This window comes from Alkalihalobacillus sp. BA299, from assembly GCF_017745675.1.
Lineage (GTDB): Bacteria > Bacillota > Bacilli > Bacillales > Bacillaceae_F > Alkalihalobacterium.
This window is the reverse complement of record NZ_JAFLJM010000027.1, coordinates 1-52578: the sequence shown is the minus strand read 5'-3', so window position 1 is coordinate 52578 and position 52578 is coordinate 1. Positions and strand designations below refer to the sequence as shown.

The window sequence follows — 52578 nt, the reverse complement described above, 5'->3', positions numbered from 1 at the left end:
ACTCCATGTAAAGTTTAAGTGGAGAAAAATTAAGTAGCTTTTCTCCTATTAAGGTTGCCCAGATTTAGCTGAAATTAAAAAAATGGGGTACGTATTTGACAGTTTCGTTCATATCAGTCAACATCGGTTCACTACCGTTCACCGTGTATCCTTTATCTCATGCGGAGGGCTCCAGTCCATACGGCGCTGAGCAGGCGCTTCCACTTTTCTTATTACCAGTCGTTTTCGGTTTTTTTGGGACGATATAATCTAAAGTTCCCGGAAGCTCTTCTTGCTTCTGTTCGTTCTGAAATGCGTTCATTACATTCATCACACATAAATGTATGAATTGGACGATTTCGTAGTCGTTTAGCTAATGGACTATAATCCTCGATTTTGTCAATCTTATCACAAATTACGCATTTAACTCTCACTTTAATCACCTCACACATGACGTAGATAAATGCCTATCTTAACCGTTCTAGGATATCATTAAAATTAAGAAAATAAAAAGGAATTCAATTCATAGACCTTTAACTATTTACTTTCTCTTATTTTAACGGCAAATCTTGAAAAAATAAACGAAAATAAGAGGCATATAAGTTTTAACGTCACTAAAAAATAGGTATAGTATAGGTGTAATAACAAAAGTGGAGGGATTTTATATGGGAAACCAAGTAGAGCCAACATTAACGGAAGAATTATTACCACTATTACAGTCTGAACGCTTTGTTACTATCGCTACAGTCGATCATGAAACGGGAACGCCTAATGTAAATGCAATTTCATGGGTTTTTGCACCTTCTGAAGAGAAAGTTCGCTTTGCAGTAGATAATCGTTCTAGGATCATTGAAAATATAAACAAACATAGTGGTGTCACATTAAATTTAATTGGGAATGGTTCTACATACTCTATTGTAGGGGATGCAGCTGTAATTAAGGAAAAAATGGATAATGTACCATTGAAGTTAGCATTAGTTGAAATTAGTATTAAAGAAGTTCGTGATGTCATGTTTTATGGCTCTCGTATTTCTGTAGAACCAAAGTATGAAAAAACGTATGACGCAAATGCTGCAGCTAAATTAGACAATCAAGTAATGGAATCAATGAAACAAGCCTAGTCTTTTGACTAGGCTTATTTTTGTAAAGGCTTTATTAAACTTAGTCATGAAAAAAATGAAAAATAACAGAGGAAAATGACATTAATAAATAGAAATTGTAATTAACCTATTAAATTACACTCAAGACTGAGAATGAAAAAATCTTGTCTTGAATGAAGTTTTACTTTATTCAAAGTCATATTCTTAATAAAGAATACACATGTCTAATAAAATTAAGGATTGGTGACTGAATTTTCTTCTATCTTGGGCCCGAATATCATACATCTATACTATAAGCCATGTTAGCTTAGATAACGGATTTGTTCTTTTGTGCATAGAATGATTATAAGCAATGTTGACAAATGAACTTTAGTCAGGAGGCGCAAATATTGAATAAAGTTTACGTCTTGGATACGAATGTATTACTACAAGATCCTCATGCAATCTATGCTTTCGAAGATAATGAAGTGGTCATTCCAGCAGTGGTGTTAGAGGAAGTAGACTCAAAAAAGCGTTACATGGATGAAATTGGCCGTAATGCTAGGCAATTCTCTAAAATGATGGACAGCCTAAGAGGAAAAGGAAAGTTGCATGAAGGAGTCAAGATTGAAACAGGTGGTAAAGTACGAGTTGAGCTAAATCATCGCTCATTTCAAAAATTAAAAGACTCATTTGCAGAAATGACAAATGATAACCGTATTATTGCTGTTGCTCTTAATTTAATGATTGAAGAACATGAAAAAGAATATGGTAAAGAAGTCATACTAGTAAGTAAAGATGCATTAGTTCGTGTAAAAGCAGATGCGCTAAAAATTCCAGCAGAAGACTATTTGAGTGATCGTGTCATTCAGTTTAATGATGTATACCCAGGCTATGTTGAAGTGTATGTTGATAAAGAAGTCGTTAATCAATTTTTTATTGATAATGAGATCGCGATTTCGGAATTAGCGAAGCACCCCTTTTATCCTCACCAATTTATTATTATGAAAGATGCGCTCGGAGGTTCCAGTTCAGCGATTGGAAAAGTTGAACCGGATGGAAAAAAAGTAAAACCATTTCAAGTTGACCCTGATCAAGTATGGGGTATAAAGGCAAGAAACGTACAACAGAAAATGGCTCTTGAGCTCCTTCTAAGACAAGATATCCCCCTTATAACGTTAATTGGCAAAGCTGGTACAGGAAAAACGTTATTATCTCTTGCTGCTGGATTACTTCAAACAGAAGATCTAGGCTTGTATAAGAAATTATTAGTGGCGAGACCTGTGATCCCAGTTGGAAAAGACATTGGGTTCCTCCCTGGAGAAAAGGAAGAAAAACTCAGGCCGTGGATGCAGCCGATATATGATAATTTAGAATACCTTTTTAATACGAAAAAGCCAGGGGAATTAGATCGTATTTTAGCAGGGATGGGTTCTATTCAAGTGGAAGCATTAACGTATATCCGAGGAAGAAGTATACCTGATCAATTTATTATTATTGATGAGGCACAAAACCTGACTAAACACGAAGTAAAAACCATTTTAACTCGAGTAGGGGAAAGAAGTAAAATTGTGCTGATGGGAGATCCAAAGCAGATTGATCACCCGTATTTAGATGAATATAATAATGGCTTAACCTATGTGGTTGAAAAGTTTAAAGATCAAACGGTTAGTGGCCATATAAAACTAGAAAAAGGCGAACGTTCAGGGTTAGCACAGCTTGCTGCTGATTTACTCTAAGTAAATGTAGTTAAGGTAAGGCTGACAAGTGTCAGCCTTATTTCATTGTAAATTGTTTAATATTTTTAATTGGATTTTCTTGATTTGAGCCATCCCCAAACAGGATGTGAACGGGACCATCTTCTTTTAATGGCTTACCAATATGTGAAAATTTTAAAATAAATTGTTTGACTATTTCAAGTGAATAAACTTCCTGTTTGCCATCGTGAGTCTCCACAATTACTTCTGAGACATGATCTTGAGGCTTAGCGTTATTTATAAAAGGTAAAAAGGGCATTCCAAAAGTGCCATTCTCAAGCTCTTGGCGCTTATATTTTATGGTATTATTATTTGTTTGTTTTGGTGGCTCTGAACCTTCTGTAATTTCTTTATCCCACTGTTTTGAGATGGCTTTTGTATATTTTACAAGTTCATCTTCTTCATCTCTAGGTAAATCAAAATATGTATTTAAGTCGACCTTTCTTTCATCAAAAATCCAAACCGATGGGTCAATGGTTAAAGGATGATCAACTTTTCCACCAATAAATACTACAAATTCCATAGGTATCCTCCTTGTGCTTTTGACTATCCTAAGTATAAAGGCATAGCTCGAGTTTGTCACACCGTAATCGATAAAAGGAGTGAACTTATGATTTGCTATAAACAAGAGCATTTAATAAAAATGGTAGAAGAGGCCAAAGTTTTAACAAAAAAAGGGAAGGTGGCAAAATACATACCTGCTTTAGGTGAAGCAGATCCGTCTACTTTAGCTGTAGCTATATATACAGGTGAACAAGATTGTATGTATGCAGGAAATATTGACGAGGTTTTTACATTACAAAGTATTTCAAAAGTGTTAACTTTAGCTTTAGCACTTATGGACAGAGGATCAGATTATGTTTTTCAAAGAGTAGGAATGGAGCCGACAGGAGATCCTTTTAATTCTATTTCGAAGTTAGAAACGAGTATACCTTCGAAACCTTTAAATCCGATGATCAATGCAGGAGCATTAGCAGTGACTGACATGCTAGTAGGAAATACGCTTAAAGATAAGCTAGAAAGAGTACTAAATTTTATTCGAAAGTTAACTGGTAATAAAAATATTTCATATAATCCTGTTGTAGCTCAATCAGAATTTGAAACCGCTGATTTAAATCGATCATTATGCTACTTTATGAGGCAACATGGTATAATTGAGTCAAATATTGAACAATTGATAGATCTCTATACAAAGCATTGTGCTATTGAAATGAACTGTAATGATCTAGCGAAATTAGGTTATGTCATTGGAAATGAAGGGAGAGGTCCGAATGCAAATGAAAATATTATTCCGTTAGAAGTAGCAAGAATTGTAAAGACGTTTATGGTTACTTGTGGGATGTATAATGCTTCAGGAGAATTTGCGATTAATGTAGGGATTCCATCGAAAAGTGGGGTGTCAGGGGGAATCCTTGGGTCAGTGCCACATGGAGTAGGTATAGGAATATATGGCCCAGCACTTGATGATAAAGGAAATAGTATTGGTGGATTAAGATTATTAGAACTTTTATCTAAACAATATAATTTAAGTATTTTTTAATTATAAGTAATTTACTGCCCATTCATCTATTAAAAACATTGCAATTTTATTCAATAGAATATACTATTAGAGTTAAGACTATTTACTTACACAAAAAGTGATTTTAGAGTTTTATGTTTAAAGGAGGGATCACGTTCTATGAAGACGATGACAGGACATAGCGAGAAAGCATATGCCCTTCTTAAATCGGATGCAGAAAAAATCCAAAAACTCATAGAAGTACAGATGGAGAATTTAACAATGCCTCAATGTCCTCTTTATGAGGAAGTTTTAGATACACAAATGTTTGGACTTTCAAGAGAAATTGATTTTGCAACCCGATTAGAGTTAATTGATGAAGAAACAGGGAAGCAGATACTATCTGATTTAGAACGGCGGCTTGCTGCATTACATGAAACGACAATTGAGTAATATACTAAGGCTGATTCTTTAACATAGAGTCGGCCTATTTTTTATATCAATTGTGTGTGAAAATTAAATTGGAGAGATTTAGTTTATTTTATACATAGATGCAGACCCTAAAAATTGTTAAGATAAAACAGTGTTTACATAGAAGTATATGATACAATAGTAGAAATGTTTGAAAAGTAAGAAAGCAAGAATTATACTGAAAATAGCTATTATCATCTGGTTATCGGATGATTAAAATAGATAGAAGATGGGATATATTCTTCTTGCTTTATAATGAAAACCTTTTTAAAATAGTAAAAACAAAACAGAATTTTCTTTCACTTTTAAGGGGGCTTATATGAACAGTTTAAAGAACATTAAAAAGGTACTAGTAGCAAATCGTGGAGAGATTGCAATCCGTATTTTTCGAGCGTGTACTGAATTACATATTCGTACAGTTGCAATTTATTCAAAAGAGGATACAGGAGCCTATCATCGCTATAAAGCAGATGAAGCGTACCTTGTAGGTGAAGGTAAAAAGCCGATAGACGCCTACCTGGATATTGAAGGGATTATCGAAATTGCTAAACGCAATGGAGTAGATGCAATTCACCCAGGCTACGGTTTCTTGTCTGAAAATATCGAATTCGCTAAACGTTGTGAAGAAGAAGGGATTATTTTCATCGGGCCAAAACAAGAACACCTAATGATGTTTGGAGATAAAGTACAGGCTCGTAAGCAAGCGATTTTAGCGAATATCCCGGTTATTCCTGGTAGTGATGGACCTGTCTCTAGTGTTGAAGATGTGATGGATTTTGCTAGTCAGCATGGTTATCCTTTTATCATAAAAGCCGCATTAGGTGGTGGAGGTCGCGGAATGCGCATCGTCCGCAGTGAAAGTGAATTAAAAGAGGCTTATGATCGAGCAAAATCAGAAGCTAAATCTGCATTTGGTAATGATCAAGTTTATGTAGAAAAGTTTGTAGAAAACCCGAAACACATTGAGGTGCAAATTCTTGCCGACAAGCATGGTAATATTGTTCATCTCTATGAGCGTGATTGTTCTGTTCAACGCCGGCATCAAAAAGTAGTAGAGGTTGCTCCAAGTGTTTCTTTAAGTAATGAGTTACGTGAAGAAATATGTGATGCGGCTGTTCAGCTTACGAAAAACGTAAATTATGTAAACGCTGGAACTGTAGAATTTCTTGTAAGTGAAAATGGAGATTTTTATTTTATTGAAGTTAATCCACGAGTACAAGTTGAGCATACGATTACTGAAATGGTTACAGGAATTGATATTGTTCAATCGCAGATTTTTATTGCGGACGGTGAACAACTACATGGTCCTATTGTTGGTATTCCAACCCAAGATCAAATCGTTTGTAATGGCTATGCGATTCAATCTCGTGTGACAACGGAAGATCCAAGCAATAATTTTATGCCTGATACTGGACGCATTAATGCTTACCGTTCAGGTGGTGGGTTCGGAGTACGTTTAGATGCAGGAAATGGTTTCCAAGGTGCAGTAATAACACCGTACTATGATTCTTTACTCGTAAAAGTTTCTACGTGGGCGCTTACATTTGAACAAGCTGCTGCTAAGATGCTAAGAAACCTTAGAGAGTTCCGAATCCGTGGAATCATTACAAATATTCCATTCCTAGAAAATGTCGTTCAACATGAAAAGTTTATTTCAGGAGAATATAATACTTCTTTTATTGACTCAACTCCTGAATTATTTATTTTCCCAGTCAGAAAAGACCGTGGTACGAAAATGTTAACGTTTATTGGGGAGACAATTGTCAATGGATATCCTGGCTTAGAAAAGCAAAAGAAACCAGTGTTTGATAAACCTGTTATACCAAGTGTTAAGTACACGGAGCCTATACCAGATGGAACGAAACAAATATTAGAAGAACGTGGAGCTGAAGGACTCGCTAAATGGGTTAAGGAGCAAAAAGAGGTACTTCTTACGGATACAACGTTCCGAGACGCACACCAATCATTACTTGCTACACGTGTTAGAACACATGACTTGAAAAAAATTGCGGAGCCGACGGCACGATTATTACCTAACTTATTTTCAGCAGAAATGTGGGGCGGTGCAACATTTGATGTAGCGATGCGATTTTTACACGAAGATCCATGGGAACGATTATTGACATTAAGAAAGCAAATGCCTAATGTTTTATTCCAAATGCTCCTTCGTGCTTCAAATGCAGTAGGCTATACAAATTATCCAGATAATTTAATACGGGAGTTTGTCGATAAATCCGCAAGTGCAGGTATTGATGTTTTCCGTATTTTTGATAGCTTGAACTGGGTAGAAGGAATGAAGTTAACGATCGAAGCCGTTAGAGATTCAGGTAAAATTGCTGAAGCGTCGATGTGTTATACAGGGGATATTTTAGATACAACTAGAAATAAGTATGATTTAGCATACTACACAAACTTGGCAAAAGAACTTGAACAATCTGGTGCTCATATTTTAGGTATTAAAGATATGGCTGGCTTGTTAAAACCAGAAGCAGCTTATCAGCTCATTTCAACACTTAAGGAAACAATCGATATCCCTATCCATCTTCATACGCACGATACAAGTGGAAATGGCTTATTCATGTATTCACGTGCGATTGAAGCAGGTGTTGATATCGTAGACGTTGCTATTAGTTCTATGGCTGGATTAACGTCACAACCGAGTGCAAATAGTTTATACTATGCCCTATCTGGTTCAGAACGCCAACCAGATGTTAATATTGATGCATTAGAAAAACTAAGTGAGTTCTGGGAAGGTACTAGAAAATACTATAATGGTTTTGAAAGTGGTATGAATGCACCACACACAGAGGTGTACGAGCATGAAATGCCAGGAGGTCAGTATAGTAATCTCCAACAACAAGCGAAGGCAGTTGGCTTAAAAAACCGTTGGAATGAAGTAAAGAAAATGTACCGCACCGTAAACGACATGTTTGGTGATGTTGTTAAAGTAACACCATCATCTAAAGTTGTCGGTGATATGGCTCTTTATATGGTCCAAAATAACTTAACAGAAGAAGATGTATACGAGCGTGGAACTTCACTAGATTTTCCAGATTCGGTCGTAGAGTTTTTCCAAGGACAGCTAGGTCAACCTTATCAAGGCTTCCCTAAGAAACTTCAAGATATTGTTTTGAAAGGGAAAGAACCGCTAAGTTGTCGACCTGGAGAATTAATGGATCCAGTAGATTTTTCACAGCTAAAAGAAACACTTTTTAATGAAATAGGGCGTCAAGTAACAGACTTTGATATTATCTCATATGCATTGTACCCTAAGGTGTTTATGGAATATGAGCGGTTCAGCCAACAGTTCGGAGATGTATCTGTTTTAGACACACCTACATTTTTCTATGGACTAAGACTGGGCGAAGAAATTGAAGTGGAAATTGAACAGGGTAAAACATTAATTGTAAAACTCGTTTCGATTTCTAAACCACAAGACGATGGAACACGTATTGTATACTTTGAATTAAATGGACAACCTCGTGAAGTCTTGATTAAAGATCAAGATGTTAAAACTTCTGTTGTCGTTCGTCCAAAGGTTGAAAAAGGAAATCCTAACCAAATTGGAGCTTCTATGCCAGGTACAGTCGTTAAAACATTAGTTACAAAAGGTGACAAAGTGAAAAAAGGTGATCATCTTATGATCACAGAAGCTATGAAGATGGAAACAACAGTTCAAGCACCATTTGACGGTGAAGTTGTTGATGTGTATGTCAGAAATGGTGAAGCCATTCAAACAGCGGATTTACTGATTGAATTATCGAAGTTGTAAATAATAGGATAGAAGCTGACTCAAGTGTATGTAGAATAGTGAAGAATAGATGTAACAATGATCGTTGCTCTATAATGATTGAAATCACTAGTCAGACACTTTGAGTCAGCTTTTATTATTGTAAGGGAGCCTTTATCCTTTTCCGATAATTGATCATTATATTCATAACTAAATAAGAATTCGCTTTTTTAGGAGGAGGGAGATCTTGGAATTTAGAAAATTAACCAACTCTGATATGGAGGATAGTATAAAGTTATCTCAATTTGCTTTTCAATATACATTGAATGACGAAGAACGTCTCCATCGCTTAAACGTAATGCGACCAGAGGATTCAATAGGTGTTTACTCTGATGGTGAACTTTTAGCAAAATTGACTACACTTCCATTTTTAGTACAGATTAATGATGTTGACTTCAAAATGGGGGGCGTATCAGGTGTAGCTACGTATCCTGAATACCGACGTAATGGGTTGGTGAAAAAGCTATTACAACTAGAGTTGAAAGAAATGAAAGATAAAGAACAATCTTTATCATATTTATATCCTTTTTCAGTTCCCTTTTATCGGAAATATGGGTGGGAACTAATCGTTGATTATCAAAAGTTAACATTAACTAGAGAACAATTACCACGCTTTCAACATGTTAATGGAAGTATCAAGAAGATCACAGAAGATTCCATTGGAACATTAAATGATATATATACGAAATATGCTAGAAATTATAATGGGATGCTCAAACGAGATGAAAACTGGTGGAGGGATTGGGTACTTTATAGAAAAAAAGGTAGAATGGTCGTTTACTATACTGAAAACAGTGAGCCTAAAGGATATATTATTTATGAAGCTAAGGAGCGGAAAATGACGGTTAAAGAGTTTATAGCTCTTGATGATGAAAGTCGTAAGGGGATTTGGAACTTTATTTCAAATCATGACTCAATGGCAGACGAGTATGTTATTGAGCAGTTTCCTTTAAACGAACCGTATCCTTATTGGTTACCAGATCCAAAAATAAAGAAAGAAGTAATACCATACTTTATGGCTAGAATTGTTGATGTTGAACAATTTTTAAATTTATATCCATTTCAAAATGAAGAAGACTTTACACTATTCCTTCACATTTCGGATGATTTTGCTATTTGGAATGCAGCGACGTTCCAGCTTACGGCCATGAAACCAGATAAAGTAATGGTTAGGAAATACCCAACGAAAAATAAAGGGACATGTCAATATGAACCTAAACGAGGGATAAGTTGTGATATAAAAGATTTAACCACAATGTTGTTGAATTATCAAAGTCCAACACAACTATTAAAAATACAAAGAATTAAAGGCTCACGAGAAGAAATAGAACTATTAGAACGTATCATAGTAAAAAAGCCAACAGCGTTTATTGACTTTTTTTAAATAAAATTACATTGAAAAAGGAAAGAACGGGGCTAGAAGTCACCCCATTCTTTCCTTTTTAGCGATGATGTTAGCTAGTGACATTTTTCTTTTCTGTTTAATATTTAATTCTAGTTAATATCATTGTTAAATAGCATAAAGTGGTGAACAATAAGGAAATAATTAGAGCATGTAGCATTGCTGTGAATAATGTTGCTGCAGTAAATACAACTGCAATCCCACTAATTAATTGACCTGAAACAAATAATAATGCTAGTCCAGTTCCCCAGATAATTGTAGGCTCATGACGGTAATGTCGTATTGCCCAAATAAACATGCCAACTATAACAAAGAATAATGCTATACCTACGAGTCGATGAAAATAATGTGAACCAGTAGGACCGGCAAAACCAGGAAAAATTTGGCCATTACATAATGGGAAGCCTGCACAAGCCAAAGTAGCTTGTGTGTGTTTGACATATGCACCGGTATAAATAACTAAATAACAATAGATAATGGCAAAAAACACATAATTTCTAAAGCCTTTTGACACATTAGGTACAGGTACTTTAACTTTTCCATCTTCAAAAGCTAACACAGTTAATAATACAACTGTTGCTAATGAGATAGCAGAAATACCGAAGTGTAAAGCTAATATCGCTTTAGATTGACCAAATACAACGGCCCCAGCGCCTAGTAAACCTTGAAAGATAATAAAAAATACTGCCATAATTGATAAAAACTTAGTTTCTCTCATATGGGAAAGCTTTTTCCAAGCCCATATTGCAAAAATAATGATAAATAGACCCATCAATCCAGAGACGATCCGGTGACTGTATTCAATAATCGTTTCTATCTGTGGTGATGTAGGGATGAATTCACCAAAACAAAGTGGCCATGTTGCTCCACAGCCTTCACCAGAACCTGTTTTTGTAACTAGTGCACCTTGCATCAGAACAATTAACATCCCTATTGATGTAATCACACCAAATAATTTTAAAAACCTATGCAATTTGTTCACCTTCTTTTCAATTTGAGATAGATGTATTAAACTAAATGAGGCTAATATTGATCTTAAAAAAAAAGAACGGCATAGTCAATTTTTGAAGGATGAACTTTTTATGTACTCATAAAAATGTGAAGATAGTGTGAAACTTTGGATTTTGATGAAACAAAGTAGATTTTAAGATATAATGTTGTTATGACTCGATAGATGAAATATCTTTAGTCTCTTTATTGTCGAGCCGTTCTCGTAAAGGGGGTGAAAGGGAGATGAATAAGACCAACACAGTGATAGAAGCTACTGATGTGATGAATGATGAAACAAGTGTTATAGTGACTGATTATCAAAAGTCATGGAAAGATTACCTTACACTTGGGAAGGTAGGCATTGTTACATCAAATCTTATCACTACATTTGCTGGTCTATTTCTAGCAGCAAAGTATTCGGGTGTAAGCTTGGCAGATAACCTCCATATCGTTGTATTTGCAATTATAGGTGCAGCCTTAGTAATGGCTGGTGGATGTACTCTTAATAATTTTATTGATAGAGACATTGATCCTATTATGGACCGAACAAAAGAGAGACCATCTGTTAATGGAAGGTTCCAAGCAAACCATATTTTATGGGTGGGTCTTATCCAGTCAGCTTTTGGTATTATGTTATTAGCATTTACCAATTCAGTCACAGCTGTCATTGGATTGATTGGTTTGTTTGTTTATGTTGTTTTATATACGATGTGGTCAAAGCGTACCCACTCCTTAAATACAGTAGTTGGAAGTATTTCAGGAGCAGTTCCCCCATTAATTGGATGGGCAGCACTTGACCCAAGTCTTCACACATATGCTTGGCTGTTATTCTTTATCATGTTCTTTTGGCAACCACCACACTTCCTAGCTTTAGCTATGAAGAGATGTGAAGAATATCGAGCTGCAGGTATCCCTATGTTACCTGTTGTTGCAGGTTTTGCGGTGACAAAACGACAAATGGTTCTCTATATAGCTGTATTACTTCCAGTTTCATTAATGTTAGCCCCATTTGGTCTCGTATATACCATTGTAGCATCAGCACTAGGTATCGGTTGGTTAATTTTAGGAATAGCAGGTTTTAAGATGAAGAATGATATTAAATGGGCACGATTCATGTTCGTTTATTCACTGAATTATCTTACTATCTTGTTTGTTCTTATGGTCATTGTCCACATATAGAGAGAAAACTATGAGGGGAATAGTGACTGTAAAATAAAATAAATCGTAGTATTCACTACAAAGCGAAAGTGAGGATTGATTGTCAGATGAGAAATTGGAAAAATGCTTGGCGTTTGCTTCCTCTTTCATTTCTTGTATTTATTATGACAGGATGTGGTGAAGCAAACCTTACTGCGCTTGATCCGAAGGGACCTCAGGCTCAGTGGATTTATGACAATATGATGTTGTCATTATTTGTCATGATTTTTGTAGCTGCATTTGTATTTGCAATATTCTTTATTATTCTAATTAAATTTAGAAGAAAACCTGGCGACGATGCGTACCCTAAACAAGTACATGGGAGTACGACATTAGAGATTATTTGGACAGCGATTCCGATCCTTTTATTAGCGGTCTTAGCTGTGCCGACAATTACAGGTACATTTATGATGGCTGATACAGAACCTGAAGGTGAAAATTCTGTTCATATTAAAGTTACAGGTCATCAATTCTGGTGGCAATTTGATTATGAAGATGAAGGGTTTACAGCCGGACAAGATGTTTACATACCTGTTGGTGAAAAAGTTACCTTTGAATTGCATTCAAATGACGTAATCCATGCATTTTGGGTGCCAGCTCTTGCAGGTAAGGTAGATAACGTTCCTGGTGTTACGAATCATCTTTGGATGGTTGCAGAGGAACCAGGAATTTACAAAGGGAAATGTACAGAGCTTTGTGGTCCTGAGCATGCTCTTATGGACTTTAAAGTAGTTGCATTAGATCGCCCTGAATATGATGCTTGGGTTGAAGGTATGCAAGCAAAAGCTGAAGATAATTCTGAAGTTGTAGCACATGAAGGGTATGCAGTGTTTGAAAATAACGGATGTATTGGCTGTCATGCGATTGGTGGAATGGGAACAGCGGCAGGTCCAGCTCTTACTAACTTTGGAGAGCGTACTGTAGTTGCTGGTTACCTTGAGAATACTGATGAAAATTTAGAAGCATGGATCCGTGATCCAGAATCGCTGAAACAAGGTAATAATATGCCTTCCTTCCCACAAATTAGTGATGAGGACATGACAGCATTAATTGCATTTTTACGGTCTTTAAACGTACAAGAATAATAATTAAATTAAATTTTGATTAAAGGAGGTAAGCCCCATTGGCTACGACTACATTGGCTAATACAAAGTCAAAAAGTGTAATTTGGGATTGGTTAACTACCGTTGACCATAAAAAAATAGCCATCCTCTACTTAGTAGCTGGTACGCTTTACTTCGTTCAAGCTGGTCTTATGGCATTATTAATGCGTATCCAGTTGATGTACCCAGAGAATACTTTTATGAATGGACAAACATTTAACGAACTACTTACAATGCATGGTACGGTTATGCTCTTCTTTGTTGCAACACCGTTACTCTTTGGTTTTATGAACTATATGATTCCGTTACAAATTGGAGCTCGTGACGTTGCCTTCCCATTTGTTAACTCTTTAGGATTTTGGATTTTCTTTTTTGGTGCTTTACTAACGAACATGAGTTGGTTTTTCGGTGGAGGACCAGATGCTGGTTGGACAGCATACGTTCCATTAGCAAGTCGTGACTTTGCAGGTCTTGGTCTTGACTTCTATGTTTTAGGCTTACAGGTTGCTGGTATCGGTACGTTATTATCAGGTATCAACTTCTTAGTAACAATTGTTAACATGCGTGCACCGGGAATGACAATGATGCGTTTACCATTATTTGTATGGACATCATTTATTACATCAATGTTAATTTTATTCGCTTTTACTCCATTAGCAGCGGGTCTTGCTTTGCTAATGTTAGATCGTATTTTTGGAGCTCAGTTCTTTATTCCAGGAATGGGTGGTAATGCTGTATTGTGGCAACATATTTTCTGGATCTTCGGTCACCCAGAAGTTTATATCTTAGTACTTCCAGCCTTCGGTATTATTTCAGAAGTACTACCAGCTTTCTCAAGAAAGCGTTTATTTGGTTATACAGCAATGGTTTTTGCAACAATTATAATTGCATTTTTAGGCTTCATGGTTTGGGCTCACCATTTATTCACTGTAGGTATGGGGCCAATTGCAAACTCTATCTTTGCAATTACAACGATGACAATTGCTGTTCCAACTGGTATTAAAATATTTAACTGGTTATTTACGATGTGGGGCGGTAAAATTACGTTTAACACTGCTATGTTATTTGCATCTTCTTTCGTACCTACGTTCGTACTTGGTGGGGTAACAGGAGTTATGTTATCAATGGCACCTGTTGACTATTTATATCAAGATACGTATTTCGTAGTTGCTCACTTCCACTACATTATTGTTGGTGGTATTATCCTTGCATTATTTGCTGGTTTATTTTATTGGTATCCAAAAATGTTTGGACATAAACTTAATGAAAAACTTGGTATTCTTATGTTCATTCTTTTCTACATTGGGTTCCATTTAACGTTCTTTATCCAGCACTTCTTAGGTTTAATGGGTATGCCTCGTCGTGTATACACATACTTAGGAAACCAAGGACTGGATACATTTAACTTCATAAGTACACTTGGAGCATTCTTTATGTCTGCTGCAGTTATTGTACTTGTAATTAATATCGTATATTCTGCAGTAAAGGGAGAACGTGTTGGTGCTGATCCTTGGGATGCTCGTACACTGGAGTGGGCTACAGCTTCACCAGTACCTGAGTATAACTTTGCACAAACACCACAAGTTCGTTCATTAGATCCGTTATTCTATGAAAAAATTCACGGAGATGGTAAAATGAAGCCAGCTGAGCCAGTTGCGCCAATTCATATGCCAAATGGATCAATCATTCCATTTATTATGTCAATTGGATTATTCTTTTTAGGCTTCGGCTTTGTTATGATGAATATGGAAAGCACAATTGTTTCTCCTTTTGTAGTAATCGGACTAGGAGCTGTCATTACGCTAGGTTCAATGATTGCTCGTTCGGTAAAAGAAGACCATGGCTACTACATTCCAGTGGAAGAAATCAAAGAAAAGGAGGTAAGCTAATCGATGGGACACGCTGTAGATACTTCTAAAGGGCTTCCTCCTCATCCAGAGAGGGCAACACTCGAAGGTAAAAATAAGTTTTTAGGCTTTTGGTTTTTTCTAGGTGGAGAAACTGTACTATTTGCTACATTTTTTGGTACGTTCTTAAGCTTACGTAACGGTGTGGCAGATGGTCCATCTGCATCGGAAATCTTCCAATTACCGTTAGTATTTATTATGACGATGCTACTTTTAACAAGTAGTTTGACAAGTGTACTAGCAATGTATGCCATGAAAAAAAATAAATTCAAGACAATGATAGCTTGGATGTGGGTAACAGTTTTATTAGGACTTGGTTTCTTAGGCTTTGAGATCTTCGAGTTCTATGAGTATTCGCATCATTATGGGTTAGGCTATACAACAAGTGCGTTTGCGTCTTCATTCTACACATTAGTTGGTTTGCACGGGGCGCACGTGGTTTTTGGACTATCTTGGATTACATGTTTATTAATTCGCTACAGTAGATCTGGTATAACGTTAACAAACGCTCCAAAATTCTACGTAGCCAGCCTTTATTGGCACTTTATTGACGTAGTTTGGGTGTTCATCTTTACAGTAGTATATTTAATGGGAATAGGAGGTTAAGTTTATGGCAGACAACTTAAGTACCCCTTTTTCTAAAAGTGCAATGTCAGAAGAGGAGTTAAGAAAGACGAACGAGGAACAGAAAAGACAAATTATCGCCTTTGCGCTAATGATTTTCTTAACTTTATTGGCTTTTGTAGCAGTAGCAGCAGATCTTATCCCAGCTACATTTGCCATTCCGTTTATCTTAATTCTTGCTCTTGTTCAGCTCTTCCTTCAGTTGTTATATTTCATGCATTTGAAGGATAAGGATCATGGATGGGCAAATGCATTTATGGCATCGGGAATGGTTATTGCAATACCAATGATTGCAGCGTTAATGCTATTAGTTGGAGTAGTAAAATATTAATTAGAAAAAAAGCCGGTTGTAATTTCATTTTACAACCGGTTTTTTTCTTTAGGTATAGTTCCTTATTCAAGTTGAGAGACTTCTTCAATAGATATGGTAAGCTTTGATGTGAATTTAGCTTCCATTGTTCATTGATTTGTAAAATAAGAGATTGCAAAAAAAACGTTATTTTGTCTAATTTTGTGTATAATAAGAAGTGGCTCAGTATTATATGGTGTGGGAGTGATACAATGAAGGATTACGGTCAAAATACGATCAGTGGATCGTCATTTAAAAAAAGAAATTATAAGCCGTGGATCATTGCAATAACGATTGTAATTAATGGGTTAGTTGTTGTATTATCAGGACTACCTGGAATAGAAAATTTTGATTTATTTGATGTGAAAATTTTACCATTGATGAACGCTATTTTTAATAGTTTTACATTCATATTTCTTTTATTTGCCTTAATTGCAATAATAAAGAAAAATATTACATGGCATAAACGTTTTATTTATTTAGCATTTACGACAACGACATTATTCCTTGTCACCTACGTTAGCCATCATCTTCTTTCAACATCAACAACTTACGGTGGAGAAGGTTTTCTAAAGTATTTTTACTATTTTATTTTAATTACGCATATCGTATTAGCAGCAGTAATTGTTCCGTTAGCATTAACAACAGTGGCGAGAGCGTGGAATATGGAAAACGATAGACATCGTAAAATTGCAAGGTGGACAATGCCGCTATGGTTATATGTTAGTTTAACGGGTGTCCTTGTTTATATATTAATTTCACCGTATTATTAAAAAAACTCCTGCCATTTGGCGGGAGTTTTTTTATGATATGAAGTTCTATTAGATCGGAAAATGTGTAACTTAGAAATGATGTTTTTTTTAGGCTCTTTTCTCAAAGATTGTTGCTTTTAGCTTTTGGACCGTAAGCCAAGCGGATGCTTGGCTCTTCACGCATAGCGTGAAGGTTTTGAAAAAACGGTCCAAAAGCAACAAAGTTTACGAAAACAGCCTTTTTTTATATTAAATTTTAATATTAAATTTAATAATTCCAGCTTCTTTAGCCGAAGTAAAAGCAATCATAATTAATGGTCCGATAATAAATCCTATTACCCCAAATAACATTAAGCCAATGTACATAGCAATCAATGTTGCTAATGGAGAAAGGCCAATATGTTGTCCCATTACTTTAGGTTCGACAACTCTTCGTATGATGAGGAGTACACCCGCTAAAATTAATAGCTGAGAACCCAAGTTTATATCGCCAGTTAATAGGTGGAATAAAGCCCAAGGACCTAATATGGCAATTGAACCAATTATAGGAATAAAATCAATAATCCATAAGATGAAAGCCATTAACAGTGCTAGTTCAGGAACTATAATGAGAAGACCTATTAACGATACAATAAAAATAATAATACTAACTAAGAATTGTGCCTTAAAAAAACCAGCAATTACATATGATAAACGTGACACCATAAAGTTAACTTTATCTGCTGTTTTTTCTGAGAAATAAGAATATAACTTTTGTTTTAGTCTAGGAAGCTCTAATAAAAAAAGAAATAAAGCAATTAAATAGACAAGAAGATTAACTAAAAAAGCTGGTATCGTTGTAATTAATGATGTTAAATCACTGATTAGATCTCTGTTACTTAATTCCATTCTTAAATTATTTAATGTTTGTGTGACTTGCCGATTAATTTCGAAAACTAACTCTGGTGGCAAGTCTTCATATTGGTCTTCAAGGTCTCTTTGAAATGTTAACCAAGCCCGGTTAATATCATTTATATAAGTGGGTAAATTTTCAGCCAGCTGTACGCCTTGAGTTATTGCTTTTGTCACAATAAAGTAACCACTTAGCCCAATAAAGCATACAAATAAGGTAAAGACAATCATAACGGCTAAGTTTCTTTTCATTTTTATTTTCTCAGAAAGTGCCTTTACAGCAGGAACAAGAATTAGTGCTGTAAATAAAGCTAAGATTAAAGGTAGAGAAACAGGTAAAATGAAATAACCTGCAATGACTAATAGTATGATCGTTAATGCTATGATAATATTGCGTTTCGTAAAAATGGCGGACAATTTCAAACCCCTTTCTAAAGTAAAGGCATCTACTATGTATTATAGTATGAACGGAAAAGGTTGAACAGGCTTTGGAAAGGCTTTCTTAAAATATTATTAAATCATTCGTAAAGGAGAATGATCTTATGGCAATCCAATCGCTTGAGGGTGGTCAACTTCATATTAAAGAAAAAGTTATCATCGATCTTATATATATTACTTTACAAAAACATAGTCCTTATATTAAACCATATAATGAATGGATAAAACGAGTCAGAAGCTCATTATATCGAAATGAAAAATACGGCATAACGGTAATTGCCGATCAGAGCTCAATCGAATTAGAAGTCAGTGTCTCTGTGTTGTACGGTATAGATATACGGTATATAACGAGGATGTTACAAAAGATTATCAAAAGTGAAATCGAGCATTGCACAGGATTTACAGTTGATCGGGTTGATATCAAAATAGAAGATGTACATTTTGACGATTAAACGAATGTACGGCACCTTCTATTGAAGTTTCTCTTCATTTAAAGTACTCTTGTAAAAGATTAGACAAAAGGAGTACTAACTTTATGAAAAAAATGATCATAGTTTTACTGAGTAGCTTTACATTGATACTTCTATTGACAGGATGCGGAAATACTGAAGAAGGTACATTTAGTCCAGTTTCAGGTGAAAAGAAACAATCTGCCATACAATTTGTTAACGAATATAAAGAAGATATGGTTTTCCATGTTAATCAAGGTAGCTTTGGTGAATTAGAACCCTATTTAGTACCTAATTCAACATTTTATCATTTACTAAGGCATCATGTGAATGACCTTCAACAAGATAGAAGTACAATAAAATTAGTTCAACATTCAGTAAATGAAGTTCTTGTCAATGAATTTGAAGAATATCACGTCAATGTACATGAAATAATTGAAACTACAGATCGTCGTGGTGATAAAATGGTTGAAGAAATGGACATTACCTATGAACTTATTGAACATAATGATATTTTTAAAATCGTGACTATCATGAAACGTTAAAAGGAGGGGATTAATCCCCTCCTTTTAATCATTATTTTTCTAATTTCTCTTTAAATAATTGTAGCTTTTTATTGCACTTATCTACAATGTTTTTTGCGAAATCTTCATCATACTCAACACCATGTGGATAGTAATGTTTTCCAAGAATTGGGGTAAGTAGCTTAACTTTTGTATCAGGAGCTGGAATGTCTCCTTCAATAGCATAAGCAGGTAGTCGCAAATAATATGTAACATTATGCTCGTGAGTTTCAATCTTATAATCAAACGTTACTCGTTCGTAGTCCCATTGGCCTGCATGTACAAAACCAACAGATTCTGCTGCAAATTGTAGTGTTGAAAATTTTATTTCTTTTCCTTCTAACTCGAAACTTTCGAATTTCATTTTATTCCCTCCTAGACAAATACCCTATACTTAACTAATCATAGTATGAAAAGAACTAAGATGCAACGAATAATGTTGAATATTTAATGAAAGAAACAAATCAGATTTAATTCGTATGCTTCTTTTATTATTGGGTAAACTATTGCTTGATATTCAGATAAGGAGGACTTCGATTAATGGAACATTTAAGAGATATTATGACAACCGATGTTGAGTACTGCACTCCAGTTGATAATGTGTATGAAGTAGCATTAAAAATGAAGCAAGAAGATTGTGGAGCTATTCCAATTTGCGAAGATGGGCAATTGCTTGGAATGATTACAGATCGAGATATTGTTATTCGTGGTGTCGCTGAGAAACGTCCTAATTCTACACAAGTTACAGATATTATGAGTGAGAAGCTAATCACAGCTTCACCAGATATGTCTGTAGATGACGCTGCTAAAATGATGGCTGAAAAACAAATTCGGCGCTTACCGATTGTTGAAAATAACAAGCTTGTTGGTATTGTTGCGTTAGGAGATATTGCTATACACAGAGGTACGATGGATGAAGCGAGCTTTGCGTTAAGTGAAATTTCGGAGAGTCCAGAAGTACATCATTAATAAAAAAGATGATAGCCTGCAAATAAAGTAAAAGCGTGATGGATTAATGATCCATTACGCTTTTATGTGTATTTTTTATGAAATACTTAAATACTCTTTAAATAAAGGTTCCAGTAGAGCGTTATATTTATATTTACGCTTTATTAATTAAATCCCATTAACAGTCATAATTTAGCAGGATTATTGCATAGAACAGAGAAAATGGTATTACAATTACTACGGGGAGAGGATAAAATGAAAAGATTGGGGTGTAGCCTTTTCATTGTATTAGGCATCCTTTTAATCATTATGTTTGAATATTTTCCAAACGAATTTTCCTCTATGCTTACCAAATTTGACTTACCTCAACCAACGCTAGAAGAAAAAAAAGAGCTATATAGAGAAGAAACAGCCACAGAGCCAGAAGCTGAAAACGAAGAAAGTTCCCATGCCTCAATTAGTGAAGGCTTACACGATTTAATTGGAGAGTCATCAAATGTTATTGAAGCCCAATTTGGAAAGCCTAAGCGAATAGATCCTTCTTTGTACGGTTATGATTGGTGGATTTATGATAAATATGATGGGTATATGCAAATAGGAGTTGAAAATGAGAAAGTAGTAACCATTTATGTGATGGATGTTGGAAGTCTATCAGAACCATTTATTAGTGGTACAGATTATGAAAAATTATCTTATTCTTATTCTTTCTTAGATCATGTATCGGTCAATAAGGAAATGGGTTCTTATCGATTTGAATTAACGGGAACTGAATTGGAGAGTCGACCATTAATTCAAATTCAAGATGATACTTGGATACAACTTTATTTTGATACATTTACGAATAAGCTTTCAAGTGTGAGGTATCTATCAGGTGATATTTTGCTAAAACAACGGCCATATTCAGTTACGTATCGAGGTGCATTACCGCAAGAAGAAGACCTATCAAAGGAAAAATGGAGACAAATTGAAGAAGGAGCAGAGCTGCAAATACTAGATATAACGAATGCCATTAGAGATAGGCACAATTTACCTTTATTAACTTGGGATAGTGAAGTGTCTAAAGTTGCATATGGTCATAGTCAAGATATGTCTGAAAATAATTATTTTTCTCACACCTCTCCAACTTATGGAGAGTTAAAAGATCGTCTAGAACGTGGAGATGTATCATTCTATTTTGCAGGTGAGAATATTGCTGCACGATATGTTGATAGTATTGAAGCAGTTGAAGGCTGGTTAAACAGCGAAGGTCATCGCGTAAATTTATTAAATGAAGAATTTACTCATTTAGGTATAGGAGTTTATGAAAGATATTATACACAAAACTTTATGACGCCATGGGCAATTCAAAAAAATTAGTTCTAAACAAATTACCTGGAACATTTATTATAGTAATACTCTATAAACAACAAGAAGAAAGGATTGAAGGAGGAGTGAATGAAAAATCCAGGTATAGCTGCAGTGCTAAGTTTTTTCTTTGCAGGGTTAGGACAAATTTATAATGGTGAAATTGGAAAAGGGATAGCTTTTATTATTGCTTACTTTATTTCTGGATTATTAATGTTAATTCTCATTGGATTTATTACAACTCCGCTTCTTTGGATATGGGGAATGGTCGATGCATACAAAACAGCTGAGAGAATAAATGAAAGTGAATAAAAGAAAAGAGGTGCGTTATGCGCCTCTTTTTTCAGGTTTCAGCTATTCGGTTACAATGCGATTAGCAAGAAAATTTTTACCATTCCATTGTCCGTAACATTTAATCTTATCATGTGTCGTAAGCTTTAATGGAGGTATATCGGTGAGAGCAGGTTTTTCATAAATTACTTTTATTAGCTCATGTTTATCCTTAAGATATATTTGAAAGTTCCATATATAGCGATGATGGTAAAACCTTTTTTTTTCAACAAATGATCGTTCTAAAGTTCCAGACAAAGTCAGTTGCTCATTAATATCCCCAACGTTTCTCCATCTTTTTTCATATGCTGCATTATTTCTTTTTACAGTAAAATAAAAAAAGATAAAAAGGATTGGTATTACTATAGCAGCGATCAACAAACTATCACTCCTTAGGTACATTAATTGCGAGGAATGACAAAAAAGGTTCCAGAGCCTGAAGCAATCAATTTATTTTCTTCATTATAAACTTTGCCTTCAGAAAAACAAAGCTGTTTACCTAAATGTAAAATGGTTGCAACGCAACGAAGATATTTCCCTCTTCCAGGTTGAATATAATTTACTTTTAACTCTGCTGTAACACAAGCTTTATCCTCAGGTATTTTTAAATTCAAAATCGAACCCATTGCTGTGTCAAGGAGTGTTGCCGTTATGCCACCATGTGTCATTTTAAGCGGATTTTCAATTAGTGGTTGTATGGGCATTACGACTTCAAAGCACCCATTATCAAGGAACTGACTCCTCATATTTGTAATACCTGATAAATAAGTTACACATTCACCGCTTTGCTTTTTCTTCATCCCATTTATTAATGATGCAAGTGCTTGTTTATCTTCTTCCGATCCATTTTGATAAATTGAATTAATTTCTGCAATTAGTTCATTTTGTTCCATTATTCGTTCCTCTTTCTATTAGTTTCCATAGTATATTTTAACAAGATGATGAAGTCGTAGCAATTTTTTCATATTATTAAAATTGGGCGAACGCTAAACTGGGCAAAACGATATGATGTAGGGAGAAGATTTATAAAGTAAAGGAGGAAATTGCATGCCTTCTAATTCAAAAAATTTACACCCTTCCATTCATGAATTTAAGCTGTTTGTAAAAGAGCATTCACTACTAATCCAAGAAGTAAGAAGTGGGAATAAGACGTGGCAAGATTTTTATGAAGAATGGTCGCTGCTGGGAGCTGATCATCCTGATTGGGAAAAATATAAAAGAAAATCAAAAAATACCACCCAATCAAATACTGAAGATAAAACGGTTCAAAATGCAAAGGTAAAGGATGATACAGATAAAGCTGCTGAAGAAGCATCTTCTTCAACTGATATGACAACGAATATTCTCGGCATGTTAAAAAACATTAATTTTAATGACTTACAGCATCATATGGCACAAGTAAGTAGTGTAATATCTAATGTTCAGGGATTAATGCAATCATTTCAAGGAAAAAATCAACCGAATCAACCACAACGACCAGATGACCCTTTCTCATTTAGAAGACATTAATTTTGTTATATAGGAGGGGTGTAAAAGCTATGCGAAATGATATAAATATACGGTTACGTAGTCAACCCGAATTAAAGCAATTTATTCGTCAACACCCATATTGGTATCGGAAATTAAGCCGTGATCCTTATCAAATTAAGCAACTCGAGCTTGAAGCAAATCAGTTTTATGGAAAGACGTTCCCGCAGCGTATGGAGAAAATACAAAATAATTTACAGTTAGCAATGATGCTCGTTCAAATGCTCCAAATGAACCCATTTGGAGGGGCCGGAGATCCTGAACATTCGCCTAATATGGAATAAGAAAGCTAACTCTTGCCTTGAGAGTTAGCTTTTTATCTTGGAAGTAAGAAAGAAAGTATAACTTTTCAGATGATGTCTAGCGCAAGCGCCCACCGACTAGCGAGACTTCCTTCACCTCCGTACGTCGGTAAACGGACGCTTGCGCTTTTCTTACCAAGCTTTCGGATATTTTTGTATTCTCTTGGTAACAATACTCAAGAAATAAAGGAGGCCCTAAATGTTTAAATTCTCATTACAATTATTTTTCGTCATGATTATTTGTTTCATCTCTTCGGTTGTACAAGCAACTGATGACTTACAAGAGATTCGAATAATTCCAATGCACGGGAATGGAGTTGTTCAAGTTTCTGTAAGTAAAGAAAAAAGATTAATGACAGTTAATCATGAAGTAAAAGGCACAGATGTTTATGTAGAATGTGTTATCGACCAGTTTACATTTACAAAAGAAAAGGCTGGCAAAAATCATGTAGACGGAGAAGGGCATGTTCAATTGTTTGTAGATGGACAACGAGTCGATTCAATTTATCAAGCGGCATTCATTATTAAAGGGTTACCAAGTGGTGAGCATACGATTAAGATAGAGGTTGTAAAAAATGATTATGAATTGTACGGAATTTCTGAGGAATTTACCGTTCAAATACCATAAACATTTTAGATGAAGAAGGTGTAGGTTTTGATCGTAAATTTTGGCTATGTAGTCATGAGTGAAAAATTAACTGTTGCATCTCCTTCTCAAACGATGACAGACACATAAATTAGCTTAGTAAATAATCTCATGTTATAATGAATAGCAGGAGGTGGCTCAATGATAACGTCTATGACGTCGTTTGACATTTTAGAAGAAACACATCAATTATCTCAAGCCATTTTATCTTCTGACGTTTTTAATCACTATATCGAGTGTAAATATAAATTGCAGCAGGATAAAGAAGCACAGTCATTAATTAACCGTTTCGTACAACTAAAGGAAGATTATGAAGAAGTGCAGCGGTTTGGTAAATATCACCCCAATTTTCATGAAACGTCAAAAAGGATCCGTGAATTGAAAAGAGAGTTGGATCTATATCCGGTCATATCTGACTATAAAAAAGCAGAATCTGAACTTGAAGGTTTACTATATGAAATCAGTACTATTATTGCAAGTAATGTTTCACCTCATATTAAAGTACCTTCAGGTAACCCTTACTTTGATCAAATTGCATGTGGTGGAGGTTGTGGTAGTGGTGGAAGTTGTGGCTGTAAATAGCTAAGGGGAAGAGGTTGACACTAATTAGTCAACCTCTTATTCTTTGGCTCTTTTCTCAAAGATTGTTGCTTTTAGCTTTTGGACCGTAAGCCAAGCGAATGCTTGGCTCTTCACGCATAGCGTGAAGGTTTTGAAAATAAATAGCCGATCAGACAAATGAATTTGTCTTGAAAAGGCTATTTTATTTTCAAAAAACGGTCCAAAAGCAACAAAGTTTACGAAAACAGCCTATTCTTTTGAGTTTTTAAACCTAATACAGTCCATACAACCATTACCGCAACAAAACATTTTTTCACTTGGAACTAAAAACCGAAAGCGGTAAACATACGTAGTTTCTGATTTTCTTACGTATATCATTTCAAGTGTCAATCTCTTTCCTTTCATGACAGTGATAGCAACTGTCTTTAATGTTTGTTCAACCTCTTCACGGCTTATTTTACTTTGCACGTAAAGAAAAGGGAGGTTTGTGTAGTTTTTTTTGGTAACTGAAATGATAGTCGGATGACTTCTTAAAAGTTCAAAAAATTGTTTCCATACCGTTTCAAGTGACATGTCAACCTTCCTTATATTTTTATTTAGAAATTAGTTATGGTACGATATTCATTCTTCTTTTCCTTTTGTTAATTGTAGCTTAATTTCCTTATCATTTTCCATAATAAACAATAGGTAAACAAGAGTATGGATCATAAAAAGAAAATAAAAGGGGATTCTATTGCTCGATAAATATAATTCTGATAGACTGAAGTAGTTATATGTTATGTGAAAAGGGGAAATCTTTATGCTTGCTAGTCACAGACAAGGCTTGGCAATATGGCTACATTCATTAAAATATGCCAGACAATTGCGAAAGTTCGGCAACGTCCATTACGTTTCTAAAAAGATGAAGTACGTTGTGTTATACTGTGACCAAGAGGATATTGATGGCTTGGTTGATCGATTGGAATCACTTCATTTTGTAAAAAAAGTAGAGGTATCGATGAGGCCTTTTGTCAAGACGCAATACCAAAATGCAAAGCCGGATAAAGCAAAAGAGTATGATTATAAAATGGGTATATAAAAAGGAGGCTAACATTCAGCCTCCTTTTTATCATTCCATGAAAATGTTAGCATCAAAAAAAATCCTCGCAAGGAATTCCTTGCGAGGTGCCCTACAACATACTACTGTATGTACAAGGCTATGGGAGAGGAGAAACCGGAGGAAGAACTTATGGGGAAACGTAAGTCTTCTCCGCGGTTGTTGCAACATCTCTCAATGTTGCTAATCTTATTATGACCACAATGATTTTTACTAATACATCATTTCGGAATTTTTTTCTCTTAACAGTACACAGCTATATTCTTTAGTTTTTAAATCTTTTATGATAGGATAAAAAAAACAAACAAGATTGGCTAGCAATCCATAAAGGAAAGGTGTGTACCATTGAGAGTCATTTCAGGTGAAAAGAAAGGTCAGCCTTTAAAAGCTGTACCAGGCACGACAACGAGACCTACAACAGATAAAGTTAAAGAATCGATATTCAATATTATTGGGCCATATTTTAACGGTGGGTTGGTACTCGATTTATACGGGGGAAGTGGAAATTTAGGCATTGAGGCACTCAGTAGGGGTGTTGAGAAAGCGATTTTTGTTGACCAAAACAGAAAAGCAGTCGATGTAATTAAAGAAAACTTAAATTTATGTTCGTTTTTAGATCGTGCTGAAGTATATCGAAATGATGCGAAACGAGCATTAAAGGCACTTATTAAGAGGGAACTATCATTTACATATATTTTTTTGGATCCACCGTATGCAGAGCAAAAAATTGAGTCTGAAATTAGTATTATTCACGATTTTTATTTATTGGAAAAAGGTGGAACGATAATTGCAGAACACGATGCATCAATTCAATTAGCTGAAACCATAGGTGCTTTCTCCTGTAAAAGACGTGAAGTATATGGGGATACGGCTATATCATTTTATTTATATGAATAATAACTTTTTATACTTAAGGGGGAAGAAAAATGGCAAGTATTGCAGTGTGTCCTGGAAGTTTTGATCCTGTTACATACGGACATCTTGATATTATTACAAGAGGTTCTAGAGTGTTTGACAAAGTTATAGTCGCTGTTCTAAACAACCGTAATAAAACACCGTTGTTTACGGTTGAGGAACGGGTAAAGCTTTTACACGAAGTGACCTCACATATTGAAAATATAGAAATTGACTCATTTAATGGGCTACTAGTTGATTATGTCAAGCAAAAAAAAGCAACTACCATAATCCGTGGTTTAAGAGCTGTATCTGATTTTGAATATGAAATGCAAGCGGCTTCAATTAACAGAAAACTTGACCCTGAAGTTGAAACTTTCTTTATGATGACAAACAACCAGTTCTCATATTTAAGTTCAAGTATCGTAAAAGAAGTCGCAAAATACGGTGCTAATGTATCTGATATTGTTCCTGATGTTGTGGAAGCGGCTTTAAGAACTAAATATACAGACTTTTAAGTAAAGAGCCTAACTCAAAAGTGTCTGGCTCCTCGCATGTAATGGTTAACGAAACGTAGTTGCAGACTATATTCATGTAACTGTTAACCATTTGCCTGAGGTGCCTGATACTTTTTTTAAAGAATAAGAAAATTTCGAGGATGTCTAGCTTCAGCGCCCAGCGTCTAGTGGACTTCGCTCCCCCTCCTTACGATAAGTCAACATCCCCTCGTTAGCACTCGCCGTGTTTCCTTTATCTCATACGGTGGGGCTCCAGTCCATACGCCGCTGAACGGGCGCTTGCGCTTTTCTTGTCTAGCTACAGCGCCTAGCGTCTAGTGGACTTCGCTCCCCCTCCTTACGATAAGTCAACATCGGATCGCTAGCGCTTCTCCGTGTTTCCTTTATCTCATACGGTGGGGCTCCAGTCCATTCGTCGCTGAACAGGCGCTTGCGCTTTTCTTGTCTAGCTACAGCGCCCAGCGTCTAGCGAGACTTCCCTCACCTCCGTACGATAAGTCAACATCGGATCGCTAGCGCTTCTCCGTGTTTCCTTTATCTCCTGCGGCCGAGGCTAGTCCATACGCCGCTGAACGGGCGCTTGTGCTTTTCTTATTACCTTTTTATAGTTCGAGCACGTTTTGAGCAGATTGCAATATAAATGATCAGCGCACTTAAAGTAATCAGTGAACCGAATTGTGCAAGACTTTTCCAACCAATAAGTAGCCAAGACCAAGTTTGTTCTTGAAGAAAAACAGGGATTGTTCCATCCTTCGAAGCTCCCATTTGATTTACAAATAAAGGATTCCATAATACGATCACGATTGATGAAGCAAAAATTCCATGCAATATTCTCGCGATAAAATAAGGTTTAAATCGAATATCAGTTTCTGCTAAAATGCTAGCAACTTGAGCTTGGACGGAAAAGCCACTAAAAGCTAAAATAAAACTAACGATAATGACCTGCTGTAATAAAAGTGCATTTTCGATCTCCGAGGTCATTTGACTTCCTAGAGTGATTTCGAAAATCCCTGAAATAAGAGGCAAGCTTAATTCACTTGGAAGTGATAAGAAAGTTAGTATAATGGACATAAAGGAAGATAATACCGTCACGATCCCTATTAAACTTAAAAGCTTGTTTAGTACAGAGAACAAAATAATAAATCCCCCGATCATTAAAAGGGTATTAATGGAAGATTGAACTGCATCACCAAGTAATTTTCCGATCGGGCGCCCATCTTTTAATCGTTCTTCATGTAAAGATTTAAGCGCATGTTTAAAACTTTTGCTATTTTGTTTTCCTTCTACTTTTAAAGGTGTTTCTTCTTTATTACCATGAAATCGCATAATAAAACCGACAAAAAAATTACCTAGATAATGGGCAAGAGCTAAGACAACCCCTAATGCTGGATTATGAAAAAAACCTACGGCTACTGCGCCAAAAATAAAAAGAGGATTAGATGCATTTGTAAACGTTACAAGGCGCTCAGCTTCTAACCGCGTCAATTGCTTTTCTTGACGAAGTCTAGCAGTTAATTTTGCACCTGCAGGAAAGCCAGAAGCTAATCCCATCGCCCAAACAAACCCTCCTACACCGGGTACTCTAAAAACAGGTCGCATCAATGGGTTAAGTAGTGTTCCAATAAAAGTTACAACACCAAAGCCGATGAGGAGTTCTGAAACGATAAAAAATGGCAATAATGATGGGAAAACAACTTCCCACCACATGGTTAAGCCACGTAATGAAGCTTCGAATGATTCTTTTGGATATATCATGAGTGAAGCAGTTAATGATGTTGCTAAAATGGCAAGAGTAATCGTTTTAAAAATTGAAGAATTCAAGAGGTTTTCCTCCTTTTTGAACACGCACTATGAAACAATAAACCTGTCCCACTAATCAATATACGTATAGCTCGTCAATTTAGACCATATGATTGAAAACAGGGAATGTAAGCTGTAAGATAGGAGTTGATATTTTTGGACCGTCCAAAAATCGGATTAGCATTAGGGTCTGGTGGGGCTAGAGGTTTTGCACATATCGGAGTACTTAAAGTATTAGAGGAAGCTAATATTCCAATTGATTTTATTGCAGGTAGCAGTATGGGGTCACTTGTAGGAGTATTATATGGTGCGGGGCAATCCACTGAAAATCTTGAAAAGTTCGCGAAGCTTTTTCGCCGAAAATATTACTTAGATTTTACTGTTCCTAAAATGGGTTTTGTTGCAGGGAAGAAAGTAAAGGAACTGATTCACATTTTAGCAAAAGGGAAAAATCTTGAAGAATTATCACCACCAGTTAGGGTTGTGGCAACAGACTTATTGAACGGGGAGCGGGTCGTTTTTAAAGATGGCCCTTCAGCACCTGCCATTCGTGCAAGTATTTCCATTCCTGGAATATTTGTTCCAGAAAAATGGAATGGACGACTTCTAGTTGATGGTGGAGTGGTTGACCGTGTTCCTGTCTCGGTTGTAAGGGAAATGGGAGCAGATATAACGATTGCTGTTGATGTTTCATACTTTCAAGAGGAACCTCAAATCTCATCAATCTATGATGTCATATTACAAACAATGGATATAATGGAGCGGGAATTAGTTCGTCACCGGGAAATAGATACGGATGTTATGATCCGTCCAATGGTAAGGCAAGCAAGTTCGATTGCTTTTACGAATGTAGAAGAATATGTTCGTCTGGGGGAGGATGAAGCGAGAAAACACATTAACCTCATTTGTGAACAAATTGACAAGTGGAAGGAGAAGCAATCCAATGGTCATTGAAAAAAAGAGAAAGATTAGTAAGGTTTGGATTATTGGAGCAATATTAATTATTCTTCATTTTTATAAACTACCGTTTTATTACTCCCAACCAGGTGATGCTAAAGAATTAGCTCCATATGTTGATGTAGAGGATGGTTATAAGGAAGAACAAGGATCATTTATGCTTACTACAGTATTAATGGGACAAACAAATGTTTATTTTTATGCATGGGCTCACTTTAGTGAGTATCGTGATATATATCCGGAAGATCAAATAAAGCGTCCAGAGGAATCTGAGGAGGATTATCTCCATCGTCAACAGATGATGATGGACACATCACAGGATTCGGCAAAAATTGCGGCATATAAGCATGCTGGAAAGGAAGTTGAAATTTCTTATAATGGGATCATAGTTACATCATTTGTCGATGGAATGTCTGCTGAAAAATATTTAAAATATGAAGATCGAATACTAAAAGTGGATGGCTACCGTGTTCAAACAGTAAATGAATTAAATAAAAGGCTAGCTGGAAAAGAATTGGGTGATGAAGTGGCTTTAACTGTACGTAGGGACGATGAAGAAGTAGATATAACCGTTCCGTTGTCACCGTTCCCAGAAGACCTAGATAGTGGTGAAGGTCGGGTAGGTCTTGGTATTATGTATCCAGTTACAGATCGTACATTAACATTTGATCCGGAAGTATCGATTGATGTTCGTAACATCGGTGGTCCATCCGCTGGTTTCATGTTTTCTTTAGAAGTTCTTAATCAATTAACACCAAACGATTTGACAAAAGGGTATCATATTTCTGGCACAGGAACGATTGATGAAGAGGGAAATGTTGGACGAATTGGAGGAGCAAAGCAAAAAGTAGTCGCAGCACATAAAGCTGGTTCAGATATTTTCTTTGTTCCTAAAGAAGGTGGACGCGAGGGGTCCAACTATGAGGAAGCAGTTGCTACCGCAAAAGAACTTGGAACGACTACTAAAATAGTCGGAATCGATACATTAACAGAAGCCGTTGAATATTTAGAAAAACTGGAAAGAAAAAGCTGAGAATGAGAGGTGACATGTATGGTCACCTCTCATTTTCGAGTTTCAGTATAACGAATAGGCGACTGGGTGTATTCTTCTTTTAACCGTTCATTTTGGATTTCCTTCGGTAGTGCAAGTGCATAAATAGATGCTACTTTTTTATCCAAATCAAGTAGTGGATGATCGTAAGTATTCATTTTTGTTATTAATGGAAGATCAATACTTTTTTTAACTTGATTTAAATAAGATTGTCCTTTTGAACTCATGCCGAGTAAGCGGAGATAAGGTGGTTGTTTTCCAGAATTTACCCACTCCATTTCTTCCTTCTTTGTAGTAGTTAAAATATGTAAGCAATATCGTTGTAATCGGTTCCAAGTATAACGTTTTGTTTTAATGGAATTCATGAACTCTTTAAAGCTAGTCGCAGCAGTAATATTTCGCTTTAATCGGTTTTCTAACCCTTCTTCACCTTCGTAAATAGTAGCAAGTTCTCTTTCTGATAATGAGAGAATCTGATATTTTAGCAAAGGGAAATATAGCTCCCAATCATGAAGAGTATGATACACCATTTCGTATTCGTTTAATAACTGTAATGTACTTGGTGGGATAACACGACCAATCGTACGTTTGGAATCTTGGTTTTTACTAAAAATTGCTTTTCTAATACTTGTAGCACTTGCAATAGTTTCGGAAGCGAAGCCTTCATCGTGATACTGAGCAGACTTTCTCTGAATGGTTCTTCCTTTCAATTTCTGTCCTAACAGGTGCATTGCTTCTACATAATGATAACCTAAGATATTATTAGGTTGAGACAAGTCTAGCATTTTCTTTTCCCCTTTTATTGCAGAAAACGCTTTAGATGTAGCTTTTGGGTAGCTGTTCCCTTGGTTCATAAAAAATTGAACTTGTTCATTAAATGTATGTTTATTGTCTTTCATAAAATCATACAGTTCATAGAAAAGCTCAATTTCACCAGCCTCGCTTCCAAAACAAACTTCCGTAGCACCAATTGCTTGTAATAGTGCGACCGAACCGAAAGCAAATGTTTCGGCTTTTTGGGTGGAGTAAGCATATGGAAGTTCAATGACAATATCGACACCCGCTGCTAAAGCCATTTTCGTTCGCTGCCACTTCGAGACGATGGCTGGTTCGCCTCTTTGTAAAAAATGTCCACTCATGACAGCGATTACAACATCCCCCTCTGTGACTCGTTTTGTTTCTTCTAAGTGAAATAAATGGCCATTATGTAAAGGATTATATTCAACAATAACTCCGACAGCTTTCATTCATGTACCTCCAAATCATCAGCTTCAAGTGGATGTTCCATAATAAATCTCTACTAAAATAGTATAAACGTTGTTTTCAAAGAATAGACGATTGAATTTATAAAAATTCAAAAAAACGGTCCAAAAAGCAACAAAATTTACGGAAACAGCTAAATAAAAAGTATAGCAACTATAAAAGAACTTGCAATATGAATGTGAATAATGATAAAGTAAACACTTGAAAATAGTGTAAAGAAAATAAGTTGACAAATGCTAATTACACAGCTATAATTACTCTTGTTGCCTTGAGGTGATTTTTGTGAAATGGACAATTCAACAATTGAATGGTTTGAAAAGTAAGGGATTAACTTTTGACGAAACATTGGATCTGAGTGAAATAAAAAAAATTGATCCACAAATTCGTGATATTAGTCCGGTGCGTGTGATCGGTGAGGCCATATTTACAAAAAATATGATTTCGTTTCCTCTTGAAATAATAGGAGAAATGACTTTACCATGTTCTAGGTCGCTTCTAGATGTTAAATTCCCCTTTCACCTTCAAGTGAAAGAAGTATTTAATTTAGAAGACTATATTGGGATAAGTGAAGATGAGGAAGAAGACATTCATAAAGTTGAAGGAGAGACAATTGATCTTGTTCCATACATAATGGAGCAAATCCTTCTAGAAATTCCGTTACAGGTCATTAGTGAAGATGCTGATGAAAAAGGACTTCAATCTGGCCAAGATTGGGAGTTAATTACGGAAGAAAATAAGAAAGATCGAATTGATCCTCGTTTGGCAGATTTAGCAAAATTTTTTGATAAGCAATAGTATTGGGAGCATCGGCTTTATCGGCCTTAATTGTTCTGGTTAGTAGACGCTAACCGCATAATAGCATAATGTAAAATTTAAGTAACAGTGATAGCCCTTTAAGGAGGTGGGAATGATGGCAGTACCTTTTAGAAGAACTTCAAAAACTCGCAAAAGAAAACGTCGTACTCACTACAAATTAGCAGTACCAGGTATGGTAAAGTGCCCAGAGTGTGGAGAGTTAAAAATTGCACACCGTGTATGTAAAGAGTGTGGATCATACAAAGGCCAAGACGTTTTAAACAAATAATAAATGAGTTTCATAAACAATAAGCAAAAGGCTAAGCCTTTTGCTTATTTTTTTAATGCAACTCTTGTCATATCCACTTCTTTTCTTAAATTGAAGGAAATATTAAAAATAATGTCGAAAGAATCGAGTAAGAGTAAAGGGGGCAGAGTTTGTGGCAAAAGTACAGTTAGTTCGAGAAGATGGGATTGCTTGGTTAATTATTAATCGTCAGGATAAAAGAAATGCAGTCGATTATGATGTTATGGATTTACTGACAGAAAAGCTTGATGAAATTGAAACAAATGATGAAGATAAGCTCGTTGTTATAAGAGGGCAAGGTGACCAAGCTTTTTGCTCTGGAGGAGACCTTTCGATTTTTCATTTATTACATACAAAAAAACAAGCTGAAGAGATGCTTTTGAAAATGGGTGAAATTCTGTTTCGTCTCTTTTTCTTTCCGAAACCGACGGTAGCAGCAATTAATGGTACGGCAGTAGGTGGAGGCTGTGAGCTAGCGACTGCATGCGACTTTCGTTTAGCAGCACCGCACGTTAAGGTTGGGTTTGTTCAAGGAACACTTGGCATAACGACAGGCTGGGGAGCATCCACGATGTTATTAGAAAGAATCAGTCAAGCAGATGCATTACAAATGCTCATGACAGCGAAACGTTTTACAGCGGAAGAAGCTATAGGTTTGAATTTTGTCCAGCAAATTATTGAGGCTGAAAACTTTGATCAAGGATGTAAGGAATGGCTGGCACCTTTTTTAAAACAGTCAACAGCTGTACTAAGAGCTTATAAAAAACGCTGGAATGACCGTTTTGATAAAGCTAGTGTTAAGAATAGATTCCTAAACGAAATTGATGAATGTTCAACGTTATGGGAAACGGATGAACACCATGCTGCAGTTGAAAAATTTTTATCGAAGTAAATGAATGGAGTTACCTTATAACCCCGTACAAAAAAGCCGGCTTAAAATGCTAACTATAATTCTCATTTATACGACAAGAGGAATACTTTAACTAAATCGAGGACATAATCCTTTAATAGAACATAAAAGTCTATCTTATCTAGTAGATGCATAAGTATAGACAAAAGATGTTTTAGGAGGGAAATAACATGTCTATTATTCGGCAAGATGCTTGGACGAATGATGAGGATTTAATCTTAGCTGAAGTGGTTTTACGTCATATAAGAGAAGGTAGTACACAGCTTGCTGCATTTGAAGAAGTCGGTGAAAGATTGCAGCGTACGTCAGCTGCGTGTGGATTTCGTTGGAACTCTACGATTCGAAAAAAGTATGATGCTGCTATCACCTTGGCTAAAAAGCAACGCAAAAAAAGTAAGCTGACAAAGGATGATGATCAAGCAAACTATGAAGTTGAAGCGAGTGAAGATGTGGAAGTAACTTCCATTGCTAATTCTTCTCATACAAGCGAAGAAGAATTCTCAACTCCAGTTGCTGAAAAGAAAACAGTATCTAGTGATATGACGCTGGATGATGTAATCCAATTTCTGCAGAAATATGCCAGCAAGCTAGGACATAATACCAAGCTTGAAGGTGAAAATGAAAAGCTCAGCATGGAAAATAACAAACTCAAAGAATTAAATGAAAAACTGAAAAAGGAAATAAAAGTAATAAAGAAAGAAAAAGAAACTATTAACGAAGATTACAGGACGTTAATCAATATTATGGATCGGGCAAGAAAAATGGCGGTTTTACCTGAAGAGAACAAAACAAATTAAAATAACATACAAAAAGGGCTACTCACCTGAGTTGCCCTTTTTGACTTTTACGGTTGTTGCGATAAATCAAATTTTCCTATTATTCTTCTTCGATTAATACTTGTTCTTTTACACCCTCTGGATACCATACAAAAGGGTTTTCTCCACGATCACGTGCAGATTGATATGTTGCGGATTTGAAGCCCATCTTATTCCAAAAATCATCTGAACGTTGCCGTGCATTTGTTTTTATTGGTAAGTTAAAACTTTTTGCGAAATCTACTAGAGCTTTTCCATACCCTCTATGTTGATAAGCCTCTAGTACTTCGAGTTTAAATAGTTCTAAATAATCTTGAGGTGGCTCAAAATATTTGTCAAACTTTCCTTCTACTAGATAAAGACTCATTCTTGCAATCAGCTTGTTACCGTAGTATATACCATAAAATGGGGATTCACTGTCATTTTCGATAATATTCGCCTGTAGGTCTTCCTTCATTGAAAGTTCAGGGGCTCCGTATTCACGGAAGTTCTGAAATTCTTCTAACGTTTTATAATTAATAAGTAAGCGCTTAACTTCTGGTTTCTCCATAAGATGACCTCCCAAAAAAGTAGTAGTATATTAAGAATAATAAATAATCACCACACTTTTTATTTTACTACAAAAAGATGAGGTCATCTTTAAAAAAATAAAATTCTACTAGAATTATAAAAAAGTAAAAAAATTCCGATAATTGTTTTAGGCTTAAGAAAAATTATAAAATGGTAATTCGTCTTTCGTAACAATTATGCTATTATTTACTATAAGTGAATCATAAAAATAAGGTTTTGACCTCATAAATAATAATTATCTTAAGTAGATGAATTCTAAAGGTTATTAGAAAAATGACTTGAGCGGAGTGATCATGTGAGAGTTGGTGTTATTGGTGGTGGGGCAATTGGCCTCCTTTTATCCGCCTATTTAAGAAAAAGTGGCTTTATCGTTACTATCTATACGCGTAAAAAGCTGCAAGCAGTGCAACTTGAAGAGCATGGAATTACTTTGAAAAGAAATAATGAAGTTCATAACATTCATGTTCATGCAAAGCCGCTTGATGAAGTTGTTTTTTTAGACGATGAGCTAGTATTTGTAACAGTTAAGCAATTTCATATTAAAGAGGTATGCAATACTATTCAAAGACACATTAAGTATCCCAAGGCTGTGATATTTTTGCAAAATGGAATGGGGCATCTTGATAAAATAAAAAAGCTTCCCATTGAAACAATCATTATTGGAATTGTGGAACACGGGGCGATGCGTTTTTCGATGACTGAAGTTCACCATACTGGTATTGGAACAATTAAAATAGGAGCTATTAAAGGTAAGATAATTAATTGGACTAGTATTTGGCAGGCGTTGACTGAACATCATTTTCCGATCGTCGTCACGAATGATTGGTTAATGATCATGATGCGAAAGTTAGTCGTTAATTCATGTATAAATCCTTTAACTGCTCTATATAGAGTGACAAATGGTGTTCTCATTTCCAATCCACATTTCTTAAAGTTAATGCGGTTAGTTTACGAAGAAACAGTTGAAAGTATCAATTTAGAAAATAGAGAAGAGGTTTGGGGAGAGGTCGTCATGATTTGTGAAAAAACGGCTCAAAATCGATCGTCGATGCTTCGTGATGTTGAGAATAGGAATGAAACCGAAATTGAAGCTATTTTAGGGTATGTATTACAAAAAGCTGAAGAAAAACGATTACCTATGCCTGTTACGACTTTTTTATATGAAAGTATTAAGGGAATAGAACAGGAAGAGAGGGAGAAGGTTGAGTAGTGCTTTTGCTTGGTTTATCGCTACAGTTGTGACGTTACCTATTGTAGGGTGGTACATAGTGTATATTATTACTGTGAAAATTACGAAGAAAAAAAGTTATTCTATTCGACTTGCTGCTGATATTTCATTAGTATTTTTTATTAGTGCTGTATATTTTATTAGTTATGAAATTTGGAATCAATCGTTCTTATGGGTTATCTTAATTGCATTTTTTGTGGTGGCTATTTGCTTTACGATCATCCATTGGAAAGTAGCAAATGATGTACATTTTATCCGTTTATTTAGAGGGATATGGCGATTTAATTTCATCTTATTTTTTATTGTATATATTATGTTAAGTACGTACGGATTAATTTCACGACTTTTTAATAGTTAATTTTTAAGCATTTTATTTTGTGTGTGTTTATCAGTTTGCTATAATCAAATCGTTCGAGTGCTAAGTTTTAAATGAAAGGGCGTTACATAATGAATGTGAAAGAAATTCAACTTTCACCAACAACTAAAATTGCTAAGGCATATTTACAAAAGGATCCTCAGCTCCTTTCGTATTTTGAGTATGACTTTCGGAAAAAATCTACATATGAAAATCGTTATGAATATTTGAAAAATCGAACGTATAATCGTGAGGGCTTAGCTGATGCATTAAAACTGTATAATGAACGGCTTGTTCACCATGAAAAATCATTGATACAAGTAGAACGTCTCCGTAACCCTAAAAGTGTGGTTGTAGTTACCGGGCAACAACCTGGATTGCTTACTGGTCCATTGTATACAATTTACAAAGCTTTGACGGTTATCATAATGGCTAAAGAACAAGAAAGTAATCTAGATGTTCCTGTCATTCCTGTTTTTTGGGTGGCTGGAGAGGATCATGACTTTCTTGAAGTTAATCATTTATTTCTGCAAGATAAAGACAACTTAGTCAAGCACCAATTAATTGATGGATATGAAGATAATAAAATCCCGTTGTCAGAAAGACAGCTTGATTATGAAAAAACAAAACAATGGGTTGAAGACGTATTTGCTTCGATGCAAGAAACAGAATATACAAACGGGTTGCTTGAAATTGTAACCTGTTTATTGGAGGAATCGACTAATTATTCCGATTTCTTTAGTCAGTTAATGGCGTGGTTTTTCAAAGAAGAGGGACTCGTGTTACTTGATTCTGCAGACCCTAACATTCGAAGCATGGAGACATCAATGTTCTCGATGCTGATTGAAGAAAATGCAAACATTCAGAAAGCATTTCTATCACAGTCTGAAAAAATCGCACAACTTGACTTTGGAACACCGATTGACCGCAATGAAGAAAATGCGAATCTTTTTATTGTTGAAGACGGACAACGCTATAGATTAGATCGCGTGAATGAAACAACTTTTAAGGCCAACCATAAAAAGTATTCAAAAAGCGACTTACTTCAGATCGCGCAAATATCACCAGAGCGATTAAGCAATAATGTGGTTACTCGCCCTGTGATGCAAGAGTACTTATTACCTGTTCTCGCATTTGTAGGCGGACCAGGAGAAATAGCCTATTGGTCGACGTTAAAAAAAGTGTTTGAAACCCTAGAAATGAAAATGCCTCCAATCGTACCTAGACTTTCGCTAACGTTGTTAGAAAAAAAACATATGGAATGGTTATCAGAAAAAGGAATAAAAGTAGAAGAAGCTCTTTCAAATCAGTTACCGTTAATGAGGGATGAGTGGTACGCAAAACAAAAAAAGTGGAACATTGATGAGCTTGCTATTCAAGTTAAAGATCAAATAGTAGAAATACACACACCGTTGCGTCAAATTGCTGAACAATTAGATGAAACTTCGGAAAAGCTTGCAACTAAAAATATTCGTATTCTTATAGATCAAGTTGGTATTCTTCAGCAAAAATTAGAACGACAGCAAAAGGAAAAATATCGGTATGAATTGTTGAAGTATGATGCGATTGACAACATTGTCAGTCCAAATGATAAGCCTCAGGAGCGAATTTATAATATATTTCAATTTATTAACCTTTTAGGTATCGATATGGTTGATAAAATAAAAGTACAAGATTTTAAAATAAATAGTCATCATAAGGTTATTGAAGTATAGCACCTTCGTTCACTGAGTGGAAGATAGACCTGCCACTGAGTAAGTTTATTTGTTTCATATTATCTAAAATCAACTGGTATTCACAATTGAAATTTATCACATTCAAAGAAAAAAATTCTGCATTTTTGCAGGATTTTTTTTTTATGAGGAGAATTAGAAAATCTAGTGGTATAAAGTGGGGGGATGTGGTAACTTAGAGGTATAAAGTGGGGGATGGTGAAAAGGTTATGTTCATGGGAGAGTATCGGCATAATGTCGATGAAAAGGGAAGGCTTATTATTCCTGCTAAGTTCCGTGAAGAACTTGGAGACTCTTTTGTTGTCACTCGTGGACTTGATCGTTCATTATTCGTCTACCCACAAGACGAATGGAAAATTCTTGAAGGTAAATTAAAATCTCTCCCATTTACAAAAAAAGATGCCAGAGCCTTTACTCGATTTTTCTTTTCCGGTGCAACTGAATGTGAGCTTGACAAACAGGGTAGAGTAAATATTGCTTCACCCCTAAGGGAATATGCAAATATAGAAAAAGAATGTGTCATTATTGGGGTTTCTAACCGAGTAGAAATTTGGAGTAAAGCAATCTGGGAAGACTACTTTATGGAGTCGGAAGAGTCGTTTAGTGAGATTGCTGAAAACATCGTGGATTTCGATCTTTAGTGAGTGCATCTAAGAAAAGCATAAAGAGGTGGAAGGTATGTTTAATCATATTACAGTGTTAAGAGAAGAGTCAGTTGAAGGTTTGAATATAAAAGAAGATGGAATTTATGTAGACTGTACCCTCGGGGGGGCAGGTCATAGTGAATTAATAGTATCTCGCCTAAACTCTGAGGGACATCTTTTTGCTTTCGATCAAGATGATGCAGCGATAGCCAATGCACAAAAAAAGTTAAATCAATATGAAGGAAAAATAACTTTAATCAAAAGTAACTTTCGTTTTCTGAAAGAAGAGCTTCATATTAGAGGGATCGATCAGGTTGATGGAATTCTTTTTGACCTTGGCGTCTCTTCTCCACAACTAGATGAAGCAGATCGCGGTTTTAGTTATCACCAAGATGCACCACTTGATATGAGAATGGATCAAACGGCACCCTTAAGTGCGTATGAAGTTGTGAATGAGTGGGAGTTTGGAAGATTAGTTTCAATTATATCGAGGTATGGAGAAGAGAAATTTGCTAAACAAATTGCCAGAAAGATTGAAGCTGCAAGAGAAAAGAAGGCGATTGAAACAACTGGGGAGCTAGTTGAAATTATCAAGTCAGCAATACCTGCTCCGGCTAGAAGGACAGGAGGGCATCCTGCTAAACGGACTTTCCAAGCTATACGAATTGCTGTAAATGATGAATTGGGAGCTTTTGAGCAAGCTTTAGCAGATTCGATTGAGATGACAGCACCTAAAGGTCGGATATGTGTGATAACATTCCATTCTTTAGAAGATAGAATATGTAAAGATATGTTTAAGAAAGAAAGCAAAGGCCCTGATTTACCTCCTGGAATGCCGATGATTCCTCAAGGGTATGAACCTAAACTTTCCTTAATTACGAAGAAACCCATAATTGCAAGTGTAGATGAACTTGAAATGAATAACCGAGCTCGTTCAGCGAAACTGCGGATAGCAGAAAAAAATTGAAGGAGGTTACACTATGAGTAATTTAGCTCGTCAGTATCAGCAGCAGCCAAAAGGAATCGAAGATCAGCAGCAAAAACAATCGAGGTCTCCTAAACAAAGGGCATTTCCTATTACTAAAGGAGAAAAGGGGCTAGCTCTATTAGCAGTTGTAGCTTTTTCAGTAGTTATCACAATGATCATTGCAAATTATGCATCGGCATATTCACTTAACAGGGATATCCATAACCTGCAAAGAGATATTCAACAACAGTCTCAAGTCAATGATGGCCTTCAATTACAAGTAGTAGAATTAAGTGCACCTGATAGAATTTTACAAATTGCAACGGAAGAGCTGGGGATGTCTTTAGATGACAATAAAGTAAAAGTAATACAAAACTAGTTCCGTTGTGAGCTAGTTTTCTTTTTAAGTAAAAGCTCTTTTTTTTAGGGATTGTTATTATTTACTTGTTGAAGTTAAATGGGCGCCTTGCGCTATTTAAGAATGGGATGTGATTATAGTGGAAATTCATAAGAGAGCTGTTACTAACAAGAGAGCGGTTTTCATTATGGCCATTTTTCTTCTTTGTTTTGTAATTCTTATTGGTAGAATTATCTTGCTTCAAACTACAAAGGAAGTAAACGGACATGATTTAAGCGAAATGGCAGAACAAAGATGGACGACCAAAAATGTAATTGAAGGTACTCGTGGCACAATTTTTGACCGTGAAGGAAGTAAGCTAGCGCAAGAAATCAGTTCGTATACGATGTTTGCTGTTTTAGATGAAAATCAGGAACAGTATGTAAAGGATCCAAGGGAAACGGCAGAAGTGTTGTCGCCACATATTAACATGTCAGTTGAAAATCTTGAGCGGCTTTTGTCGAGTGATCGGTTTCAAGTGGAATTAGGACCCGGTGCAAAGAACATGAGTCATGATAAAATGGAAACGATCAAAGCATATGATTTACCAGGTATTGAATTTAGAAAAGAGCCACGGCGTTATTACCCGAAACAAACGTATGCATCTCATGTGATTGGATACACAGAAAGGAATATGGAAAAGTCGAGAATGGGGCTTGAACTTAGTTTAGATGAATTGTTACGAGCAGAAGATGGATCGGTAGTTTATCAAAGGGATCGGAAAGGAATTCGATTGCCAGATCCTAAAGAAACTGTTGAGCCGCCGAAACATGGAAGTGACGTATATTTAACACTTGATTCAAATATTCAAACAGCGTTAGAACAAGTTATGACAAAGGTCGAAGAAGATTATGATCCAGAAAAAATGATTGCGATTGTTGCAGATCCGAAGACAGGTCAAATATTAGCGATGAGTAATCGTCCGAGCTTTAACCCTAATTACTACGAAGAAATTTCAAATTTTAGAAACTTTGCCGTTGCCGACCGCTTCGAACCAGGTTCTACGATGAAAATGTTTACCTTAGCAGCAGCCATCGAAGAAGGGGTTTATGATGGAAGTGAGGAATTTCAATCAGGAACATATCGAATAGGTAATCGAATAATTTCTGACCATAATCAAGGTAGAGGCTGGGGAATGATTACGTATGATGAGGGGATGCAGCGTTCATCGAATGTTGCTTTTTCAAAAATTGCAAATGAGAAATTGGGTACAGATAAAGTTTATGAATACCTTGAAAAGTTTGGTTTTACACGGCAAACAGGGATTGATTTACCAGGTGAGGTTTCAAGTTTAATTGCTCGGAAAAATGCATCTAATGCTATTTCTACAGCGTTTGGACAAGCAACAGCTGTTACTCCGATCCAACAAGTTCAAGCTGCTACAGCGATTGCTAATAATGGAACGATGATGAAGCCGTATGTTATCGACAGAATAGTTAATAAGGAGTCAGGAAAGGTTATTGAGAAAATTGAGCCAAAAGCTATTGGACAACCTATTTCTAAAGAAACTGCTGAACAAATGAAAGACATTTTGGAAACAGTTGTGACTTCTTCAGCTGGTACAGGAACCCCTTATTTTATTGAAGGGTTTGATATCATTGGGAAGACAGGTACCGCGCAAATTCCTAACCCAGATGGTCCTGGATACCTGCACGGACATGGAAAAAACATCTTTTCTTTTTTAGGAATGGCACCTAAAGATGATCCTAGTGTCATCGTGTATGTAGCAGTTGAACAACCGAAATTAAAACAAACCGAGTCAGGTTCTGCTCCGGTATCTGAAATTTTTAATACGGTCATGAAGCATAGTTTACAATATTTAAATATAACCCCAGATTTTCAGGAGGCTGTCCGAAATGAAGAGATTGGTTTTAAACTTGGAAACTATATAGGAAAATCAATCGAAGCGGTAAAAGGTGAATTAGTTCGTGAAGGTTTAGATGTTATTGTCATAGGAGATGGAGAAAAGGTCGAAGGACAACAACCGTTGTCAGAAAGGTATGTCATTGATAATGAAAAGGTACTCCTTGTCACCGATAGTGAACAATACAAAATGCCAAGTATTGAAGGATGGTCGTTTCGCGATGCAATGAAACTATCAAAAGGATTGGATCTTAATATGAATATATTCGGTACAGGCTATGTTACAAATCAAAGCATTACTGCAGGAAGTCCTATTAGGAAAGAAGAACATATAACAATTGAATTGCAGTTGCCTCATTCTGACTTCAACGAGCAACATGAAGAAATGGAAGAAGATCAAGGTCCAATTGAAGATCAATAAGCAAACCCCATTTGTGTTCTAATTACCTAGATTTACGCATATAAGTTAAACAAGCATGACAAGCCTTATTATATGTGAAATCTAGGTTGAAAATTGGGGGTACAGGAAGTGCGAGTGTCCAATGTAACCGTACGAAAACGTTTAGTGTTTGTATTAATATGTGGTTTACTCATATTTATAATTATTGCGATCCGCCTTGGTTATGTGCAGTTTGGTATGGGTGACTGGTTAACAGACCGTGCAGAAGATTCCTGGAGTCGTGACATTCCGTTTGAAGCAAAGCGAGGAGAAATTTTAGATCGAAATGATGAAATTCTAGCTACAAATGTTAGTGCACCTTCCATTTTAGTTGTTCCACGTCAAGTGAAAGAACCTGCTGAGACAGCCGAGAAATTAGCGAATGTATTAAATATGGATCGACAAAAGGCATATGAACTAATAACAAAAAGTGCATCTTCAGTTAGGCTTAATCCAGAAGGTAGAAAAATACCGAAAGAAAAAGCAAATGAAGTACGTTCGTTAGATTTACCTGGAGTATATGTTGCTGAAGATAGTAAAAGACATTACCCAAATGGGAAGTTTTTATCACATGTCTTAGGTTTTGCTGGAATTGATAATCAAGGGTTAACAGGACTCGAGTTATATTATGATGAACATTTAAGTGGGAAAAAAGGACATGTTTCATTCTTTTCGGATGCAAAAGGTAAAAGACTACCAGACTTGGCCGATGAGTACACGCCACCAATAGACGGTCTTAATTTAAAACTTACGATTGATAGCAGAGTTCAAACTATTATTGAACGGGAATTAGATATTGCTGAAGCCACGTATAATCCTGATGGAGCAATTGCCATAGCGATGAACCCAAATACAGGGGAAATTCTTGGGATGTCAAGCCGTCCTCATTATAATCCTGAAAACTTCAGAGAAGTCCCGCCAGAAATTTATAATCAAAACAAACCAGTTTGGATGCAATATGAGCCAGGGTCGACATTCAAGATCATCACAATTGCGGCTGCATTAGAGGAGGGGGAAGTTGATCTGCACAAAGAAACGTTCAACGACCCAGGATTTATCGAAGTGTCAGGCCACAGGCTGCGATGTTGGAAAAAGGGGGGGCACGGTCACCAAACTTTTCTAGAGGTCGTTCAAAACTCGTGTAACCCAGGTTTTGTCGTACTCGGCGAACGTCTAGGAAAGGATCGTTTATTTAATTATATTGAAAAATTTGGATTTGGCGAAAAAACAGGTATTGACCTCCAAGGAGAAGCAAAAGGGATATTGTTTAGTCGAGATAGAGTAGGTCCCCTAGAGTTAGCTACAACAGCATTTGGTCAAGGGGTTTCTGTTACACCGATTCAACAGGTAGCAGCTGTTTCGGCAGCGATAAATGGTGGATATTTATATCAACCATTTATCGCAAAGGAATGGATCGATCCAGCCTCAGGTCAAGTTGTCAGCTCTCAGGCACCAATTTTAAAAAGAAGAGTCATATCAGAAGAAACATCTAAAGAAATTCGTCATGCACTCGAAACTGTAGTTGCTCTTGGGACAGGGAAAGGTGCATATGTAGACGGGTATCGAGTCGGAGGGAAAACGGGAACAGCGCAGAAAGCGAAAGATGGCCGATATTTAGAAAATAACCATATCGTCTCATTTATTGGTATGGCTCCAGCTGATAGTCCGGAAATTGTTGTATATGTGGCTATAGATAATCCTAAAGGAACGGTTCAATTCGGTGGTGTTGTAGCAGCTCCGATAGTTGGGAAAATTATTGGTGATAGCTTGGCCGCGATGGGGGTTGAAAAGCGTTCAGAGCAAATTGAAAAAGAAAAAGCTTGGAATGATGAACCTATTGTGGAGATTCCAGATCTTATTGGACTTTCTATTCGAGAAATCAACCAAGCGTATTATGATTTAAAAATCGACGCTTCAGGAAGTGGGTCCAAAGTGTTAGCCCAAGCACCGGAACCTGGTGTAAAAGTAAAAGCTGGTTCAACAATTCGACTTTATATGGGTGACAAATCAGACACAACAGACTAAAATAGTTCTGTGACACTTTATTCCCTCCGGCATTACTTTTCGGAGGGATTCATTGTGTTAAGGGGAGGCTACTAAAGGAAAGGGGACTTCTTCAAGTAAGTGAAACATACACTTATAACAGAAAAACCTTTCAATTATGATTAAAAAGCTCCTCTTTTTCCTACGATAGATATTAAAAGTGCGTGATAGAAAGGGTATTTACTATGAATTTAGATCAACTCGTAAAACAATTACAATATGTTAAGCATTCAGACGAACAAACAAATCCTACGATAACGTCCATTGAAATGGATTCAAGAGAAGTGCAAGTTGGCAGTTTGTTTGTTTGTATTAAAGGGTTTACCGTTGATGGGCACGACTATGTAGATCAAGCCATTGCTAATGGCGCAAGTGCAATTTTAGCTGAACATGAAATGCAAGCATCAGTCCCTGTCATTGTAGTAAATGACACAAAGCGAGCGATGGCTATTCTTTCCAATCATTTTTATGATTATCCAACAACGAAATTATCACTTATTGGAATTACCGGAACAAATGGTAAGACGACAGTGACGCATCTTATTGAAAAAGTACTAAATGATATGGGGGAACTCACTGGTTTAATTGGTACGATGTATACAAAAATAGGTCAACAAACGTTTGAAACGAAAAATACAACTCCTGAATCACTAACTCTGCAAAAAACATTTAAACAAATGGTAGATCAAAAAGTAAGTACGGCAATTATGGAAGTATCTTCTCATGCCTTACACCTTGGAAGAGTTAGAGGGTGTGACTTTAATATTGCAGTGTTTACAAATTTAACGCCTGATCATCTTGACTATCATGAAACAATGGAAGCTTATAAGTTTGCAAAAGGTCTCCTCTTTTCACAACTAGGAAATACATATAATCAACCAAGTAAAAAAATAGCGATATTAAATGACGATGACCAGGCTACAGAAGAATACAAAAAGATGACAGCAGCTCAAGTCGTGACATACGGGATCAATGAAAAAAGTGATATTCGTGCAAAGAATATACAGATGAAAGCCGGTGGAACTTCATTTACATTAACTACACCAGTGGGGTCAACAGATGTAAGCCTACGTTTAATTGGAAAGTTTAGTGTTTACAATGCTTTGGCAGCCACTGCTGCTTGTTTAGTTCAAGGAATCCCTTTAGTAAACATTAAAAAAAGTTTAGAAAGTATCCAAGGAGTCTCTGGTAGATTTGAGACGGTAGAAGCAGGGCAAGATTTTACGGTTATCGTTGATTACGCTCACACTCCCGATAGTTTAGAAAATGTCCTCATGACAATTAAAGAGTTAGCAAAAGGAAAAATTTATTGTGTAGTTGGTTGCGGTGGTGACCGTGATCGAACGAAACGGCCGATCATGGCGCAAATCGCGGTTAAATATGCTGATCAAACTATATTCACTTCGGACAATCCAAGAAGCGAACAACCTGAAGCTATCTTGATAGACATGGAATCCGGAGTAAAAGGTGAAAACTATACTTCCATTGTTGATCGAAGGGAAGCCATTGAGTATGCGATCAATCAAGCGAAAGAGAATGATGTTGTTCTCATTGCAGGAAAAGGACATGAGACGTATCAAATTGTCGGTAAAAATGTTTTTACGTTTGATGATAGAGCTGTAGCAAGAACGATCATCGAGGAGAGAATTTAATGAGGATACTAGGAAAATTAGTTGAAGAAATTTCAGAGCGGGTTAAGCATGAGAACACTAATTTAATATTTTCGGGTGTATTTACTGATAGTCGTAAGCCGATGGAGAAAGGCTTGTTTATTCCCATCGTTGGTGATCGATTTGACGGACATGACTTTATTCATACTGCGATTGAAAAAGGGGCTACCGCTTCATTATGGCAAAAGGATAGGACTGTACCTGACGATTTACCAGAAGAGTTTCAGCTCTACTTTGTAACAGAAACTATACAAGCGCTACAGCAATTAGCAAAAAAATACCTTAAATCTGTCGACCCTATCGTAGTAGGAGTAACTGGGAGTAATGGCAAAACAACAACAAAGGATTTACTAGATGCTGTTTTATCAACGATGTTTAAAACGCACAAGACGCAAGGGAATTTTAATAATCATATCGGTTTACCTTTAACTATTTTAGAGATGGAAAAGGATTGTGAACTGCTTATTTTAGAAATGGGAATGAGTGGGTTTGGTGAAATTGAATTATTAAGTAAAATTGCAGAGCCTAATATTGCGGTAGTAACGAATATTGGCGAATCTCATATTGAACAATTAGGAAGTCGAGAAGGGATCGCTCAAGCAAAGATGGAGATTATAAAGGGCCTACAAAAAGGTGGAAATGTAATTGTTGACGGGGATGAGCCTTTACTTCAACCCTTCTTTAGTGATAATGTAAACACTTGTGGTTTTGCTAAGACATGTAAAAACCAAATTATGAATATATCAACAAGCGAGTATGGATTTACATTTTCTTTTAAAGGTGAGGAGGCGATTTTTGAAGTACCACTACTCGGGCGCCATAATATTAAAAATGCTGCATATGCGATTATTGTCGGAAAAGAACTAGGTGTAACAGAAAACAGTATACAGAGCGGATTAAAACAAGTAAACTTAACAGGAATGAGACTCGAACGGCTCAGAGGTTTAAACGGTTCTACCATTATTAATGATGCTTATAATGCAAGTCCAACTTCTATGAAGGCCGCTATTGAAGCGGTTAAAGAGTTACCAGGTTTTTCAAAACGAATTTTAATATTAGGCGATATGTATGAGCTTGGCTCAGGTGAAAAAGAGCTCCATCGCTCCGTTGCTACTGTGATAGAAAATCCAATTACTCATTTATTTACTGTTGGAGAAAAAGGACAGTGGATTCTTGAAGCATTTAATGAGAAAAAAGGCCATACGCTTATAGTACAACGCTTTTTAAATAAACAGGATGTTATTGATAGTGCTTTAAAACTATTAGATGAAAAGACAGTTGTACTAGTTAAAGCATCGAGGGGACTTCAATTAGAAACGATTACTAAACATTTAATGTAAGAGAAAGGAGGCAATGAAAATGTTTGAACAAATCATATTACTATTTACATTAATCGCATCTTTCCTCATTGCCGTAATATTATCCCCAATAACGATTCCATTTCTGAGAAAGTTAAAATTTGGACAAAGTATTCGAGATGAAGGACCAAAATCACATCAGAAGAAAAGTGGTACCCCAACGATGGGGGGAATTATGATATTATTATCAATTCTTCTGACAACGATTATTATGATTTCGAAATTTTTAGCTTTCACAACTGAAATTTGGTTGCTTCTTTTTGTTACGTTAGGGTATGGGGTAATAGGCTTTCTTGATGACTTTATCAAAGTCGTTATGAAGCGAAATTTAGGCTTAACGTCTAAGCAAAAATTAGTAGGTCAACTTTTTATTGCTATTATATTTTATTTAGGTTTACATCTACTTGATTTCTCAACAGAAATTGCTATTCCAGCAACTAACTTTTCATTTGATTTCGGATGGCTTTATTTTCCGCTTATTATTGTTATGTTAGTTGGCGCATCGAATGCAGTCAATTTAACGGATGGATTAGACGGCTTACTGGCAGGGACAGGAGCGATTGCATTTGGAGCATTTACCGTCTTAGCTTGGAATGCAGAAATGTTTGATGTTGCAGTATTTTGTGGTGCAGTTGTTGGTGCGGTATTAGGGTTTTTAGTCTTTAATGCTCATCCTGCAAAAGTGTTTATGGGCGACACAGGATCTCTTGCTTTAGGTGGCGCGATTGCAGCTGTTGCTATCTTAGTAAAGCTTGAAATTTTATTAGTTATTATCGGTGGAGTCTTTGTGATCGAAACCCTTTCTGTTATTATTCAAGTTATCTCATTTAAAACGAGAGGGAAACGTGTTTTTAAAATGAGCCCTCTTCACCATCATTATGAGTTATCGGGCTGGTCCGAATGGCGTGTAGTCGTTACATTCTGGTTAGTAGGGATGCTCTTTGCTATATTAGGAATTTATTTAGAGGTGTGGATCTAGATGAAAAATAAACAACAATTTAAAAATAAACATGTACTCGTACTTGGCTTAGCAAAGAGTGGTGAGGCTGCAAGTCGCCTCTTATACCGGTTAGGAGCAAATGTTACGGTAAATGACGCAAAGCCGATTGAAGAGAATCCCCAAGCGAGAGATTTACAGAGTATAGGCATCAAAGTCGTTTGTGGTTCACATCCATTAACATTACTGGATGAGCCTGTAGACTTTATTGTTAAAAATCCAGGGATTCCATATACGAATCCGATTGTTGAAGAAGCGCTTAAACGTAACATATCGATCGTTACTGAAGTGGAATTAGCTTCCAAAATATCAGAGGCAGAAATGATTGCCATTACGGGTTCTAATGGGAAAACAACGACGACGACACTTATCGTCGAAATGCTAAAAAATAGTGGGAAAGAGCCACTCATTGCTGGAAATATAGGAACCGTTGCTTGTGAAGTGGCAGAGAAAGCTACAACTCAAAACATTATAGTAACAGAACTATCAAGCTTTCAACTTCAAGGAACGGAAGAATTTCATCCAAAGGTAGCTGTATTATTAAATCTTTTTGATGCGCATTTAGATTACCATGGTACAAAAGAAGCTTATGGTCATGCTAAAGCTAGGATATTTGCTAACTTAGATACAGATGACTTTTATGTTATCAATGTGGACGATGAATATGTTGTGAAGCTTGCTGAGGGTGTTAAAGGGGTTAAAGTCCCATTTTCTGTTACAAAAGAAGTATTGAGTGGAGCTTATGTAAAGGATAATATTGTATATTTTAAAGAAGAAAAAATAATTGACAGAGTAGATATTACCCTTCCAGGTAAGCATAATTTGGAAAATATATTAGCGGCAATTGCTGCAGCAAAATCGATGGGTGCTCGTACGGAACAAATTGTAGAAGTTTTAAAGACGTTTACAGGTGTAGAACATAGAGTTCAATATGTAAAGACACTTAATGATCGAAAGTTTTATAACGACTCTAAAGCAACTAATATACTAGCAGCTCAAGCTGCTGTTGCAGCTTTTTCTGAACCGGTGATTTTATTAGCTGGGGGATTAGATCGAGGAAACTCATTTGATGCTTTCATTCCGTCATTAAAAAAAGTAAAAGCAGTTATAACGTTTGGAGAAACGAAAGAAAAGATTAACCTTGCTGCTAAAGAAGCTGGAGTTAAGATTATCGATTCGGTTTTAAATGTGGAAGAAGCTGTGCCCGTAGCGTATGACCTTTCAGAACCAGGTGATGTTATCTTACTTTCACCTGCTTGTGCAAGTTGGGATCAGTATAAAACATTTGAACAAAGAGGCGAGAAGTTTATTCAGGCTGTTGAGCAGTTAATGCAAAGATAAAAGGACATGTTCTATCAATCTGGTGCATATGTTTAGGTAATAGAGGTTGTACAACAAAAATTAGTTGTACGAACACTTTTTGGTGAGTGAGGTGTTATAATTGCCTAAAACAAAAACGGCACCAGATTTTCTTTTGATGATTGCAACAATTGCACTATTAACGATCGGTGTTATTATGGTATATAGTTCTAGTGCGGTATGGGCGCAATATAAGTTTGATGATTCGTTTTTCTTTGCAAAACGGCAAATTTTCTTTGCTGGTGCAGGAGTCGCGGCGATGCTTTTCATTATGAACGTCGATTATTGGACGTGGAGAAAGTGGTCTAAAGTATTGATCATCATTTGTTTTATTCTTCTTATTGTAGTATTAATTCCCGGTGTTGGACTCGTTCGAGGTGGAGCGAGAAGTTGGTTAGGAGTAGGTGCATTTTCCTTTCAACCATCTGAATTTATGAAAATGGCAATGATCGCATTTCTTGCAAAATATTTATCTGAAAATCAAAAAAAAATAACATCATTAAAGCGCGGTCTCATTCCATCTTTTTCACTTGTACTTTTAGCGTTTGGACTGATCATGCTTCAACCAGACTTAGGTACAGGAGCAGTAATGGTTGGGACGTGTGTCGTTATGATTTTTGTATCGGGTGCTCGTATTGCACATTTTGTAGGTTTAGCTCTTATCGGTGTTGCAGGTTTTGTAGGTCTAATCATATCAGCACCTTATCGTATTAAACGAATTACTTCGTTTCTCGACCCGTGGTCAGATCCTTTAGGTAGTGGCTTCCAAATCATTCAATCTCTCTATGCAATCGGGCCAGGGGGATTACTTGGCTTAGGCCTTGGAGAAAGTCGTCAAAAATACTTTTATTTACCTGAGCCGCAGACGGATTTTATATTTGCTATATTATCTGAAGAGTTAGGGTTTATTGGTGGTTTAGTTGTTATTTTCTTGTTTGGCATTTTATTATGGCGTGGTATTAGAGTGGCTTTAGGTGCTCCAGATTTATTTGGTAGTTTTTTAGCGGTAGGTATAATATCGATGGTTGCCATTCAAGTTATGATCAACATCGGAGTTGTAACTGGACTTATGCCAGTTACAGGGATCACATTGCCGTTTTTAAGTTATGGAGGTTCTTCTTTAACTCTCATGCTGGTTGCAATTGGTGTGTTACTTAATATAAGTCGGTTTTCGAGGTTGTAAATTAAAGTCCCTCTCGGTAAGGCGAGTCCTAACTAGAGGGATATTTATATGTAATCTTTTTTATCCCGTTTAACTGGCGCTAAGACTCCCACTTCAAGGCTTCGGGAACTAGAAAGACTAAGTGGGAGATAAGCGCCAGTTACAACCCGATTGGTTCAACTAACATCTAGTGGGGGATGAGGCTCCCCACTAGATGAAGTTTCACTTTATGAAATTTTACACAATCCTTTAAAAGCATTATGTATAATCCAAGGTGTCATTCTGATAAAATGGTAATGGTAGATAGTTTACTATGAAGATCAAGAAATACATTTATTGATCTTGGTTATAAGCTTATTTATTTTAGGCTGTTTTCGTAAACTTTGTTGCTTTTGGACCGTTTTTTGAAAATAAAATAGCCTTTTCAAGACAAATTCATTTGTCTGAACGGCTATTTTATTTTCAAAACCTTCACGCTATGCGTGAAGAG

54 protein-coding genes are annotated in these 52578 nt (G+C 36.1%); 43 read left to right on the top strand and 11 right to left on the bottom strand.

Annotated features, from left to right (window positions below; translation table 11 throughout):
• Positions 1–212 precede the first annotated feature (212 nt).
• Complete coding sequence (locus J0N78_RS23435) at positions 213–413, bottom strand: YlaI family protein (RefSeq protein ID WP_209125513.1); 201 nt, start codon at positions 411–413, stop codon at positions 213–215.
• Between the two features lie 231 nt (positions 414–644).
• On the opposite strand from J0N78_RS23435, the gene J0N78_RS23430 reads away from it, so the two are divergent.
• Together J0N78_RS23430 and J0N78_RS23425 are read left to right on the top strand one after the other, a co-directional pair.
• The gene (locus tag J0N78_RS23430; RefSeq protein ID WP_209125512.1) at positions 645–1100 is read left to right on the top strand and encodes a pyridoxamine 5'-phosphate oxidase family protein; all 456 of its coding nucleotides are present in this window, start codon (positions 645–647) and stop codon (positions 1098–1100) included.
• A gap of 368 nt (positions 1101–1468) precedes the next feature.
• Positions 1469–2797: a PhoH family protein gene (locus tag J0N78_RS23425; protein ID WP_209125511.1), complete on the top strand. Its 1329-nt coding sequence runs from the start codon at positions 1469–1471 to the stop codon at positions 2795–2797.
• A gap of 37 nt (positions 2798–2834) precedes the next feature.
• Here the strand turns inward: J0N78_RS23425 and J0N78_RS23420 are convergent, their stop codons facing one another.
• Positions 2835–3338: a peptidyl-prolyl cis-trans isomerase gene (locus J0N78_RS23420; protein WP_209125510.1), complete on the bottom strand. Its 504-nt coding sequence runs from the start codon at positions 3336–3338 to the stop codon at positions 2835–2837.
• Positions 3339–3425: 87 nt separating this feature from the next.
• Here J0N78_RS23420 and glsA point away from each other — a divergent pair, with 87 nt between their 5' ends.
• From glsA to J0N78_RS23400, 4 genes are all read left to right on the top strand, one after another.
• The gene (glsA, locus tag J0N78_RS23415) at positions 3426–4355 is read left to right on the top strand and encodes a glutaminase A (RefSeq protein WP_209125509.1); all 930 of its coding nucleotides are present in this window, start codon (positions 3426–3428) and stop codon (positions 4353–4355) included.
• Positions 4356–4493: 138 nt separating this feature from the next.
• Positions 4494–4766, top strand: coding sequence for an Fpa/YlaN family protein (locus J0N78_RS23410; RefSeq protein ID WP_209125508.1), 273 nt, complete (start codon positions 4494–4496; stop codon positions 4764–4766).
• A 337-nt stretch (positions 4767–5103) separates the two neighbouring features.
• Complete coding sequence (pyc, locus tag J0N78_RS23405) at positions 5104–8556, top strand: pyruvate carboxylase (RefSeq protein WP_209125507.1); 3453 nt, start codon at positions 5104–5106, stop codon at positions 8554–8556.
• Between the two features lie 205 nt (positions 8557–8761).
• Positions 8762–9958, top strand: a complete 1197-nt coding sequence (locus J0N78_RS23400; protein WP_209125506.1) for a GNAT family N-acetyltransferase — start codon at positions 8762–8764, stop codon at positions 9956–9958.
• Between the two features lie 97 nt (positions 9959–10055).
• On the opposite strand, the gene J0N78_RS23395 is transcribed toward J0N78_RS23400, so the two are convergent.
• The gene (locus J0N78_RS23395) at positions 10056–10949 is read right to left on the bottom strand and encodes a COX15/CtaA family protein (RefSeq protein WP_209125505.1); all 894 of its coding nucleotides are present in this window, start codon (positions 10947–10949) and stop codon (positions 10056–10058) included.
• Positions 10950–11209: 260 nt separating this feature from the next.
• On the opposite strand from J0N78_RS23395, the gene cyoE reads away from it, so the two are divergent.
• The 6 genes from cyoE (at position 11210) to J0N78_RS23365 (ending at position 16919) form a co-directional block, all read left to right on the top strand.
• Positions 11210–12145: a heme o synthase gene (gene cyoE, locus J0N78_RS23390; protein WP_209125504.1), complete on the top strand. Its 936-nt coding sequence runs from the start codon at positions 11210–11212 to the stop codon at positions 12143–12145.
• 86 nt (positions 12146–12231) lie between these two features.
• Positions 12232–13248 carry a cytochrome c oxidase subunit II gene (gene coxB / locus J0N78_RS23385; RefSeq protein ID WP_209125503.1) on the top strand — a complete coding sequence of 339 codons (1017 nt, stop codon included), beginning with the start codon at positions 12232–12234 and terminating at the stop codon, positions 13246–13248.
• A gap of 38 nt (positions 13249–13286) precedes the next feature.
• Positions 13287–15155, top strand: a complete 1869-nt coding sequence (gene ctaD / locus J0N78_RS23380) for a cytochrome c oxidase subunit I (protein WP_209125502.1) — start codon at positions 13287–13289, stop codon at positions 15153–15155.
• 3 nt (positions 15156–15158) lie between these two features.
• Positions 15159–15779: a cytochrome (ubi)quinol oxidase subunit III gene (locus J0N78_RS23375; protein WP_209125501.1), complete on the top strand. Its 621-nt coding sequence runs from the start codon at positions 15159–15161 to the stop codon at positions 15777–15779.
• 4 nt (positions 15780–15783) lie between these two features.
• Positions 15784–16128 carry a cytochrome C oxidase subunit IV family protein gene (locus J0N78_RS23370; RefSeq protein ID WP_209125500.1) on the top strand — a complete coding sequence of 115 codons (345 nt, stop codon included), beginning with the start codon at positions 15784–15786 and terminating at the stop codon, positions 16126–16128.
• 230 nt (positions 16129–16358) lie between these two features.
• Positions 16359–16919 carry a DUF420 domain-containing protein gene (locus J0N78_RS23365; protein WP_209125499.1) on the top strand — a complete coding sequence of 187 codons (561 nt, stop codon included), beginning with the start codon at positions 16359–16361 and terminating at the stop codon, positions 16917–16919.
• A 228-nt stretch (positions 16920–17147) separates the two neighbouring features.
• Here J0N78_RS23365 and ytvI read toward each other — a convergent pair whose 3' ends face one another.
• Positions 17148–18206 carry a sporulation integral membrane protein YtvI gene (gene ytvI / locus J0N78_RS23360; protein WP_209125498.1) on the bottom strand — a complete coding sequence of 353 codons (1059 nt, stop codon included), beginning with the start codon at positions 18204–18206 and terminating at the stop codon, positions 17148–17150.
• 125 nt (positions 18207–18331) lie between these two features.
• Here ytvI and J0N78_RS23355 point away from each other — a divergent pair, with 125 nt between their 5' ends.
• Positions 18332–18679: an Asp23/Gls24 family envelope stress response protein gene (locus tag J0N78_RS23355; RefSeq protein ID WP_209125497.1), complete on the top strand. Its 348-nt coding sequence runs from the start codon at positions 18332–18334 to the stop codon at positions 18677–18679.
• Positions 18680–18762: 83 nt separating this feature from the next.
• Entirely contained in the window at positions 18763–19221 is a 459-nt protein-coding gene (locus J0N78_RS23350; RefSeq protein WP_209125496.1) for a TcaA NTF2-like domain-containing protein, read from the top strand.
• Between the two features lie 31 nt (positions 19222–19252).
• Here J0N78_RS23350 and J0N78_RS23345 read toward each other — a convergent pair whose 3' ends face one another.
• Positions 19253–19603: a YugN family protein gene (locus tag J0N78_RS23345; protein WP_209125495.1), complete on the bottom strand. Its 351-nt coding sequence runs from the start codon at positions 19601–19603 to the stop codon at positions 19253–19255.
• A 176-nt stretch (positions 19604–19779) separates the two neighbouring features.
• Here J0N78_RS23345 and J0N78_RS23340 point away from each other — a divergent pair, with 176 nt between their 5' ends.
• The 3 genes from J0N78_RS23340 (at position 19780) to J0N78_RS23330 (ending at position 21843) form a co-directional block, all read left to right on the top strand.
• Positions 19780–20208 carry a CBS domain-containing protein gene (locus J0N78_RS23340; protein ID WP_209125494.1) on the top strand — a complete coding sequence of 143 codons (429 nt, stop codon included), beginning with the start codon at positions 19780–19782 and terminating at the stop codon, positions 20206–20208.
• A 234-nt stretch (positions 20209–20442) separates the two neighbouring features.
• The gene (locus J0N78_RS23335) at positions 20443–21543 is read left to right on the top strand and encodes a CAP domain-containing protein (protein WP_209125493.1); all 1101 of its coding nucleotides are present in this window, start codon (positions 20443–20445) and stop codon (positions 21541–21543) included.
• Between the two features lie 78 nt (positions 21544–21621).
• A complete protein-coding gene (locus J0N78_RS23330) occupies positions 21622–21843 on the top strand; it encodes a hypothetical protein (protein ID WP_209125492.1) in 222 nt (73 codons plus the stop codon).
• A 42-nt stretch (positions 21844–21885) separates the two neighbouring features.
• Here the strand turns inward: J0N78_RS23330 and J0N78_RS23325 are convergent, their stop codons facing one another.
• The gene (locus J0N78_RS23325; RefSeq protein ID WP_209125491.1) at positions 21886–22242 is read right to left on the bottom strand and encodes a hypothetical protein; all 357 of its coding nucleotides are present in this window, start codon (positions 22240–22242) and stop codon (positions 21886–21888) included.
• A gap of 20 nt (positions 22243–22262) precedes the next feature.
• Entirely contained in the window at positions 22263–22754 is a 492-nt protein-coding gene (locus J0N78_RS23320; protein ID WP_209125490.1) for a PaaI family thioesterase, read from the bottom strand.
• 154 nt (positions 22755–22908) lie between these two features.
• Between J0N78_RS23320 and J0N78_RS23315 the strand changes: the two genes are divergently transcribed.
• From J0N78_RS23315 to J0N78_RS23300, 4 genes are all read left to right on the top strand, one after another.
• Positions 22909–23370, top strand: a complete 462-nt coding sequence (locus J0N78_RS23315) for a YlbD family protein (protein ID WP_209125489.1) — start codon at positions 22909–22911, stop codon at positions 23368–23370.
• A gap of 29 nt (positions 23371–23399) precedes the next feature.
• Positions 23400–23672, top strand: a complete 273-nt coding sequence (locus J0N78_RS23310) for a YlbE-like family protein (RefSeq protein ID WP_209125488.1) — start codon at positions 23400–23402, stop codon at positions 23670–23672.
• A 217-nt stretch (positions 23673–23889) separates the two neighbouring features.
• Positions 23890–24318, top strand: a complete 429-nt coding sequence (locus J0N78_RS23305) for a hypothetical protein (protein WP_209125487.1) — start codon at positions 23890–23892, stop codon at positions 24316–24318.
• A 159-nt stretch (positions 24319–24477) separates the two neighbouring features.
• Positions 24478–24918, top strand: a complete 441-nt coding sequence (locus J0N78_RS23300) for a YlbF/YmcA family competence regulator (protein ID WP_209125486.1) — start codon at positions 24478–24480, stop codon at positions 24916–24918.
• Positions 24919–25146: 228 nt separating this feature from the next.
• Here the strand turns inward: J0N78_RS23300 and J0N78_RS23295 are convergent, their stop codons facing one another.
• Positions 25147–25470 carry a hypothetical protein gene (locus J0N78_RS23295; protein WP_209125485.1) on the bottom strand — a complete coding sequence of 108 codons (324 nt, stop codon included), beginning with the start codon at positions 25468–25470 and terminating at the stop codon, positions 25147–25149.
• A 226-nt stretch (positions 25471–25696) separates the two neighbouring features.
• Between J0N78_RS23295 and J0N78_RS23290 the strand changes: the two genes are divergently transcribed.
• The 3 genes from J0N78_RS23290 (at position 25697) to coaD (ending at position 27405) form a co-directional block, all read left to right on the top strand.
• A complete protein-coding gene (locus J0N78_RS23290) occupies positions 25697–25975 on the top strand; it encodes a YlbG family protein (protein WP_209125484.1) in 279 nt (92 codons plus the stop codon).
• A 363-nt stretch (positions 25976–26338) separates the two neighbouring features.
• On the top strand, positions 26339–26890 hold the full coding sequence (rsmD, locus tag J0N78_RS23285; protein ID WP_209125483.1) for a 16S rRNA (guanine(966)-N(2))-methyltransferase RsmD: 552 nt from the start codon (positions 26339–26341) through the stop codon (positions 26888–26890).
• A 29-nt stretch (positions 26891–26919) separates the two neighbouring features.
• On the top strand, positions 26920–27405 hold the full coding sequence (gene coaD, locus J0N78_RS23280) for a pantetheine-phosphate adenylyltransferase (protein ID WP_209125482.1): 486 nt from the start codon (positions 26920–26922) through the stop codon (positions 27403–27405).
• Positions 27406–27999: 594 nt separating this feature from the next.
• On the opposite strand, the gene ylbJ is transcribed toward coaD, so the two are convergent.
• Positions 28000–29226 carry a sporulation integral membrane protein YlbJ gene (gene ylbJ / locus J0N78_RS23275; protein WP_209125481.1) on the bottom strand — a complete coding sequence of 409 codons (1227 nt, stop codon included), beginning with the start codon at positions 29224–29226 and terminating at the stop codon, positions 28000–28002.
• Between the two features lie 135 nt (positions 29227–29361).
• Between ylbJ and J0N78_RS23270 the strand changes: the two genes are divergently transcribed.
• A complete protein-coding gene (locus tag J0N78_RS23270; RefSeq protein ID WP_209125480.1) occupies positions 29362–30159 on the top strand; it encodes a patatin-like phospholipase family protein in 798 nt (265 codons plus the stop codon).
• Entirely contained in the window at positions 30149–31195 is a 1047-nt protein-coding gene (locus J0N78_RS23265; RefSeq protein ID WP_209125479.1) for a SepM family pheromone-processing serine protease, read from the top strand. Before J0N78_RS23270 ends, J0N78_RS23265 begins: the two co-directional genes overlap by 11 nt.
• A gap of 29 nt (positions 31196–31224) precedes the next feature.
• On the opposite strand, the gene J0N78_RS23260 is transcribed toward J0N78_RS23265, so the two are convergent.
• A complete protein-coding gene (locus tag J0N78_RS23260; protein ID WP_209125478.1) occupies positions 31225–32460 on the bottom strand; it encodes a nucleotidyltransferase in 1236 nt (411 codons plus the stop codon).
• A 298-nt stretch (positions 32461–32758) separates the two neighbouring features.
• Here J0N78_RS23260 and J0N78_RS23255 point away from each other — a divergent pair, with 298 nt between their 5' ends.
• From J0N78_RS23255 to J0N78_RS23240, 4 genes are all read left to right on the top strand, one after another.
• A complete protein-coding gene (locus tag J0N78_RS23255; RefSeq protein ID WP_209125477.1) occupies positions 32759–33271 on the top strand; it encodes a YceD family protein in 513 nt (170 codons plus the stop codon).
• Positions 33272–33386: 115 nt separating this feature from the next.
• Positions 33387–33560, top strand: a complete 174-nt coding sequence (gene rpmF, locus J0N78_RS23250) for a 50S ribosomal protein L32 (protein WP_075385538.1) — start codon at positions 33387–33389, stop codon at positions 33558–33560.
• Positions 33561–33711: 151 nt separating this feature from the next.
• The gene (locus J0N78_RS23245; protein ID WP_209125476.1) at positions 33712–34470 is read left to right on the top strand and encodes an enoyl-CoA hydratase/isomerase family protein; all 759 of its coding nucleotides are present in this window, start codon (positions 33712–33714) and stop codon (positions 34468–34470) included.
• A gap of 188 nt (positions 34471–34658) precedes the next feature.
• The gene (locus J0N78_RS23240; protein WP_209125475.1) at positions 34659–35285 is read left to right on the top strand and encodes an RsfA family transcriptional regulator; all 627 of its coding nucleotides are present in this window, start codon (positions 34659–34661) and stop codon (positions 35283–35285) included.
• A gap of 79 nt (positions 35286–35364) precedes the next feature.
• Here J0N78_RS23240 and J0N78_RS23235 read toward each other — a convergent pair whose 3' ends face one another.
• Positions 35365–35853 (bottom strand): N-acetyltransferase, encoded by a 489-nt coding sequence (locus J0N78_RS23235; RefSeq protein WP_209125474.1) that lies wholly within the window; start codon positions 35851–35853, stop codon positions 35365–35367.
• Between the two features lie 315 nt (positions 35854–36168).
• Here J0N78_RS23235 and J0N78_RS23230 point away from each other — a divergent pair, with 315 nt between their 5' ends.
• From J0N78_RS23230 to spoVE, 13 genes are all read left to right on the top strand, one after another.
• Positions 36169–37083 (top strand): 2-dehydropantoate 2-reductase, encoded by a 915-nt coding sequence (locus J0N78_RS23230; RefSeq protein ID WP_209125473.1) that lies wholly within the window; start codon positions 36169–36171, stop codon positions 37081–37083.
• Entirely contained in the window at positions 37076–37459 is a 384-nt protein-coding gene (locus tag J0N78_RS23225) for a DUF3397 domain-containing protein (protein WP_209125472.1), read from the top strand. Before J0N78_RS23230 ends, J0N78_RS23225 begins: the two co-directional genes overlap by 8 nt.
• A gap of 89 nt (positions 37460–37548) precedes the next feature.
• A complete protein-coding gene (bshC, locus tag J0N78_RS23220) occupies positions 37549–39171 on the top strand; it encodes a bacillithiol biosynthesis cysteine-adding enzyme BshC (protein ID WP_209125471.1) in 1623 nt (540 codons plus the stop codon).
• A 227-nt stretch (positions 39172–39398) separates the two neighbouring features.
• Positions 39399–39830, top strand: coding sequence for a division/cell wall cluster transcriptional repressor MraZ (mraZ, locus tag J0N78_RS23215; protein ID WP_209125514.1), 432 nt, complete (start codon positions 39399–39401; stop codon positions 39828–39830).
• 37 nt (positions 39831–39867) lie between these two features.
• Positions 39868–40800, top strand: coding sequence for a 16S rRNA (cytosine(1402)-N(4))-methyltransferase RsmH (gene rsmH, locus J0N78_RS23210; RefSeq protein ID WP_209125470.1), 933 nt, complete (start codon positions 39868–39870; stop codon positions 40798–40800).
• A 13-nt stretch (positions 40801–40813) separates the two neighbouring features.
• Entirely contained in the window at positions 40814–41179 is a 366-nt protein-coding gene (gene ftsL, locus J0N78_RS23205; RefSeq protein ID WP_209125469.1) for a cell division protein FtsL, read from the top strand.
• A 118-nt stretch (positions 41180–41297) separates the two neighbouring features.
• Positions 41298–43481: a penicillin-binding protein gene (locus J0N78_RS23200; RefSeq protein ID WP_209125468.1), complete on the top strand. Its 2184-nt coding sequence runs from the start codon at positions 41298–41300 to the stop codon at positions 43479–43481.
• A gap of 108 nt (positions 43482–43589) precedes the next feature.
• A complete protein-coding gene (locus J0N78_RS23195; protein WP_209125467.1) occupies positions 43590–45524 on the top strand; it encodes a stage V sporulation protein D in 1935 nt (644 codons plus the stop codon).
• Positions 45525–45727: 203 nt separating this feature from the next.
• A complete protein-coding gene (locus J0N78_RS23190; protein ID WP_209125466.1) occupies positions 45728–47194 on the top strand; it encodes a UDP-N-acetylmuramoyl-L-alanyl-D-glutamate--2,6-diaminopimelate ligase in 1467 nt (488 codons plus the stop codon).
• Positions 47194–48552 (top strand): UDP-N-acetylmuramoyl-tripeptide--D-alanyl-D-alanine ligase, encoded by a 1359-nt coding sequence (locus J0N78_RS23185; protein ID WP_209125465.1) that lies wholly within the window; start codon positions 47194–47196, stop codon positions 48550–48552. Before J0N78_RS23190 ends, J0N78_RS23185 begins: the two co-directional genes overlap by 1 nt.
• A gap of 19 nt (positions 48553–48571) precedes the next feature.
• A complete protein-coding gene (mraY, locus tag J0N78_RS23180) occupies positions 48572–49549 on the top strand; it encodes a phospho-N-acetylmuramoyl-pentapeptide-transferase (RefSeq protein ID WP_209125464.1) in 978 nt (325 codons plus the stop codon).
• Positions 49550–50908 (top strand): UDP-N-acetylmuramoyl-L-alanine--D-glutamate ligase, encoded by a 1359-nt coding sequence (gene murD, locus J0N78_RS23175; RefSeq protein ID WP_209125463.1) that lies wholly within the window; start codon positions 49550–49552, stop codon positions 50906–50908.
• A gap of 100 nt (positions 50909–51008) precedes the next feature.
• The gene (spoVE, locus tag J0N78_RS23170; protein ID WP_209125462.1) at positions 51009–52109 is read left to right on the top strand and encodes a stage V sporulation protein E; all 1101 of its coding nucleotides are present in this window, start codon (positions 51009–51011) and stop codon (positions 52107–52109) included.
• The last annotated feature ends 469 nt before the right edge of the window (positions 52110–52578 follow it).

Coding starts and splice junctions, on each gene's coding strand:
- J0N78_RS23430 (WP_209125512.1), top strand. CDS start 645: ATGGGAAACCAAGTAGAGCCAACATTAACGGAAGAATTATTACCACTA.
- J0N78_RS23420 (WP_209125510.1), bottom strand. CDS start 3,338: ATGGAATTTGTAGTATTTATTGGTGGAAAAGTTGATCATCCTTTAACC.
- glsA (WP_209125509.1), top strand. CDS start 3,426: ATGATTTGCTATAAACAAGAGCATTTAATAAAAATGGTAGAAGAGGCC.
- J0N78_RS23410 (WP_209125508.1), top strand. CDS start 4,494: ATGAAGACGATGACAGGACATAGCGAGAAAGCATATGCCCTTCTTAAA.
- pyc (WP_209125507.1), top strand. CDS start 5,104: ATGAACAGTTTAAAGAACATTAAAAAGGTACTAGTAGCAAATCGTGGA.
- cyoE (WP_209125504.1), top strand. CDS start 11,210: ATGAATAAGACCAACACAGTGATAGAAGCTACTGATGTGATGAATGAT.
- coxB (WP_209125503.1), top strand. CDS start 12,232: ATGAGAAATTGGAAAAATGCTTGGCGTTTGCTTCCTCTTTCATTTCTT.
- J0N78_RS23375 (WP_209125501.1), top strand. CDS start 15,159: ATGGGACACGCTGTAGATACTTCTAAAGGGCTTCCTCCTCATCCAGAG.
- J0N78_RS23370 (WP_209125500.1), top strand. CDS start 15,784: ATGGCAGACAACTTAAGTACCCCTTTTTCTAAAAGTGCAATGTCAGAA.
- J0N78_RS23365 (WP_209125499.1), top strand. CDS start 16,359: ATGAAGGATTACGGTCAAAATACGATCAGTGGATCGTCATTTAAAAAA.
- J0N78_RS23355 (WP_209125497.1), top strand. CDS start 18,332: ATGGCAATCCAATCGCTTGAGGGTGGTCAACTTCATATTAAAGAAAAA.
- J0N78_RS23350 (WP_209125496.1), top strand. CDS start 18,763: ATGAAAAAAATGATCATAGTTTTACTGAGTAGCTTTACATTGATACTT.
- J0N78_RS23345 (WP_209125495.1), bottom strand. CDS start 19,603: ATGAAATTCGAAAGTTTCGAGTTAGAAGGAAAAGAAATAAAATTTTCA.
- J0N78_RS23340 (WP_209125494.1), top strand. CDS start 19,780: ATGGAACATTTAAGAGATATTATGACAACCGATGTTGAGTACTGCACT.
- J0N78_RS23335 (WP_209125493.1), top strand. CDS start 20,443: ATGAAAAGATTGGGGTGTAGCCTTTTCATTGTATTAGGCATCCTTTTA.
- J0N78_RS23330 (WP_209125492.1), top strand. CDS start 21,622: ATGAAAAATCCAGGTATAGCTGCAGTGCTAAGTTTTTTCTTTGCAGGG.
- J0N78_RS23320 (WP_209125490.1), bottom strand. CDS start 22,754: ATGGAACAAAATGAACTAATTGCAGAAATTAATTCAATTTATCAAAAT.
- J0N78_RS23315 (WP_209125489.1), top strand. CDS start 22,909: ATGCCTTCTAATTCAAAAAATTTACACCCTTCCATTCATGAATTTAAG.
- J0N78_RS23310 (WP_209125488.1), top strand. CDS start 23,400: ATGCGAAATGATATAAATATACGGTTACGTAGTCAACCCGAATTAAAG.
- J0N78_RS23305 (WP_209125487.1), top strand. CDS start 23,890: ATGTTTAAATTCTCATTACAATTATTTTTCGTCATGATTATTTGTTTC.
- J0N78_RS23300 (WP_209125486.1), top strand. CDS start 24,478: ATGATAACGTCTATGACGTCGTTTGACATTTTAGAAGAAACACATCAA.
- J0N78_RS23295 (WP_209125485.1), bottom strand. CDS start 25,470: ATGTCACTTGAAACGGTATGGAAACAATTTTTTGAACTTTTAAGAAGT.
- J0N78_RS23290 (WP_209125484.1), top strand. CDS start 25,697: ATGCTTGCTAGTCACAGACAAGGCTTGGCAATATGGCTACATTCATTA.
- coaD (WP_209125482.1), top strand. CDS start 26,920: ATGGCAAGTATTGCAGTGTGTCCTGGAAGTTTTGATCCTGTTACATAC.
- J0N78_RS23265 (WP_209125479.1), top strand. CDS start 30,149: ATGGTCATTGAAAAAAAGAGAAAGATTAGTAAGGTTTGGATTATTGGA.
- J0N78_RS23260 (WP_209125478.1), bottom strand. CDS start 32,460: ATGAAAGCTGTCGGAGTTATTGTTGAATATAATCCTTTACATAATGGC.
- rpmF (WP_075385538.1), top strand. CDS start 33,387: ATGGCAGTACCTTTTAGAAGAACTTCAAAAACTCGCAAAAGAAAACGT.
- J0N78_RS23240 (WP_209125475.1), top strand. CDS start 34,659: ATGTCTATTATTCGGCAAGATGCTTGGACGAATGATGAGGATTTAATC.
- J0N78_RS23235 (WP_209125474.1), bottom strand. CDS start 35,853: ATGGAGAAACCAGAAGTTAAGCGCTTACTTATTAATTATAAAACGTTA.
- bshC (WP_209125471.1), top strand. CDS start 37,549: ATGAATGTGAAAGAAATTCAACTTTCACCAACAACTAAAATTGCTAAG.
- mraZ (WP_209125514.1), top strand. CDS start 39,399: ATGTTCATGGGAGAGTATCGGCATAATGTCGATGAAAAGGGAAGGCTT.
- rsmH (WP_209125470.1), top strand. CDS start 39,868: ATGTTTAATCATATTACAGTGTTAAGAGAAGAGTCAGTTGAAGGTTTG.
- ftsL (WP_209125469.1), top strand. CDS start 40,814: ATGAGTAATTTAGCTCGTCAGTATCAGCAGCAGCCAAAAGGAATCGAA.
- J0N78_RS23190 (WP_209125466.1), top strand. CDS start 45,728: ATGAATTTAGATCAACTCGTAAAACAATTACAATATGTTAAGCATTCA.
- J0N78_RS23185 (WP_209125465.1), top strand. CDS start 47,194: ATGAGGATACTAGGAAAATTAGTTGAAGAAATTTCAGAGCGGGTTAAG.
- mraY (WP_209125464.1), top strand. CDS start 48,572: ATGTTTGAACAAATCATATTACTATTTACATTAATCGCATCTTTCCTC.
- murD (WP_209125463.1), top strand. CDS start 49,550: ATGAAAAATAAACAACAATTTAAAAATAAACATGTACTCGTACTTGGC.